Genomic DNA, 47,361 nt, shown 5'->3' with positions numbered 1-47,361 from the left:
TCTCGTCTTGCGCGATGCCGCGGCCGAGTGGAAAATGCCCCCACGCGAATGGACCGAAGCCAAGTCCCAGTTCGCGATCATGTTCGAGGATCGCTTCATCACTCAATGAAGCTMAACCCGCCCCGGACACAAAAATTCAGACACTCCCCCGGCTAACGGTCGAGGTCACCACACCTGATGGTCCTACGCTGGCGTCAGTTGTCCGGCATGTGTTTGCTACCTGTCCGTCATTTCTAGACAAATGGTTCGGAATTGGGCCAGCCGCTAGTGTGTACGGTCAGGCCGCCTTCGTGGAACTGGGCGGCGGTCGGAACCTTGTCGCGCTCATGGCGGGAGGTCGACACGGAGACGGCGTCGATCATCCGAACTACGTTGCGTACTATGCAATGGAAAAGGCGGGTTTCATAAACAAGGACCTCCCTGCGCTCACGCCTCGTCTTCGTCATTGTGACTTCACCTTGAGCGCCGGCTCCACAACGCTGTCGCCTCAACTGATACCTACGCTTGTCACGATCACCGACCGCAGTGATCCTGCCTCGGTGCGCGCGGTCGAACCGACGAACGCCGGCTTTTCTGCGGCTTTCGGTCCGGGATACCGGTTGGAGCGCATCACTCTCGAGATGGTCCCGACCGGCATCTGGCCGCTCAACCTCGTCGGACTTTGGGGAGCGCCGGCGACCAAGGCTATCGAGAGTAAGGTTCCCTTACTTACGTCGCATCGCGCGGAGTTGCGCAACGTCATGCGAAACATGCCGCCCCGCTTCCAGACCGAATTCTGGCAGTTTGTAAGGGATTGAGTCACACTCTTTGCGACAATCACGCCAAGAGGATTCAGTCCGCCACGGATCGCCGGCCGACGCTGCCCACTCCTCTTGCAAATGTCCGGTTCCGGGCAAGGTGCCAACATCCGCTCCTGGCGCGAGGCCGTCTTGAGGCGGCGGCCCTTGCGGGCCGAGATCGGTGGCCGGTCGATCGTGCCGATCGGCTCGAACTCGCCAATCACGCACGAAATCGATCATGCGCCGTCAGCCGCACCGTCAGCGGCTCGGCGTCTGCCCAGCCATAGATGTCGGTGCGGAGATAACGGAGTTCCTCGTCATGGAGCTCTTCGTCGATTTCGATCCACCAGGCTCTGGGCCGTCCGTCGCTCCCATCCGACCATCGATAGCCTCGCCCCTTGAGGTGATCCTTCATGTCGAAGGGAGCATTTTCCGCGTAGATGCGGATTCTGCTGCGCGCGCTCGATCGCAACAGCTCGGAGAATGGTCGCGTTCCACTGGCTCCCACCGGTCTCGCCAGGACCTCCAGGAGGGCATTGCAGTCATCCGTTGCGCGGTGCCCCTCATGGAACAGCCCGGACTGACCGACGAGATATCCCAGCTTGTTGCCTTCAAAGCCTAAGTCGGCCCAGCTAATTTCCCTGACGGAGCAGGCCCAGGCTTTTGAGGCGAAGACTGGCGACAGCCGCTCGCAGAACGGGCGATCGAACGCAGCATTATGGGCGATGACGAGATCGGCAGGTTCGATGAAGGCATCGAGCGTCGCGATATCGATGGCGTGACCGGCGACCATCTCGTCGGTGATGCCGGTCAGCCGCGTAATTTCCGCGGGGATGGGCACCGATGGCTGGCGTAAGCCGCCGTAGATGCCAACGACATCCCCGATCGCTCCCTCGTCGTCATAGGTGAAACCAACGGCGCCGATTTCGATGATCTCGTCCCGCGCGTGCTGCAGGCCCGTCGTCTCCGTATCGACCAGCACCGCGAGGTTCGGGAAGGCGCTCTGCGCGCGCGGGACGATGGGGCGAGGCACGAGCTTTCGCAGCACCTTGAAGCGGCCAGTTTGCTCCAGCCTTCGGGCAGCCTCTTCATCAGCGCCGCCGGGCGACAGCGGCACGGTCTCGAGCCTGCGCTTTCTCGGTGCCGGTCGTGGCGTCTGCCGGTAGCCCGGTGCGTCATCGAACAGATCAAATTGGGAGGATGCCATCTTCATGCCGCGACTCTAGCCGTCTTCTTCGCCGCCGACTGCCCACCAGTCGTTCACCAGGATATAAAACCTGGTGACAGCGAGCCATCGGGCCTCGCAAGACCCGGTTCAATGTCCACCGCATTCGCTGATCGAACTGCGGCGCCACTCCGTGCGTATCTGGTCGCAGGCAAATCGATCTCTGGCACCAACATGGCGCCCGGCTGCTTCCTATCTCCTCTCGCCATGACAAGAGTGAGGCGAAGGCGTCGATCGCACGCCCGCTGCATTGCCCCAGCCTGAGAAGCAAAGGGACGCTCAGCGTACATCGAGCCTGCACAAGCCCCCCTGCTCTGCCCAGAACTTCAGGCTGCCCGCGCCCCTGAACGGACGGCTATCTCACGCGCCGCGGCCGTCCCGGCCGCTTCGTCCCCTCGCCTGGCAAGGCGCTCGCGATCGGCTTCACATGGGCCAGGTGGCGGGGCGAGTCGTTGCGGTAGTCCAGGATCTCGTCGAAACGGCTCATCAGGATTTCGGATGGCCGCAGGATCTGCTTGATGCGGATGTCGCGCGCGGCCTCGCCATCGCGCCGGCGCAGCGCTTCGACAAAGGCGAGCGAGGTTTCCACGGTGGGCGGAAACCCCTCGAACAGCGAGTAGAGACGGACGATCGGCCCGATCTGACGCCAGAGGCTCTGGATGATCGGCAATGTCGCCGGCCGCTGCGCGGCCTCGTAGAGCGTGAAGAAGATCTGCTTGTTCAGCACGAGGAAACGCTCGCTGCGGAAGACCCCGAGCTCGTTCATCTCGTCAATCGCGCGTGCCACGTCCCGGATGTTCTTATCTGTCAGATGCGCCACTGCGGCGGCCGTCACATCCCCTTCGAGCAGCGTGCGGACATGCGTGATCTCCGCGAATTCCGACTTCGTCGGGCGCCAGACGCGGACCCCCTTCTGCGGCTCGACAAGTAGGGCGCGTTCGGCGGCCAGGCGGCGCACGGCATCGCGCACCGGCATGATGCTGGTCCCGAACTGGGTTGCGAGATCGTTGATATTCAGCGCTTCGCCCGGCCAGAAGGCCCCTGTCATCAGCGCATCGCTCAGCTGGTCATAGACCAGATCCTGAAAGCTTGTCGCCGCCACCGGCTTGAACATGACCATCCCTTTCCGCGGGCCGATGCTGCCCGAGCGCTGCACGCATATCACGAACCGGGCCTCCGTCTTGACACCCCGCTTCGGCCCTAACTAATATCTTAGATATCAATATAACAAGAGGGGAAGGCGCATGAGTTCGTCATTGAGGCATTTCGCAGGATCAGCCGCGGTCGTCGCCGGCATTCTCGCTTCCATCTGCGTCGCACCGGCCAGCTTTGCGGCCGACAAGGCGACCATCCGCATCGGGGCCGACTATGACAGCCTGGACCCGGTCAAGACCGTGACGTCGGACGGCTATCAACTCGTCAACGTGCTTTATGACCGCCTTGTCGCGCTCGACGACAAGGGTGCGCCCGTGCCGGCGCTCGCCGAATCGTGGAGCGGCGACGCGAGCCGCACCGTCTTCAAGCTGCGCAAGGGCGTCACCTGTTCCGATGGCACCCCGCTGACCGCGACCGCGGCCGCCGCCGCGCTGACCCGCCTCGGTGCCAAGGAAACCAATGCGCCGATGGCCTATCGTACCGTCGGCATCGCCGGTTATTCCGCCACCGGGGACGACGCCGTTGGCACGGTGACGCTGACCATGACCGCCCCCTTCAGCGACCTGCTGATCGGGCTGGCGATGCCCTGGGCCTCGATCGTCTGCCCCTCCGGTCTGAAGGATACCGAAGCGCTCGGTTCGACACCGAGCGGCACAGGGCCCTACACGCTCGACAAGGCGGCCTCGGTCCGCGGTTCGCACTATGTGCTGAAGCTTCGCCCGGACCATGCCTGGGATTCAAGCGGAGCGACAGGAAAGGACCCGGGGCGGCCCGCGACGATCCAGGTGCGCGTGATCAACAACAACACGACGGCGGCCAATGAGCTGCAGTCCGGCACGATCGACGTCAGCCTTGTCACGGGCCGCGACATCAACCGGCTGAAGGCCGCGAAAGCGCTCGATTTCCTCGATGCCAAGCCCTTCGGCATGCAGTTCATGATGTTCCAGCATCGCGACGGCTATCCCACGGCCGACGTGCTGGTCCGCCGCGCCATCGCAACCGCCATCAATCGCGATCTCGCGACCCGCGCCGCCACGGCCGGCAACGGCCTGACGGCCACGAGCTATATCAGCCCGCTGGTCGCCTGCTACGAGCCCAGGACGGCGGATCTCCTGCCGAAGCCGGATGCCGAGGCGGCAAAGGCCCTGCTGAAACAGGCAGGCTATGCGCCGGGATCCGACGGGATCTTCGCCAAGGATGGCAAGAAGCTCAGGCTGCGCCTGATCGGCCAGCCCGGGCTGCAGGGCTCCGCTCCCGAATACATCCTCGAAGCGCTGCGCGCGATCGGCATCGAGGTCGAGCTGCGCAACATCACGCTTCAGGAGACCGCCTCGGTGATGAGCGGGGCCGATTGGGAGATCGGCGTCTTCCCCTTCGGCCCGCCGATGCCGAGCGCCAATACCGTCGTCCCCTTCGTGAGCGGCAAGGGCTCGAACCACGGCACGATCGAGAATGCCCGCTTCGCGGCGGCACAGGCCGCGGCGCTCGCCTCCTCCCCCGACAGCCCCGAACGCTGCGCCCGCTGGAGCGAGGCACAGCTCTCGCTGCTCGAGAACATGAACATCCTGCCGCTGTTTGGCGGCGTGAACACCTTCTTCTCGCGCAAGGGCGTCCGCTTCACCATCGGCGGACCGTTCGTGATGGATATCCGCTCGATCCGCGTCGGCAAGTGAGCGCAGCATGATGACGCGCGGCCGACCGCTCTCCAGGTTCCTGTTCGCCAGGTTACCGTTCGCCAGGTTCCTGCTCGGGAAGGCCGCGCAGATCGCCGCGATCCTCTTTGCCCTCGTGCTCCTGACCTTCCTGATGGTGAAGATGATCCCCGGCGACGCGGCCAGCCGCATCGCCGGGCCGGACGCCGACGCCGCCTATCTCAGCCAGCTGCGCAGCGACCTCGGGCTGGACCAGCCCTTCGCCGTGCAGCTCTGGAACTATGTGGCGGGGGTGKCGCGCGGTGATTTCGGCGTCTCGCTCGCCACGCGCCAGCCGGTGATCGAGCTCATCCGCGATCGTCTGCCCTATACCGCCGCGCTTGCCGGGCTCGCGCTCGCCTTCGTCGTGGTGGTCGGCTTCAGCTTCGGGCTGGCGGTCGCCATCGCGACGCGCGACGACCGCCAGCCCTGGCTCGACCATGGCTTCACCATCGTGACCGGTACGCTGGGCGCGATCCCGGAACTGCTGGCCGGCATCTTCCTCGGCTATGTCTTCGCCGTCTCGCTGGGCTGGCTTCCGATCTCGGGTGCCGCCGGCCCCGGCTCGGTCATCCTGCCCGCACTCGCGATCGGTCTGCGGCCGGCGCTGAATCTCGCCCGCGTCGTGCGGGTCGAGGCGCGGCGGACGCTGCGGGCCGATTTCATCCGCACCGCCCGCAGCAAGCGGCTGCCCGCCTGGCGCATCTATCTGCGCCATCTCGCGCCCAATGTGGTGACGGCGGCGCTCACCATTGCCGGCCTGGTCTTTCCCTTCCTGATCGGCGGCGCCGTGATCGTCGAGAACATCTTCGCCTGGCCGGGCCTGGGCACCGCCATCGTGCGGGCGGTCGTGACCGCGGATTACCCCGTCGTCCAGGCGATCGTCGTGCTGCTCGGCCTGCTCGTCCTCGTCACCAACATGATCGTCGACGTGCTTCTCGCCATCGCCGACCCGCGCAGCACGGTCCGCACATGACCGGACGGCTCACCCTCGCATCCCTGCTGGCCGGTATCGGGGCCATCCTCCTGCTCGCGACCGCGCTCGTCGCCCCGGCGCTGTTTGCCGACGTCGTCAGCCGGATGGATGTCGCCGCCGCCGGAACGGGCCCCTCAGCCGAACACTGGTTCGGCACCGACGATCTCGGGCGCGACGTCTTTGCCCGCACGCTCGCGGCAACGCAGCTCTCGCTCGGCCTGGCGCTGGCGGCAACGGCCATCCGCGTCGTGCTGGGCGTCGCGATCGGCATGTGGCTGTCGCTATCGGGCAGCCTCGCCCGGTCGATCGGCACGCGGATCATCGACACCGCCCTGTCCTTCCCCGCGATCCTCATCGCGATCGTGATCACCACGATCGTCGGCCCGAGTATCGAGGGCGCCGTGCTCGGCGTCGGCCTCGCCGGCGTGCCGACCTATGCGCGGCTCGGCTACACCATGTCCTCGGCCATCGTCGGGCGGGACTATGTCGCCGCCGCAAAAGCACTCGGCCTCGGCCGCATCGCGATCCTCTGGCGCCATGTCCTGCCGAATATCGCAGACACACTCGCCGTCAGCACCGCGACCTCGCTCGGGCTGGCGATCGTCGAGATCGCGTCGCTGAGCTTCCTCGGCCTCGGCGTCAACCCGCCGGCCGTCGACTGGGGCCGCATGCTGATCGAGGGCGCCGAAGCCATCTACGTGAACCCTGCCGCCGCGCTCGGACCGGCGGCGGCGATCGCCCTGTCCGGCCTGATCTTCAGCTATCTCGGCGAGGCGATCGCGCTTTGGATCCAGCCCATGCGCAGCCGCTCCCTGGCGTCCGGCAGCGGCATCGACAGCGCGGCTGGCGCGATCGCACCGCTGCGGCTCGCTGGCGGGGAGGATACGGTTCTGCTGGCCGAGAATCTGAGCGTCGCCTTTCCGACCGAGGGCTCCCAGACGATCGCGGCGGTTCGCAATGTAGGCTTGAGCATCGGGCGTGGCGAGACTGTCGGGCTCGTCGGGGAATCCGGCAGGGCAAGACGCTGACCGCCATGGCGCTGGCCGGGCTCACCGGCTATCCGGCCCGGGTCTCCTCCGACCGGATGCTCTTCACCGGCGAGGATCTGACGGCGATGAGCGGGGCTCTGCGCGAGCGTCTGCTCGGCACCGGGCTCGCCGTCGTCTTCCAGGATCCGAGCACCTCGCTGAATCCGGCTTGCGGATTCGCGAGCAGATGACGGAAGCCGTGCGCCATCATCGCGGCCTGTCTGAAGAGGAGGCCAGCGCGCTCGCGCTGGAACAGCTCGCGCTCGTCGGCATCACCGAGCCCGGCCGGCGGCTCGACCAGTATCCGCACGAATTCTCCGGCGGCATGCGGCAACGGGCGATGATCGCCATGGGGCTGATGATGCGCCCGTCCCTGATCGTGGCGGACGAACCCACGACCGCGCTCGACGTCACGGTCCAGGCCCAGATCCTCGCACGGCTGCGCGAAGCCAATGGCCGGGACGGCACCGCGATCCTGATGATCTCGCATGATCTGGCGGTGATCTCGCAGGTGTGCGACCGCGTGCTGGTGATGTATGGCGGCCGCATCGTCGAGAGCGGCCCGGTCGAGCAGGTCATCGGCGATCCCGCCCACCCCTATACGCGGGCCCTGATTGGCGCGATTCCCGATCTCGACACGCCGCGCGGACAACGCCTGGTCGAAATCCCGGGCCAGCCGCCGGTGATCGGCGCCTTCCCGCGCGGCTGCTCCTTCCAGGAGCGCTGCCCCGCCCGCCACGGCGCCTGCGCCGTCTCGGAACCGCCCCAGACGGAGATCGGATCAGGCCGCGTCGTCGCCTGCTGGCTGCATGCCGCGCCCGATGCCGAGCCCGACGCCAAGTCCGAGACCAAGTCCGATACCAAGTCAGAGGCTGTAGCATGACCGGCCTGTCCGCGACCGATATCCGCGTGCGCTTCGGGGCGATGCTGGCGCTCGACGGCGTCAGCATCGCGATCCCGCCCGGCGGCACGCTTGGGCTCGTCGGCGAGTCCGGCTCCGGCAAGTCGACGCTGGGGCGCGCGCTCCTGCGCCTCCACGATCTCACTGGGGGCCGGATCATGCTGGACGGCGAAGACGTGACGCGCGCGGCAGGGGCTCGCCTGAAGGCTTATCGCCATCAGGTCCAGATCGTCTTCCAGGACCCGTCCGCCTCGCTCGATCCGCGCATGACCATCGCACGCGCGGTCGAACAGGGCATGCGGCTGCGCGGCGAGCGCGACCCGAATGCACTGGGGCGCCTGCTCGACACGGTCGGTCTCTCCCGCACCGTCGCCTCGCGCCTGCCGCATGAATTATCCGGCGGCCAGCGCCAGCGCGTCGCGATCGCCCGTGCGCTCGCGGTGCGCCCATCGATCATCGTGCTCGACGAGGTCACCTCCGCGCTCGACGTCTCGGTCCAGGCGCTCGTGCTCAATCTGCTGCGCGATCTGCAGGCGGAACTGCGCCTGTCCTATCTGTTCATCTCGCACAACATGGCGGCCGTCAGGGCCATKAGCGACGAGGTCGCCGTGATGTATCGCGGCAAGCTCGTCGAACAGGGCCATGCCGACAGCTTCTTCGCCGCACCGTCGCACCCCTATTCGCGCAGCCTCCTCGAGGCCGTGCCGCGTCTCCGACACATGCGCGAGCCCCCCGCCTCCGCCCCCGGCCCTTTTGGCCCGGGCTGAAAATCGTTGCGCGTCCGCGTCTCCAGGCTTCCCGAGGATACCGATCATGTCTGCCGAAATCAGCTTTCCCGCCCGCCTCGCACAGCTTGCAGCCGAGGCGCCGGACATCGTGGCGATCACCTTCGTCGATCGTGACGGACAGGAGACGGACGTGACCCGGCGCGACCTGCACCTGCGCGCCACGCGCCTCGCCCGCGTGCTGGCGCAGCGCGGGGTCGGCCCGGACACCATGGTCGTGACCGGCATCCCCAACAGCATCGAGCACATCGCCATCGCGATTGCCGCCTGGCGCTGCGGCGCCTGCACGGTGGCCCAGAGCGCCCGTGCGCCCGAGCGCGAATTCGCCGAGACGCTTAAGCTTCTCGACGCAAGGTTCGTGATCGCCGACCGCGCCGGGGCCGATATGAGCCATGCGGAAATCCGCGCCGTCACCCTGGACGACAGCCGCGACGCAGAGCCGGTGCCGGACCGGATCGCTCATCCCGGCAAGGCGACCGCCTCGGGCGGGTCGACCGGCCGCCCAAAAATCATCGTCTATCCCCATCCCTGGGTCCGCGTGCCCGGCGAGATCGGCGACATCAGCCATATCGGCTTCCGCTCCGGGCAGATCCAGCTGGTCTGCGGGCCGCTCTATCACAACGCCCCCTTCACCTGGGCCCATTTCGGCCTGTTCGAAGGCCACCGGCTGATCCTGATGGAGCGCTTCGATGCCGCGCGCGTGGTCGATCTGATCGAGCACCATCGCTGCAGCTTCATGTTCTTCGCGCCGACGATGATGCAGCGCATCATCCGGCTGCCGGAGATCCAGTCGCGCGATCTCTCCAGCATCGGCTCGATCTTCATCACCGCGGCGATCTGCCCGGTCTGGCTGAAGCAGGCCTGGGTCGACCTGATCGGCGCCGAAAAGCTGCAGGAATCCTACGGCAGCAGCGAAGCCGTCGGTTACGCGCATATTTCCGGGCCGGAATGGCTTAGCCATCGCGGCAGCGTCGGCCGGGCCGGCGACGGCGACCTCAAGATCCTGGACGCCGAATTCAACGAGGTCCCGACCGGCGAGATCGGCGAGATCTTCTTCCGCCCGACCCATTATCCCCGGCCGACCTATGCCTATATCGGCTCGCCACCGGCCAAGACGACGCCGGACGGCTATACCAGCGTCGGCGACATGGGCCATGTCGACGCCGAGGGCTTCCTCTACATCGCCGACCGGCGCACCGATCTGATCATCAGCGGCGGCGTCAATGTCTATCCCGCCGAGGTCGAGGCCGTGCTGACCGAGCATGCCGCCGTCGGCGACGCCGCCGTGGTCGGCCTGCCCGATGCGGACTGGGGTCGGCGTGTCCACGCGATCGTGGAACCGGTCGACCCTTCCGGCACGATCGCGCTCGACGAACTCTACGCCTGGCTGCGCGAGCGCCTCTCCGCGGCGAAGATCCCCAAGACGATCGAGTTCACCTCCGCCTTGCCGCGCGACCAGTCCGGCAAGATCCGCCGCAGCGCCCTGATCGCGGCCCGTACCCCCGAAGGATTGAGCCAGTGACGCTGCKTCCCGTCTATATCGCCGGCGCGGCGGAGACGCCGCTGGGCGAGGTCCACGACCACAACGAACTCTCGATGATCGCGCTGGCCGCGGCCGAGGCCCTGGCGGAAGCCGGCCTGTCGATCCGCGACGTCGACGGCCTCTTCGTCAACTATATGGGCGAGGAAGGCTCGGTTCAGGTCGGGGAATATCTCGGCATCCAGCCGCGCTACGCCGATTCCACCGATTTCGGCGGCGCGGCCTTCGAAGCCCATGTCCACAAGGCGATCGCGGCCATCAATGCCGGGTTCTGCGAGGTGGCCCTGATCACCTATGCCTCGCGCCAGCGCAGTCGGCGCGCCCGCCATCGCGAGCCGCCTGCCGGCGGCATGGGCGTGCCGATGCTGCAGCAGCTCGAGGTTCCGACCGGGCTGCCGGCGCCGATCGGGCGCTATGCACTCTATGCAGCCCGGCACATGCACCTGTTCGGCACCACGCGCGAGCAGATGGCGGAAGTCGCCGTCGCCTCCCGGATGTGGGCGATGCGCAACCCCAAGGCCTGGAGCCGCAAGCCGCTGAGCATCGACCAGGTTCTGTCCTCGGCGCCGATCTGCGATCCGCTGACCCGTCTCGACTGCTGCCTCGTCACGGATGGCGGCGGGGCGATCGTGGTGACCACCGCAGAGCGTGCCCGCGACGCCGCCAAGAAGGCCGTGCGGGTCATCGGCGCAGCGCAGAGCCAGAACCACTGGCTGGTCTCCCAGATGCCGGATCTCGACCGGGAAGGCATGCCGGGGCGGCGCTGCGGGCCGGAAGCTTTCGCCATGGCCGGCATCCGACCGGCCGATGTCGACGTCTTCCAACCCTATGATTCCTTCACGATCAGCGTGCTGATCGCGCTCGAGGACCTCGGCTTCTGCAAGCCTGGAGAAGGCGGCGCCTTCGCGCAATCGGGCGCATTGCGCCCCGGCGGCTCCCTGCCCTCGATGACCTCGGGCGGCGGGCTCTCCTACAATCATCCCGGTGCGCTCGGCCTGATGCTGCTGATCGAGGCGGTCCGCCAGCTGCGAGGCGAGGCCGGCGAACGCCAGGTGCCCGACGCGCGCATCGGCGTGGCGCACGGCACCGGCGGCTTCCTGTCAACTGCGAGCACGGTGGTTCTGGCCCATGACTGATCACGCCTTCAAGGTCGAGGACCCCTTTCTCTGGCCGTTCTGGGAGGCAGCCAGCGAGAGGCGCCTCGCGGTCCAGCGCTGCCGCGGCTGCAGCCAGCATCAGTTCTACCCGCGGCCGTTCTGCCTCTCCTGCGAGGGCCGCGAGCTCGACTGGGTCGATGTCACTGGCGCGGGAGAAGTCTATTCGATCACCACCGTGCGGATTCCGGTCTCCGATCTCCTGCCGCCGCCCTATCAGGTCGCGCTGGTGACGCTCGATGCCGGGCCACGCCTGCTCGCGGGCATCGATGGCCCGGCCTGCAGCATCGGTGACCGGGTCAGGCTGGTCTGGCGCGAGCGCGAGGACGCGCCGCCCTTCCCCGCCTTCGAGAGGTTGACCTCGTGAGGCTGCGGGACCGCGTCGCCATCGTCACCGGGGCCGGGCGCGGACTTGGGCGGGCGCATGCGCTGGCGCTGGCCGCGCAGGGCGCCGCCGTGATCGTCAATGATCGTGGCGCCGCGCTCGACGGCGCAGGCCACGACGCCCGCCCGGCCGACGAGGTCGTCGCAACCATCCGCGCGCAGGGCGGGCAGGCCGTCTCCAGCGGGCATGACGTTGCCGACTGGGACGAGGCGGCGGCACTGGTMGCATTCGCCGTGTCGAGCTTCGGCCGGCTCGACGTGCTGGTCAACAATGCCGGAATCCTGCGCGACCGCACGCTCGCCAACATGTCGGAGGCCGAGTGGGACGCCGTGATCCGCGTTCATCTCAAGGGCCACGCCGCGCCGGCGCGCCATGCCCTCTCCTATTGGCGCGAGCAGCACAAGCGCGGCGAAGCGGTCTCCGCCAGCGTCGTCCACACCAGCTCGGCCTCCGCCTTCGCCGGCAATGTCGGGCAGGCGAACTATGCCAGCGCCAAGCTTGCCGTCGTMGCCCTGTCCTCGACGATTGCGCTGGAGGGCGCCCGCTACGGCGTCCGCTCCAACGTCGTCTCGCCTTCGGCGCGCACGCGCATCAGCGAAGCCACGATCGAGGATGCGCCCGCCGATGGCAGCTTCGACGTGATGGCGCCCGACAATGTCTCTCCCCTCATCGCCTGGCTGGCGGAAGCGGACTGCCCGGCCAATGCGCAGGTCTTCCACCTCATTGGGCGGGAGGTCCTGCTGATGGACATCGCGGCGGTGGCGCAACGCGTGCGCGCGCCGCGCCGCTGGTCGCCGGAGACCCTCGACGCGGCGCTGCGCGGACGGCTGCTGCCGCCGCGCGACATCACCACCTTCCTGAAGGAGCAATTGCTGTGAACGAACCCGTCAAATCCCCTCTCGTCGCCGTGATCGGGGCCGGCATCATGGGCACCGGCATCGCCCAGTCGCTCGCGCTCGCCGGCTGTCGCGTGCGCCTGAACGACGTCGCCGAGCAGCGCCTGCAGGCCTCGCTCGACAGGATCGAGCACGGTCGCTTCGGCCTGCGCCGCGGGGTCGAGCGCGGCAAGCTGACCGCCCAGGCGGCCGACGAAGCGCTCGCGCGCATCACCACGACGGTGTCGCTGGAGGAAGCCTGCGCCGGGATCGATCTCGCCATAGAGGCCGTGCCGGAAGACCTGACGCTGAAATGCGATGTCTTCCGCCGCCTCGACCAGGCCGCGCCGCCCGCCGCCATCCTGACCTCGAACGCGGCGGGACTGCCGATCACGGCCCTGGCCTGGGCGACCGGCCGGCCCGAGCACGTGCTCGGCTGGCACTGGGCCCAACCGGTGGCGGTGATCCGGCTGGCCGAGCTCGTCGCGCATCCGCGGACGGCGCAGGACGCGATCGACTATGTCAGCGCCCTGGCACGCCGCTGCGGCAAGAACCCGATCGTCGTCAAGGACCAGCCCGATAGCTGGGGCTATGTCGCCAACCGCATCAACCGTGCTGTTCGCATCGAAGCCCGGCGCGTGGTCGAGGAAGGCGTCGCGTCAGAGGACCAGGTCGACGAAATCATGCGCGACTGCTTCCGCTGGCCGATGGGACCATTCGAGATGCAGAGGCCCGGCTCGATGTGAGCTGAAGCCGCCCTGCGCCAGGTCTGGCCGCCTCTATGCAGGCGGCCACGTGGCCCTCGCGACTGGCCGGAGCCCGATCCCGGTGCCTGGCCGAGCGATCGGCGGGTTGCAAGGAAGGGCGACGTTCAGGTGTGGGGGGTGTCGGACCGGAAGACATCAGCCTTGCGCGGCGTGGCGGTGGGCCGTTCGATCGATAGGGTCACGTCCGGCGCCTCATGGCCCATATGCAGATCAACGAGGCTGGCATTCAGGGCTCTGTCGGCTGCGGTCTGGCGGTAATTGAAACGCAGATAATCGTGCCAGGTGGGCGTGTGGAACGACTCGGTCCACACGGCGGTATCGCGCAGATTGCGCGTCAAAATCCATCTCCGGGCGCCGTTGCGCCCTTGGGCGCGCCGGCGCTGCAGCATCAGGGCGAGAAAGTTCTCAATCTGACCGGCGGCGATCCGATACTCGATCCTGACGGCAATCGGACCGCTTCGCGGCTTCAGATCGAGGTTGATGGCGGGCGCCTCGAAGGTCTCGTGCGTCGAAACATCAGAATCCTTGCGCTGATGGATGGGCAGGAGCAGCCCGAGAACGGCGACGCCAAGAGAGGCTGCGCTCGATGCCTGCAAGGCAAAACTCAAGGAATAGCTCTCGGTGACCATCCCCCAAAGCCAGCTCCCGGCGGCGAGCCCGAGTGAGGTGAGCGCGTAATAGAGCGAAATCGTCCGGCCGACGACCCAACGGGGGCTCGCCCATTGCACGCTGATGCTCAGGCCCGACCAGCCCAGGACCCATCCGGCGCCGCCGAGCATGAGAGCAACCGCCGCGACAGCCGGGGTTTTCGTCAGCGAAAGACTGATCGTGCATGTCGCGCACGCGATGCAAGCCAGCTTCAGGAGCTGTTCGTCCGACAGCTTTCGCCTGAGCGCTGTCGAGGTCAGGCCCGCCAGCAGCGCTCCTGCGCCGAAGCCGGCCATCAGGGTGCCATAGGCGACGGCTCCCTGTTTGAGCTGATCACGGACCACCAACGGGAGCAGTGCGAGAATGGCGATGCCGGCGAGCCCGAACAGAAAGCCGCGGGCGAGCGCCGTCTTGATCTCCGAAGACAGCGACGTGAAGCGAATGCCGTCGGAGATCGCCGTCAGCATCGCTTCGGGTGGCAGTCTCGAGGTTGGGACTTTCCACCGGGAGCGCCAGACCACGATCAGCGGCGCGAGATGGCCAAGGGTGTACAGGCAAAACGCCGTCAAGGGGCCGAAGGACGCGAGAATGATGCCCCCGAGAGCCGGCCCCACGCTGCGCACCGTGTTGAACCCGACGGAGGTCAGCGTAACGGCCGCTGCGAGATCCTTTCGATCGACGATATCGCCCACGGACGCTTGCCAGGCCGGGTCGTTGAAGGCGATGCCGCAGCCCGCGAGGAAGCTGAAGAACAGGATGATCCAGGGGTTGATCATGCCAAAAGCGACGAGGATCGTCAGCGCAGCGGCGGTCACGGCCATCAAGGACCGCGCCGCCAGCATCACCTTGCGCCGATTGAAATTGTCGACGATGGCCCCGGCGAAAATCGACAGAATGAAAGCGGGCAGGTTCGTCGCGGCCTGAACCAAGGCAACCATGACGCTGGACGGCGTGATGGTTGCCATCAGCCAGCTCATCGCGATGGTCTGGATGAGCCATCCCATCCCCGAGATCAGCCCGGCGAGCCAGATCGCCCGGAATGTCAGGTTGTTGAGAGGCGCAAACGGCCCAGTGCCTGCCGCAGGCTTCTGCACATCCATGACCCGGCTCTTTTCCGACGTCTGCTTCTGGGCGCCGGCGTTGATTCCGAGCGTAATTCCTGACTCTTACGTCACGATGCCTGTTTGCAAAGCGCCAAGAACGCAGGTTGCACCATCGTCCAGCGACGGATGCCGGCCGTGCGGCGTCACGATCCCGGCCGTCGCAACACGCCGGAAGCCGACGCTGGCCCATCGTTGCACCCGTCGCGTCGGTGCGTCATCCGCCGGCGGCGCTGTCCCGGAAGGTCTGAACCGCCTCGGCGGCAAGGGTGTTGATGGATTTGGAGCCATCGCTCATCAGGCGAACGATGATGCCACCAAGTTTCGCTTTCGCAGCATCGGCCTCGTCGCCGATGAGGCGGTTGTCGCGGCTGACGGCATCCCAGGCACGCGCCTGGATCGACTCGGCAACCAGCATCTCCTTCGAATTAAGGACACCGGGGAAGCGGACATTAACAGTCGACATCGGCAGGTCTCGATCGCTCCAAGAAGACGCCCGTACGGTCGGGCGCGCACGAGCAGATCGATTCCGACGCGGACGAACTGCACGGGCGTACCAGCCTGGGCGGCAACCAAACGCTCCATCGGGCAAAGAGTTCCGGCGGCGCGATGGAAAAGCGTTCGCCTCTTCACCGCGTCATGCGAAGCGAGCCACCACCCGCTTCAACCGAGCCTGAAAGGCTCGCCTCCTGACCAGAAAGGCGGGCAACGACCCGCTCGCGCGAGTACAGCGTGACATTGCCTCCTGAGAAACTCCAGAGGTTGACGGTCTCAAGCGGAGATCCCGCACAACCACTCACGGAGGCCTTGTAGAGGTCGATCGAGGACGTGGTGGAGAGTTGAATTCTGCAGGCCTTTCCGCTGGCATCCACAACTCGCCAGGCCCCGGCGTAGGCTGATGGGCTGGATGCAGGTGGAATCGCCTGCGAGGCAGAGGGCTGGTTTGTCGGAAGTCTTCGCGCAGGCTGCGGTCGCTCTTCGATCACCTCTCCCTCCCGGGGAAGCTCGCCGTCCTCATAAGGGTCCGGCGCATAATCAGGCCCCGAGGCAACAGGGTCTGGTGGTGGTCCAACCACGACGCGTCCGGCGGGAGGTGCGACATCGGTCTGGAAGGAATCCATGCCGCCGTTATCGAAATAGGGTTCCGTGTCGACACCGTCATAGGGCGGCGCATCCCAAGGCGCGGGGTAAACAGGTGCCGGGCCATAGACGCTGCGTGGCCCCCAGGGGCCGGTCGAGTAGCTGGTCGGGTAGCCAACCGAATTGCAGGCTGTCAGGAGGACTGAGGATGCGGCAATCATGATGCGTCGCAGCGTCATCGAATACCTCGCTGGAAATCCGGTCCCTGACGGCAGGGCAGCGCTTGTTGGGGCTTTGACTTGATTTGCGACGATGCTGAGCGGCGCACCGCCGCGTGAGGCGACGAAACAGGAGGGCGACCAAAGACTACCGCGCTTATGGCGATCACGCATCCCGGGTCGCAAGCGAGTGCCCTTGTCGCTACAGTTCGATCCATGACGAAGCAGGCCGCGAGGGCAACAATGTCGCGCAGTGTCTCAAGGTCCTTGATCGGCCTTGCCGTCGCTGTCGTGGCCGCCATCTCATGTCCGGCCGCATCCCGGGGGCAGGAACCGTCTCTGGCCGGCCAGATGAAGAGCCTGATTGCCATCCTGCGGGCCACCGCGTTCCGGCCCGAATGGAAGCTCCATCCTGATGAGTACGCGGCGAACGGCATCTCGCAGTTCTTCCCGACCGATCCGACGGCCGAATATTCGTGCCTGGAAAGTGGATGCTACGCGTTCGGCTCGATCGAAGCCCCTTTCAATCTCGCGATCATCCATGGGCCCGATGGGTCGCTCTCGGCGAATTTTATCCTGAAGGAAACCGATCCCGCCAAAATGAACAGGGCCGACCGCTATCAGATCACACCGCTTTCCTACCTTGGCACAGCGTGTTTCTCGGTGGCCGCTGCCAATTATCTTCATAAATCAAAGCTGTATTTGGATCCCGACACGCTCTCGAAAGAGGTGGACTCTATTTTTATTGAAATGGAAACCAAGAATAATACTCAGGATTTCCAGCGCGGGATCATCGGCGGGTTAAAATTATCGTTCCCCAAATATCGCGTTACGCTTGATCTTGCCAGCGAGATGCCAAATGTAAGCTGCGCGATCCTCTATGATGCCGAGGGTGGCATCAGCGAACTCGATTCAGTGGCAAACGAACTCGCGGGCCCCAACGCTGCACGGTAGTGCCAGTGCGGAAACGCGGCCCCTTCGAACCGTCGCCCCCCCCGCGCGAGCTTGGCGATCGCGATGCCATCGCGTGGATGACGAAGGGTGATCGAACGACGTCAGACAACGTCGATCTGCTTGACCAGCCTTACGCCGGCGCTGTGAACCACTTGCAGGGGAGATTCCATTCCTGCCGCTTTCAGCTTGGAACGCAGGCGCGCCAGGAACGCGTCGAAACGCCGGCTTTCGGGATCGATCCGGGCGTGGCCGAACAGGCCCATGATCAGATCCCGCGAAACCGTTTCGTCCGGTCGCGCCGCCAGGTGCTCGAGCAGGATCACCTCCCGAACCGAAAGCTTCACCGATCTGGTGTCCGGCGAGCGCAGCGTTTGAGTGTGCCGATTGAGCCGCCAGGCTGCGCCTTCGGGCGCCTCGATGGCACCCGCCCATCGACCGCTTTCGGCTTCGACCGGCCCGCGGCGCATGCGTCGACCGAGATTGAGAATGGCCAAGGCCAGTTCCTCGGTGTCGACCGGCTTGGTGAGATAGAGATCGGCTCCTTCGGCATAGCCGCGCACGCGATCGTCGCGACCGGTGCGCGCCGTCAACAGAATGATCCCCATCTCCCGCCGTGCGGCCATGTCCCTGGCCAACTCGAATCCGCTGACGTCCGGCAGGTTGACGTCCAGGACCGCGATGTCATAGCGCTCCTGCAGCAACGCCTTGTAGAATGCGATGCCGGACGGCGCCTCCGTGACATGCATGTTTCGCAGCCGTAGATAGTCGGCGAGGCTCTGACGGAGATCGTGGTCGTCCTCCACGAGAATGATTTTGAAATMGCGCGAGATCTCCTGTGTAGCGCCTTTCGGGCCGGCCAACGCGTCCACCATCATCCTGTGCATCCACCCCATCGCGACGAGATTCCGTTGACGCCGGCCCCGACAATCCTGCCCGCGACTGATGATGGAGCGGCGACGCGTTCCGGCATGGCCTCGGTCGCAGCCCTGCCGCCGCGGGACAGCCGTCCCCGCCTGTGGCTCGCCGTGCTGGCGGCGATGCTCGTACTCGGCATCGCATATCTAACCCAGGCGGAACCTCCGCCCCGACCTGCGCCCTTGCCCTCGCTGAACGGCACGATTTCCGTCCTGTCCGATCCCGCTTCGTCACTGTCGCTGGCAGAGATCCTCGATTCGGCCAAGCAGGCTGAGTTTCGGCCTATCCAGGGGGCGCATGTCAACTTCGGCTTCACCCGGACCCCCGTCTGGATTCGGATGGAACTGCCCGGCCGGGTGACCAAACAGGCCATCCTTTCCCTGGCGCCGAACTTCCTCGATTACGTCGATGTCTACACCGCCGCGCCGGATGCCCCCCTTTCGGTCGAGCGGTTTACCCGGCACGAGATGGGGGATCGCCGTCCCCTGCCGCGGGACGGCCTTTCGGCGCTCGACTATGCCATTCGGCTCGATCTGGCCGAAGGTGCGACGACGCGGGTGTTCATCCGCGTCCGGAACGGCAATTCGGCGACCTATCTGCATCTGCGCCTGGCATCAGCCGAAGGCTACGCCGCCGGGGCCGCCCTGGATGCGAGTCTTTACGGTGCCTGGCTGGGTGGGATGGGCGTGCTGTTGGTGACCCAGCTCGTCTTCTTCTATTTCGACAGGAAGGCGCAATACCCGCTTCTGGCGGCCAGCACGCTTGGCATCATGCTGATTTACATGGGCAATCTCGGCTATAGCAGGGTCTATCTCTTTCCCGAGAATGGTGCCGCCAACGATGCCTTTCTCGGCTTCAATGCCTGGGCGGGCCTGACCGCCAGCGCAATCGCCTATATGCGCATTCTTGACCTGCGCAACCGGGCTCCGCTGTTGCACCGCCTCTATCAGGGAAGCGCAGCCGCCGGGCTCGTGGGCGTAGGCTTCGCCTTCGCCGGCCTGAACATGATCTTCGGCCCGATCGGAACGGTGCTGGGGATCGTCATGGCCTGCGTKAACATGGTGCAGGGCCTGAGGCAGTGGAGCGACGAAGGGGCCGCGAGCCGTCTCAGGGGCGCGGCGTTCTCGGCGTTGTGCGTCGGCGCCTTCCTGACGATGGCGCAGCGTCTTGGGGTCGCCTGGCTGCCGCATTGGGCCATCCACAGTTATGGCATTGCCGGCCTGTTTCTCACGGTCCTGCTGACGGGCGCCCTCGCGGTTCGGCTGCGGGACGCCGAAGCGCTGACCCTCCGGATGAAGGACGAGGCGCTGCGGCATGCGCAGCTTGCCGAGAACATTGCGGCGGGGTTGGTCGAGGAGAGAACGCGTGAGCTCGTCGATGCCAGGCGCATCGCCGAAGACGCTCTGCGTCTCGAAAAGCAGTCCCAGCTCCAGCAGGTCCGCTTTCTCGAAGTCGTGTCACATCAGTACCGGACGCCGCTCGCCGCCATTCGCTCGAGCATCGACAGCATCGGGCTCGCCTTGCAGCCCGACGACGGCGCCAACCAGGGCCGGATCGAGCGCATCCGCAGAGCGATCGCGCGGCTCGTCGAAATGCTGGAGATCAATCTCGCCCGCAGCCGGGTGCAGGGACCGTCCTTCCGCCCCCGGATCGCCCACGTCAATGCCGGCGCCCTCGTCGTCGCCGCCCACCAGCGCGCCTGCGATCTTCTCAGCGGCCCGACGATCAAACTGCTGATCGAGCCTCGGGCTGCGCAGGCGACGATCGTGGCCGATGAGGGCATGATGGAGCTCGTCATCATCAATCTGCTGGAAAATGCCGTCAAATTCACCGCGCTGAAAGGCAGCGAGCCGATCGCGCTCGCCTTGGGCCTGGCGGGAGAAGAGATCACCATCACCGTTACGGATCGCGGCTGCGGCATCCCGGCCTCCGAGCTTCCCGGGGCCTTCGTCCTCGGGGTGCGCGGGCGGTATTCGCAGGCCGTCGAGGGATCCGGCCTCGGCCTCTTTCTCGTGAAGAAGATCGTCACCGCCCATKACGGCCGGGTTTCGATCGAGAGCAGCGAAGGCGAAGGCACGACGGTGCGGGTCGCGCTGCCGACAGCGCCCTKACCGGGGCCTTTCCCGGAGAAGCCCGTGGCTGTGGCGTCGAAAGCCGATCCGCCGCGCGAGATCCGCTCCATGGGCGTGCCAAAATAGACACATCCTTTGCTCGTCTTCGAAAAACAACGCCCGGGCAAAGCAAGTTGTTACATCGCGTTACATCCCGGAAAAAGCGTTACAATTTCAGGTATTGCTTGCGCTCGACGTCCGTACCAACGTCAGCTGTACATGGAACCGCCCGGAGCTGGTGCGGCAGCGCCGTCCGACCGCGCCAGTTCGAAAGTGGGACGGAGCCTCGCGCAACGGCATGCGCGTTGCGCTTACTTTTGCCCTGCTTCTTTCGGGCTGTTCGGCACCCTGCCCTGCCACCCATGCGGTGCAAGGCGTCGCTTTCGGCAAGTAGCCGGAGTCTATTTCTAGGTTCAATTAAATATATAAATATCGATACTTCGTATATCGGCGTATCGGCTCATCGCGATGCGAGATGAATTAACATTTGTTAAAGTAATTTACTCCACAAACTCGCTCCGACAACCGAATATCATTCCATCAGAATGGCACGGGAGATTCGCATGCACAGCCAGAATTACGGATTCACCGACGAGGCGCGGCTGAAATCCTTCCAGGACATGATCGTCAGCGTCCACGCCGACGCGGCTGAATCCGCCCGCTTCAACAGCGAGGTCGACACCCCGCAAGCGCTGGTCGTCTATGCCGCGGCGCGGGGCGTGGATGTCAGCGAGGGCGAAGCGCGGACGGTGTTCCAAGCCGCGCAGGATTTCGTCGTGGCCCAGACCGCGGCAGCCGKCGGCGAGGCTCGCCTGGATGACGCCGTGCTGGACGCCGTGAATGGCGGCGTGAGCTGGGCGGCGGTCGGCGGCACGATCTGCGGGATTGCCGGCGCCGTCGCCGGTGTCGCCATCGCCGTCGCCACCGCGCCCGTCAGCATCGCGCTGGGAACGGTCGCCGGCACCGTGGCGCTCGTCGGCACGGCCGTCGTGGGCGGAGCTGGAACGGCCTTTTCCGGAGCTGTCACCGGCGCGCTGGCAGGCGGTGCCTCGCAACTGATCCACGACAAGATCACGGGCTGAGGCGAAGCCCGCCCTCTCCCCCGATCGAGCCGATACAGGAAACCAAGATGAGCATCTCCCAGGAACATCCGTCCTTTGGACGCTACATGGCCGCCGTGCTGCAGGACGAGGCCAAGCTGAAGCAGTTCGCCGAGACCGTGACCGGCCCCGAGAGCCTGCGCTCCTTCGCCGCCGAGCGCGGCCATGCGCTGTCCGCCGAGGAGGCCGAGCAGGTCTACGCCAAGGCCGGCGCGCTGGTGGAGGCCTCGTCCGGCCGCGGCCCGATGAGCGACGAATTGCTCGAGGACATCAATGGCGGCATCAGCCTGGCAGCCATCGGCGCCACGATCGGTGGCATCGGCGCCGCCGCCTCGCTGACGCTCGCAGTCGGCTGCGTCATGGCCGCCCCGTTCACCGGGGGCGCGAGCCTGGCMGGCGCGGCCGCGGCGATCGCCGGCCTGAGCGGCACCGCCGCGGCCACGGTCGGCGTCGGCGCGCTCGCCGCCGGCGCGGTCGGCGCGGGCATCGGCGCCGCCGGMGGCCACATCATCGAAAACAGCTGAGCCGCAAGGCTGATCGAAGGGGTTGCGTTCCGACGGCGTGCGGAACGCTGCCTCTTCCTCTTGCCCTTCCCCATCCCCATCCGGCCGCGCCGTCGTCGCGACGGCGGCCGCACGATCCCTCGTTCCGAGACGATGCGACATGACGGCGGCTCTCTACCGCAAGGAAGCACTCGACAATCTCGCGGGCCCCGACCGGCTCGACGAGATGGTGCGCGTCACCTCTCTGCATGGCTGGGTGGCGCTGGGCACGGCGCTGGTGATCGTGACCGGCTGCCTCGGCTGGTCAATCCTCGGCAGCTATCGCACCACCGTCAGCGGCAAGGGCCTGCTCGTCCCGGCGGGAGGCGCTTTCGTCAGCGTCTATGCTCCCAAGGCAGGCTGGCTCGACAGCTATCGTCAGCGCGGCGACAAGGTGAAGAAGGGCGATCTGATCGCCCGGCTCAGCGCGCCCGAGGACGCCGCTCGCCTCGTCGATGTCGATAGCCGCGTCACCCAGCTCACTGCGCAGCGCGCAGCGCTCGCTGCGCAGATCGAGGACCGCATCCTCAAGGAGACGATCGCGGCCCAGCGCAAGCGCGAGGCCCTGCAGGAGACGATCGATCTTGGAGCATCCCGGGTGGACGCGCTCAACACCTTGCTCGGTCAGCGCGAATCCCTCTTGTCCAAGGGGTTGATGCCCTCCGACCGGATCATCGAAACCCGCGAGAGGCTGTTCGCCGCGCGCGAATCGATCTCCCGGGCGCGAACGGAGCTGTTATCGCTCGACGCCTCGCTMCAGACCCTGCGCCACCAGACCGACCAGGAGCGCGCGGCGCTCGATCGCCAGTTGCGCGACGCCGAGGGGCAGCGCGCCCAGACCCATCTCAGCGAGAACCTGGCGACCACCATCGTGGCCCGTGCCGACGGCACCATCACGACCAACGAGGCCGGCGACCATGCGCTGGTCAGCGCCGGCCAGAAGCTGATGGTGATCGAACAGGGCGGCCCCCGGCTCGACGCGCTGCTCTACGTGCCGGCCGACAGCGGCAAGGAGGTCAAGCTCGGCATGGAGGTGCGCCTGTCGCCCTCCACCGCCAAGAAGGAGGAATACGGCTCGCTGATCGGCACGGTCATCCAGGTCGACGACAGCCCGGAGAACGAGGCGGCGCTGACCCATCGCCTCGGCAACCCCGATCTCGCCCGCCTCTTCACCAAGGCTGGGCCGCCGCTCCAGCTCGTCGTGCGGATCAATCCCGGCTCCGGCGGCCCTGACAGCTACGCCTGGACCTCCAAGCGCAGCGAGCAGATCGAACTCGCCTCGACCACGCTTGTGGACGGCCAGGTGACCGTGAAGTCGGGCCGGCCGATCAGCCTGTTCATTCCGGCGCTGCGCCGGTTCGTCGGCCTATGAGCAAGGTGCCTCCCGTGCGCTTCCCGCAGACCGGCCGCAAGCGGGTCCCGACCATCTTGCAGATGGAGGCCGTCGAATGCGGCGCCGCCTGTCTCGCCATGGTCCTGGCCCATCACGGCAAATGGGTGCCGCTCGAGGAGCTGCGCGTCGCCTGCGGCGTCTCGCGCGACGGCAGCAAGGCGAAGAACCTGGTGCAGGCGGCGCGCCGCTACGACCTGGTGGCCGAGGGCTGGCGCACCGAGCCGGACAAGCTCGCCGGCAAACCGCTGCCGGCGATCCTGTTCTGGGAATTCAACCATTTCGTCGTGCTGGAGGGGGTCGGCCGCAAGGTCGTCTATCTCAACGATCCCGCCAGTGGCCCGCGCACGGTCACGCATGAGGAATTCGACAGCGCCTTCACCGGCGTGATGCTGACGATGGCGCCGGGGCCCGATTTCCAGCCCTCAGGCGAGCGGACGAATGTCTGGGGCGCGGTGCGCGAGCAGCTCGCGCCCTCGCGCGGCGCCGTCGTTTTCCTGGTTTTGGCCGGCATCGCCGCCCTCGTGCCCGGCATCTTCGTTCCGGCGGCGACGAAGGTCTTCGTCGACGACATCCTCGTCCGCCATCTGACGGACTGGATGCGGCCGCTGCTGCTCGGCCTCGCCTGCGCGGCCCTTCTCGGCGGGCTGCTGAGCTGGCTGCAAGGCTATTTCCTCGCGCGCCTGCAATGGAAGCTCGGCGTGTCGCTGGGCCTGAAGCTGACATGGCACCTGCTGCGGCTCTCGCCGAGCTTCTTCGCCCAGCGCTATGCGGGCGACATCGCGAGCCGGCTCGCGACGACGGAGCGGGCCTGCGACCTGATCGGCAGCCAGGTTTCGGCCATGCTGGTGACCGGGCTCGCGGCCCTGTTCTACGGCGCCCTCATGGCGGTCTATGATCCGGTGCTGGCCGGCATCGGGTTGGCGCTCGCTCTCTTCAACGCGGTGTTTGCCCGTCTCGTCGCGCGGCGACAGGAGGATGCCGCCCGCACCGTCATGCGCGAGCACGCGGCGCTCGGCAGCCTTTCCATCAGCGGCATCCAGTCGATCGAGACTTTGAAGGCGACGGCCTCCGAGGACGATTTCCTGAATCGCTGGGCCAATGCGCAGGCGCGCACCATGAATGCGGTGCACCGCTCGCAATTGCCGCTCCAGCTCCTCGATCTGATCCCGCGCGCGCTCGGCGCGCTGACGATGGCCGCGATCCTCGGCGTCGGCGGCTGGCGCGTCATGGAGGGGCTGATCACGATCGGGACGCTCGCAGCCTTCCAGACCGTGCTGTCGAGCTTCCTGTCGCAGGTGAGCGGGCTCGTCGGCGTCGCCTCGGGCATGCGCGAATTGCGGGTGGCGATGGAGCGCGTCGACGACGTGCTGCGCTATCCGCTCGACCGCCGCCTGGATCCGAAATTTGCGGAAGTGGCCGAGACTGCGCCGCGCCGCCTCTCCGGAGCGGTCGAGATCACCGATCTCGCCTATGGCTACAACCCGCTCGATCCGCCGCTGGTTGAAGGCTTTTCGCTGACCGTCGCGCCGGGCGCGCGCATCGCCCTGGTCGGCCCCTCCGGCAGCGGCAAATCCACGATCGCGCGGCTGATAGTCGGGTTGGCCGATCACTGGGCGGGCGAGATCGCCTTCGACGGGCAGCCGGCCGACCGGATTTTGCCGGGCGTCCGCGCCGCCTCGATCGCCTATGTCGAGCAGTCCGTCGTCCTGATGGAGGGCACCGTTCGCGAGAACCTGACACTCTGGGACCCGCGGGTGAGCGAGCGGACGATCGTCGAGGCCGCGCGCGATGCCGGGCTGCACGACACCATCGCGGCGCGCCCCGGCGGCTACGATGCCCCGGTCAGCGAGGGCGGCAGCAACTGGTCGGGCGGCCAGGCCCAGCGTCTGGAGATCGCCCGGGCGCTGGTGGGGGAACCGAGCATCCTCGTGCTCGACGAGGCGACCTCCGCCCTCGATGCAGCGACCGAAGCGGCGATCCTCGACAATCTGCGACGCCGCGGCTGCACCATCATCCTGGTCACCCACCGCCTCAGCGCCATCCGCGATTGCGACGAGATTCTCGTGCTCGACCGCGGCCGGATCGTCCAGCGCGGATCGCATGAGGCGCTCTACCACCAGCCGGGCACCTATGGGGAACTGATCCGTGCTGCATGAAGCTCCTCACCTGATCGCCGCCTCCGGCGCGATGCCCGTCGATTCCAGCGGAGCCGTGCCCGTCTCGGCCGCCGGCCTGCGGGTCGATGCCGGCTCGGCCGATCTCTATCTCGACTGGCCCGGCCGGGCGGGACGGCGCCGGCGCCTGGCGACTCTCGGTCCCCACGACATCGCCCTGCCGCTGTCCCTGACAGCGGCCGTATCGCCGATTCCGGCGGAAGCGCGGCTCCTTGCCTTCCCCGCGCCGGGATCGCGGCTGTCGGCCTTCCCGATCGAGCCCTTCCTGGCCAGCCTCGATGCCGGCGAGGCCGCCGCGATCGAAGCGGCAGAGAGCTGGGTCGAGCGCACGGCCCGCGCGGCAAGCGAGCCCTTGGCGGGGACCCCCGTCCTCCTCGTCGATGGCGAGGGCAGGCTCGAACCGGGTTGCGTCGCGCTTCCGGCGCAAGGGCTGCTCTGGGCCACGGCCAGCGACGCAGCCCTTCTGACCGATCTGCGGGGCGCCGGCCCGGTTCTCCCCGGAATGCCCGCGGTCCCGGTGACATCGGGTGGAATCGTCGCTGAACGCAGCACCGCGATCGGCTGCCGCACGAGCGCGGCCTTGGCCGCGGAAGGCGGCCTCGCGCGCGCCCTGCTCGGACATCACGAGCGGATAACCCGCGCGCTCGCCTTCGCGGAAGCGAACCGGGACGACGACGAGGTCGCCCGCATCGGCGGCAAGGTTGTCCGCGACCGCGCCGTCCTGGCCGCGAGCGTCGCGCCGCTTCTGGCTCCTGCCGCCGGCGGCGTGCTGCACGACGCTTCGCTCGCGTCGGCTTTCCGCACCGTCGCCGAGGCCACGGCGGTCAGCATGCCCTCCACGCCGTCGCCCGAGGCGGGCGAGGATGACGGCCTGCCGATCGAGCGACAGATCGCCGACCTCGCCGCCTGGGCCGGCGTGCGGACACGCCGCATCCGACTGGAGCCGGGCTGGTGGCGCCGGGGCGGGCAATCGATCCTCGGCTTCCGGCGCGGGGACGGCAGCCCGGTCGCGCTGATCGCCGGAACGGGTTGGCGCGGCGGCTACCGCATCCGCGAGGCGGGCCGGGACCGGCCCGTCGATGCGGGGACGGCGGCTGCCGTCGCCGACTACGGCTACGTGCTCCAGCGCCGCCTCCCCGACACGGCGATCGACGGAAGCGGGCTGCTGCGCTTCGCCGCGCCGCTCGCCTGGCCCGCCCTGATGGCCATCCTGATCATCGGGCTGGCCGGGAGTCTGCTCGGCCTCGTGACGCCGATGGCGACCGAGATCCTGTTCGAGACGGTGATTCCGGCGGCCTCGTATCCCGAACTGCTCCAACTCACGGCCGGCATCGCGGCGCTCGGGCTCGGCGGCATCGCCTTTGAGCTCGTGCGCGGCTTTCTGGTGCTGCGGCTCGCCACGCTCCTCAACACCGATCTCGAAGGAGCGGTGTGGGACCGGCTCCTGCGCTTGCCGGCCGGTTTCTTCCGGCACCACGCCGCGGGCGATCTCGCCTTGCGGGCCGCGGCGATCAACCAGATGCGCGACGCGGTGAGCGGGACGGCGGTCAGCTCCCTGCTCTCGGCGGTCTTCTCGGTCTCCAGCCTCGCCCTGATTCTCTATTACGAATGGCGCCTCGCCCTCGTCGCGATCGGCCTCGTCATCGTCCAGCTCGTCGTGATGGTGGGGGTCAATCTGCGGATGCTCGCCTGGAAGCAGCGAGCTCTTGAAACCGAAGGCCGGCTGCAGGCCCTGGCGCTGCAACTGATCCAGGGCATCGCGAAGCTGAAGGTCGCGGGCGCCGAGGCGCGGGCCTTCGCCCGCTGGTCGCCGCTCTTCATCGCGCGGCGGGCCCTCGGCTTCCGCCAGGGCGCGCTTTCATCCGGCTTCTCCGCTTTCGGAACGGCTTTCGGCATCGCCTCGGCTGCCCTGCTGATCGGGATCGTCGGCCTCGGCGGGATCGAGATCGGCATCGGCCGCTTCGTCGCCTTCAACGCCGCCTATGGCCAGTTCATGGCGGCGACCCTGTCGCTGGGAAGCGCGCTGCCCGCCCTGTTGTCCCTGAAGCCGCTCTATGGCCGTGCCGCGCCGCTGCTCGCGGCCTCGCCCGAAAACATGGGCCGGCGCGGCGCCMTGCACGATCTGCGCGGCGGGATCGAGGTCAACGATGTGGTGTTTCGCTACCGCGCCGACGGCCCCGCCGTTCTCGACGGCGTGTCGATCAGGGTCAGGCCCGGCGAATTCGTCGGCATCGTCGGCGCCTCCGGTTCCGGCAAGTCGACGCTGCTACGCATCCTGCTCGGTTTCGAGACGCCGGAGAGCGGCTCGGTGTTCTTCGACGACCAGGAGTTGAGCAGCCTCGATCTGCGTGCGCTGCGCCGGCAGATGGGCGTCGTGCTCCAGTCCAGCCGCGCCACGAGCGGCACCATCCTGGACAACATCCTCAACGGCGCCGCGCTGAAAGAKGCGGATGCCTGGGAGGCGGCGCGCCTCGCAGGGCTGGACGCCGACATCCGGGCCATGCCGATGCGCATGCACACCTTCGTTGGCGAAGACGCCACGCTGCTCTCGGGCGGCCAGCGGCAGCGCCTGCTGATCGCCCGCGCGGTGGTGCGCCGGCCGCGGATCCTGCTCTTCGACGAAGCGACCAGCGCGCTGGACAACCGGACCCAGCAGATTGTCTCCCAAGGGCTGGAATGGCTCGACGCCACCCGCGTCGTCATCGCGCACCGCCTGTCGACCATCCAGCACGCCGACCGCATCTATGTGCTGCAGGGAGGGCGGGTCGCCGAGGAAGGAAGCTATCGCGAGCTTCTGGAGCGGGGCGGACTGTTCGCCCAACTGGCGCTCAGGCAGGTCGCGTGAACCAGACATCCGCCGAACATGACTATGGAATGTTCAGAACCATCGCCAACGATCCGAGCGCAGAGGGACCCAGCATGAACAGCAAGATCGACAGCAGCAACCGCAAGCTCGACGAGGCCGAGCTCGACGACGTGCATGGCGCAGGAACCGGTGGGCATTGGGACCATAGCGGCAAGGCTTCCATGTGGGTGACGACCGTGCCCGGAGACGCCCATGGCTTCTTCAAGCCGACCGAAAACAGAAGCTCCGTCCGCCCGGACGGCAATGGCGGCTATATCCGCTGGGATCGTGCCGGCAATTGCGAAGCCCCGGCCATCCGCAGAACCTGAACTCTATCAATAATTTGGAGCCTGATCCGATCAGATTGAATCAACCTGATCAGATCAGGCCGCGCGGATAGCCCGCTGCAGGATGCCCGCGTTCCGGCCTGGCTCGGCGCCGTGATTTGAAGCCTCCGCGTCATGACCGTGCGGGAGCTGCTGCGGTGTCTGGCACATCCCACCCCACGTGGCTCAAGGCAGCCACAGCTCGACGGAGAAGACAATGGGCAACGAAAAGCTTGAAACCGGCGAAGATCGCAGAGACATGAAACTCTCCGATGACGAATTGGAGACTGTCACGGGAGCAGAGAAAATGAATCTATCAATTCTGCATCCGATCGACAGCTGGGGAAAGGTGTTCGGAAAACTCTTCGAACCGTTCAAGGCCACGCTGGATTCGCTCCAAGAAAGATCAAATAGGCACAAGTGATCCAGGGAACACGCGGCGTAAGCAGGCCTCGATAGGCCTTTCTCAACGCAATGACGGGTCCGGCCCGAGAAGGAGCAGACCGATGAGCACAGAGCCCGATAACGCTCCGCTGAACGATGCCTCGCTGGAAGACGTCAACGGCGGCTACAACGTGGTGGATGGCTTGGCGCGGCTCGGACACTCGATCGAGAGCAGTGCTCTGGCTGGCCACAAATTCGGAGCGGACGCCGACAATCATATGGCTGCCGCTGGCGGCGCCTTTGTTGGTATCATTTATGGGACCTTGAACGGCCTCAAGAACGAGGTCGGCACCGGCGTCAACGAAGCCATCGGTGGTATCAAGAACCTGATGAAGTAGACGATCATTGCCTGGCAGCAGATGCGCCCTTGTCGGGGCGTATCGACGGCGGAGGGGCCGATCGCTTCTTGCTGGCGAGCGCCCGCTTGGACCCCTGTTGAGTGGCGCTGCCGTGCCAGAGACCGATCTTCACATCCCTGAGATCGGCCGCCCCCCTTGGCCGGCTTGGCCAAGGGGGGCGGTTCGGCTTCCTTATCGACGCTTKAGCGCGTCCATGAGGGCTGCACCCAGGGCACCCTGGCTTTCCTTCTGCGGTGTCCGCGCCGGCCCTCCCCGGCCCGGGTTACCCTTGCCGTCGCGCGCGTCCTTGCCGCCGCGGGCATCCTGGCCGTCGCGAGCCCCCTGGCCGCCGCGCGCATCCTGGCGCGCGGTCTCACGCGGCCCCTTCGAGCTGTCGCCGCCTGCGTCGCTGCGCATGGACAGCGAGATGCGCTTGCGCTTGATGTCGATCTCCAAGACACGCACCTTCACGACGTCGCCGACCTTCACCACCTCATGCGCGTCCTTCACGAAGCGCTCGGCAAGCTGCGAGACATGGACGAGCCCGTCCTGATGGACGCCGATGTCGACGAAGGCGCCGAAGGCGGCAACATTCGTCACCGTGCCCTCCAGCGTCATCCCGACTTCGAGGTCCTTCATGTCGTCGATGCCATCAGCGAAGGCCGCGGTCTTGAAGGCAGGACGTGGGTCGCGGCCCGGCTTGTCGAGCTCGGCGATGATGTCGCGGACAGTCGGCAAGCCGAAGCGATCGTCGACGAAGCTGCGAGGATCGAGCCTGGACAGCACAGCGCTGTCACCCATCAGGGAGCGCAGGTCGCGCCCGCAGGCGGCGACGATCTTGCGGGCGACGCCATAGGCCTCCGGATGCACCGATGAGGCGTCGAGTGGTTCTGATCCGTCCCGGATGCGCAGGAACCCAGCGCATTGCTCGAAGGTCCGAGGTCCGAGCCTGGCAACGGCGAGCAACTGGCGGCGCGTACCGAACGGTCCGTTGACATCGCGATGCGCGACGATCGCTTCGGCGAGCGCAGCGCCGAGCCCCGATACCCGCGCCAGCAGCGAGGCCGAGGCCGTGTTGAGGTCGACCCCGACTGCGTTCACGGCATCCTCGACCATGGCGTCGAGCGCGCGGGCGAGATGATACTGATCGACATCGTGCTGATACTGGCCGACGCCGATCGATTTCGGATCGATCTTGACGAGCTCCGCCAACGGGTCCTGCAGGCGCCTTGCGATGGAAACCGCGCCGCGCAGGGTGACGTCGAGGTCCGGGAACTCGGCGGCGGCCTGTTCCGAGGCGGAATAAACCGAGGCGCCGGCCTCCGAGACGACCACCTTGATCGGCTTGGGCGGCGGCAGATCGCCGAGCAGCTCCGCGACCAGCTTCTCGGTCTCGCGACTGCCGGTCCCGTTGCCGATGGAGACAAGTTCCACGCCATGCTTGCGGATGAGGCTCGCAAGCTCGGCCTGCGTGCCGCGAACATCGTTCCGCGGCTGGAATGGATAGACGGTCGTGGTGGCAAGCAGCTTGCCGGTGCCGTCGACCACCGCCACCTTCACGCCGGTCCGGATGCCGGGATCGAGACCCATGGTCGCCCGCGATCCGGCCGGTGCGGCCAGAAGCAGATTCTTGAGGTTGCGGGCGAAGACATTGATCGCCTCGGCCTCGGCCTTCATCCGCAGATCGGTCATCAGGTCCACCGAGAGGTGAAGCGACAGCTTCGCCCGCCAGGTCCAGCCGACGACCTCCATCAGCCAGGCATCGCCCGGCAACCTGTCGCCGATCGCGTAGGTGTCGGCGATCATGCGCATCACCGGCTTGACCGGGCGCGGATCATCCCTGTCCACCTCGATGTCGAGCGTCAGAATGTCCTCGTTCCGGCCCCGCAGCATGGCCAGCGCACGGTGGCTCGGCACGTTGGCCCAGCGCTCGACGTGATCGAAATAGTCGGCGAACTTGGCGCCCGCCTCCTCCTTCCCTGCGATCACGCGCGCACGCAACTCGGCCCTTTGATGGAGGTAGCCGCGCAAACGACCGAGCAGTTCGGCATTCTGGGCGAACTGCTCCGACAGAATGTCCCGGGCACCGTCCAGCGCGCTCTTGGTGTCAGGCACGTCGTCGGCCAGATAGGCCGCCGCCAGCTCGGCCGGGACAGCTCGGCGATTGGCCAGGATCGCCTCGGCGAGTGGCCCCAGGCCGCGCTCACGCGCAATCTCGGCCTTGTTGCGGCGCTTGGGCTTGAAGGGAAGATAGATGTCCTCCAGCTCCGCCTTGGTCGTGGCGGCAGAGATCGAGGCCTCGAGTTCAGGCGTGAGCTTCTCCTGCTGGCGAATGGCCCCGAGAATGGCGGCGCGTCGACCTTCGAGTTCGCGCAGATAGATCAGCCGTTCTCCGAGCAGGCGCAGTTGGGTGTCGTCCAGCCCCCCGGTCGCCTCCTTGCGATAGCGCGCGATGAAGGGAATGGTCGCCCCCTCGTCGATCAGTGCAATGGCGGCGGCTGCCTGCGGCAGGCGCGCGCCGATCTCGGCGGCGATGCGGGATGCGATTGCGGCGTTGTCGGACATTCAGGACACTGGAACCGTTGCTGGAACAGAGATGATGGTTGGGTGCCTGAGGCGATGCAGCGTGATCGCATCCGCACCGGGCATGTCCCCTTCATAGCACCGCTCTCGATCACCTCCACCCCGCGCCGACGGTCCCACCCGAAACAGGCAATGTCCGCCGAAGGCGAACCGGCGTTCTCCGCCCGACAACGACGCCGCATCCGCCCTCGTCAGAAGTTGACGGCGAGCCGTGCGGTGCCGCCGAGGCTTCTGGTGTTGGTGGAGAGCTCGCTGTCGAGGCGGATGCCGAGCGAGACACGCTCGTTGAACTTTGCGTCCAGGCCGGCGGCGATCAGGGCGCTGTCGCGGTCGGGCCGGGCCCCGCTGGCGGCGAAACTCGCGCCCGGCAGCGCAATCAGGCTGGCGGCGAGGCTGGCATCGCGCTCGACGTAATGAGCCCAGGCGGCTCGCGCGAAGCCGGTGACCGGCACTGCGCCGACCATCGCCTGCCCGTCGAGTTGGAAGCCGACTTCCCAACGGCTGGTGACAGCGTTGCGCCTGGCGACACTGAGTGCACCGGCATTGCCGGCGAACCCGGCCCCTTCCGTGAAGGTGGGGCTGCGCACATGCACCGCCTGCAGGGCCGCCAGCGGCGAGATTGTGAGGCCGTTCCAGCTTGCCAGCGCCGCGGTCGCCTGCAGCCGCCCGCTCCAGGCCGTACTGGCATAGGAGGAGCTCAGCGCATTGCCGAGCGCCGGCACGGCGCGGTGGACGTCGTTGTCCAGTCTGGCATAGCCGCCGGCGGCGGCGAGGTTGACCGGGCCGAGCCTGGTCAGGCCATAGAGCCCCGCCTGGAAGGCGTCGCTGTGGATCTTGCCGAGCCCGCCGGACAGCGAGGCGCGCGCCTGGCCCGCGGCGACCGCGACACCCGCGACCGTACCCGGCGCCAGCAGGACATCGGCGCCGACCGCCAGATGCGCGTCATCGAGCGTGCGATTGGCCGAGCCGATAAGGCGCTCGCCATCATAGCGTCCGCGCGAGCCAAAGGGAGCGCCCCAGAGCGAGAAGCGCGCCGGGTCGAAGGTGGCAGGCCCGGCGGCGCTCCCTTTCGCGGGCAGACCGGCGGTGAAGCCGGCCGCTCCGCCGGGCGCCCCCGCCGCACCGGCCAGACGGCCGCGGCCGTTGGGGTCGAGCATGGTGCCGAGGAACGCGTTCGCCGCCTGGAAGCCGAGCGCCGGAACGCTGGCATGGATCTCGCCCGAGAGTTGGTTGACGACGGCCGGAATCGCGCTCGCCGGCTGGTTGTAGAGGTTGAACAGCGGCGAGGCGTCGCCCCCATTCGCCACCGCCCTGTCGATCGAGGCGGCGACGGCATAGGCGTTACGCGGCGAGGTCACGCCGAGCGCAGGCGAGCCCGATGGAGAGCCGGGTGGCGAGCCTGGTGACGAGCCGGGATCCCCTGAGCCGCCGGGTGTCAGCGGGCGCGGGGTCAAGGTCAACTGCACGTCCTGGGCGGTGTAGCTCACGGTCGTGGTGACGCCGTCGCCGAAAGCGCCGGTCGTGTCGACGGTCCCGAAGGTGCCGCTCCGCCCGCCCGCTGCCGAGAGCAGGGTGTAGGGGCTGTTGAAACGGAAGGTCTGGCCGAGTGGCACGATCTGCAGCGTGCCGGCGAGCGCAGCCGTGCCGCTGACATTGATGCGGTCGGCGAGCGGCCCCTGCACCTCGGCACGGTAGGTCGAGACCGCGTCCATCATGAGATTGCCGGAGACCGTCAGCGTGCCCGGAGAGTTGCCAGGCGAGAGCGTGCCGCCGGTGACGGTCACGCCCGGGACGGTGCCCGAGCCGCCAAGCGTGCCCCCGGCGTTGAGCGTCACGCCGGAAGAAACGGCGATCGAGCCGTTCACGACCAGCGTGCCGCCATCGACTGTGGTCGAACCGGTGTAGCTGCTCGCGCCCGAGAGCGTGAACCCGCCCGTGCCGGTCTTGATCAGGCTGCCATGGCCGTCCGATCCGACATTGCCAGCGAAGGTGCTATCGGCATTGTTGCCACCGACGGTCAGAGTGCGTCCGGCACCAAAGATCACCTGCGCGCCTGCCGTACCGCTGAGCGCGCCAATGCTCTGGTCGCCGTTGATCCGGAAACTCGTATTCGAGCCGCTCAGGGTGACGACGGCTTGCGGCGAAAGCGCATTGCTGCTGACCGCGTCGAAGGCCGCTCCGCCCGAGATGTTGATCTGCCGGGAGTTGAGCAGTGTGCCGCCGAGCGCAATGCGGAGCATGCCGCCCGATACGGTTGTCGGGCCTGAATAGGAATTGACGCCGTACAGGTCCTGACTGTTCACCCCGACTTTTGTCAGGCCGCCGGTCCCGGTGATATTGCCGAAGAAACCGATACTCGAGCCACCGCCGAGGGTCAGCGTGGCCGAGCCGAGCGCGACGGTCGTCCCCGCATTTCCCGCCAGGCTGGCGACGGCCTGATCGTAGCCCGCGAGCCTCCAGGTCCCGCCATTCAGCGTGATGTTTGTCGAAGAGGGCAGAGCGTTGCCAATGCCCATCTGCAAAGTGCCGCCATTGACGATTGTCGCACCGGTATAGGTGCTGGCGCCAGCCAGGGTCAGCGTGCCGCTGCCGTCCTTGGTCAGCCCGCCCCCGCTGCCCGAGATCACCCCGCTGAAGGTCGAGCTGGCGTCCTGCGAACCTGCGCTCAGCCGCGCCCCAAGCCCCAACTCGATCAGGCCGCTGCCGCTCAAGCCGTCCACGGCAAGGGCCGAGTTGAGCCGATAGGTGCCATCGATCTGGAGGTTCGTCTTCGCTTCGACGGCGCCGGGATTGTTGGTGGTCAGCGTCGCGCCGGATCGCACCTCGAGCGTGCCGATGCCGGCGCCGACCCCGGTCCAGATGCTGTCTCCCTGAAAGCTCAAGCGCGACGCGCCCGTAATGCTCGTAGAGAACGTCCCGCCGCCAATCGTCAGCGCCGCAGCGATCCCGATTGCGCCACCGCCTTCGAGACGGTTGATTGTCGCTTCGTAGCTTGAGAACTGCAGCGTTGCGCCATCGTTGATGGTGATCGAGCGGAATGATCGACCGAAGTCGGCGAGCCCAAGCCGATCTTGGCCGGCGGCGATGGCATTGCCCCCCTCGATGACCAGCCGCGCACCCAGGCCTCCGAATCCAGTCCAGCCGGTCACGTTGATGTTTCCGGTGTCGGTGGCTGAACCGAGATAGAGGGTCGAATTTCGTCCGAACCGGCCGAACGACACAGACAATGTTCGACCGGCGACGGCCGTCAGCCGGGCGACCGAGTCATCGTCGGTCAACACCTGGCTGCCCAGGTTCACGTCGTTCAAGGCACGGATATGACCAGCCGTGCCAATGAAGGTCAGTGTGCTGAAAGGATAGGGATTATTGGTTGAAACCTCGCCCAGGCCGCCCACATTGCCATTGGTCTGCCCATTTGCGGCATGGGACCCAAGGAAACAGAAGGCAATATACAAAGTGATTGAACAATAAATCCTGTAAAAATTGATGTATCCGCTTCTGACATCATGGTGCCTTGATGATATACGCCCGTTCTTTGTCGGCGGCTTTGAGGAATTGATAGCAGAAGGGCGCATAGCTCGTTATCTGTCGATCTCGATCGGCTCTGGACATCGCATTACTCCAGCCCCCACACAGATAGCAAAGTCCAAACTTTGCAGGTATTCCGCCATGAGCGACGCTTTTCGGCCGGTCAGCCGCGCCGACCATCTGCATCCCGCCGTCGATGCCTATGCGCAGGAGCCCGTATGGTCCTATGCGGTCGAGCTGATCCGTTCGCCCGCCTTCGGCCACGCGTTGCAGAACTACTGCATCGCGATGATGCAGCCACCGGAGATGGCCTGGCCGGCTGACAAGTTCTTCGGACAGAAGCTGCGCTATCTCGTCTCGTTCGCCTTGATCGGCCAGGATGCCCGCTGGCGCCGGAGCGGAGGAGAACTGCCGACGATTTCCGCCCTTCAGCGGTCTGCACACGCCAGCCCCCGGCAGGTCGCCGCCCTCGTCGCTGCGCTGAAGCTGGGCGGGTATGTCGTCGCGACCCGCGCCTCCCAGGATCGCCGCGCCGTGCGGCTACAGCCCGCGATGGCGCTCCTCCTGGAGATCGGTCGCTCACCCCTGGCATTTCTCGAAGCTTCGGAGCAAATCGCCCCGCCGCCACGGCCGTTCGCCGCTCACCTGCGCAGCCAGGACATCGCTCTGGCCGACTGGCTCGGCCGTTCCTACGATATGTTCCTTCAGGAAGACGTCTACTTCGCGCCCTTCGCGAACATTGTCCGGTTGGCCGAACAGGATTGCGGCTATCCGGTGCTATCGGCCGTGCTGGGTGCTCATTACGCGGCCCGCGCCGGTGCCGCCGCACCTGTTTCGTTGTCCTATGGCGGATTGGCGGAGCGCTTTCGCGTCTCGCGCCAGCATATCGGCAATATCCTGAATGAGGCCGAGCGGCGCGGCTGCTTTTCGGTCGATCACGGCGGCCGCACGGTCGCGGTCGCGCCTGATTTTCTGTCGGAGTTCGAAACCTGGTCTGCGGGGCAGATAGCCCATTATCGCCTGCTCGCAGAACAGGTCAGATTTCAATCGGAGCCGGTACTATCGGAATAGTCGCTTTCCCGGTCCTGCGGTCATCGTAATGGACCACCGAGATCACGCCTGGACATCGGACCGGATATCGTATCCGCTCCGATGATCTCAGCCTTTGTGTTTGCATCGGCTTTCCCGAAAACMGCCGTCCGCTATGTCGGGCCGACGCTAGCGATCTCCACCCTCCTCCGGCTGAAAKCGCGGGCTGCCATAGGGATAGTAGTCCTTCAGCGTCAGGTTCTCGTAGGGCAGAGCTTCGAGATGCACCGTGCCCATGAAGGGCTGCGACGGCTCKACCAGCAGGATCGTCGGCGCGAAGCCGCTATCGTCGAAACCCCGGCGGAAATGGACGCGGGACTTGATCGCGATGATATCGAATTCCGCGGGCTTGAGACCGAGTTCCCGGAGTTCCGATGGCTCGATGATCTGGACCAGATAAGGGCTCAAGACCAGCACATTGCCGTTGCCGAAGCTGACGCAGACGGACTCGTTGCCCATGCCGCGTCGGTTCGTGGCCGTCCGGATATCGCGGATCGTGCCGGTGATGCGCACGGGCTCGCCTGCCGATTCATCGAAGAGGCCGCCGATCTCCGCGTCGAACGCATCGCCGGGCCGGGCTCCGGCCGCGAGCACGGCACGGATAGCCTCGGGCGAGGCGATGGTGGCGATCAGGGTGCGCTCACAGCTCTGCGCGACGATCTCCTGCAGCAGCCAGGTGGCATAGCCCGAGCGATCGCTGTAATCGGCGAGCACGACCGGCGCCCTGCCCTCCGTCACGGCCTCGCGGGCGAGAATGACGCCCTGCTCCATCGTGTGGATCTTCACGGTCTCGAGCAGCGCCTTTCGCCGCCGCCAGGTCCAGTCGGCCATATCGCGGAGCACGCGCTCGGCGAGATCCGGGTCGTCATTGGTCAGGACCTGAAGGCCCATCCCGGCATCGGGAACGTCCGACCAGGGAAATCCGAAGAAGACATTGACGAAGACATCCGGCTCCCGCGCCTCCCAGATCAGCGCCCGCTGGATCAGGTCGGACCAGGGCGAGGCGCCGGTCCACATCACGACCGTGGGTGCGAGGATCGGGATCCGCAGCGACCGGTGCACCGGCTTGAAGCTGCCGCGGATCGCCCTGACCAGCATGCGCGCCGCGCGCTCGCCCTGCAGGTGCATGTCGTAATGGGGGAAGTATTTGACGCAGAAGGCCATGTCGGCCTGCTCTAGAAATGCTTCGTCCTCATTGCCATGGGGATCGAATGTCGCGGAGATGAAGGCCTCCGGGCCGACGACCTCGCGGACGCGCCTTGCGATATCGGCCTCGGGACGCGGCACGCCGCGTACCGCCAGCGCGCCGTGAAGCGCCAGATAGACGCCGTCCAGCGCCGGTTGAGCCTTCAGCTCCTCGATCATGATGCCGAGGAAATGCTCGTAGGCATCCTGCGTGACCCAACCCGAGCCCGTGCCGGTGCGCGGCCAGAGCGGCGAGGTGATGCCGATCAGCTCGACATCGTCGTGTTCGCGCGCGACCTGGACGAAGCCGCCCATATAGCCCTTCGGGTCGGTCGCAAGCAGCGCCTCGCCGCCGGCCGGCGAGCCGGGATAGATGAAATCCTCGCGGGTGGTGTCGTTGGGGAGGAAGGTGACCGTCTCATGGGCGAACTGGAGAACGGMGATACGGATCGGCTTGGACATCATGCTCGTTTCACGTCGTAGAATTGTGCGAAGCCAATACGCATCCCGGCCAATTCGCGATAGGCCGTCTTCTCGTAATAGGCGCCGAGCGGGATATAGGGCACCTCGGTGAAGAACTGCTTCTGGATTTCGGCGCAGATCGACTTTTGAGCGGCGATATCCTTGGCCCCGAACCAATCGAGGCGCAGCTCTTCCAGGCGCGGCGATTTCGGCCAGCCGAACCAGGCCTGATCGCCATTGCCGCGGATGCCGAGCTGGCTGGCGGGGTCGAAATTATTGGTGCCGTTCAGATAGGTGAAGAAGATGTTCCAGCCCCCCTTGTCGATGGGTTGCTTGCTCGCGCGGCGTTGAACGACGGTGCCCCAATCGGTCGAGACCATGTCCACATTCATCCCGGATTTCTGCAGCGCGTCCGCCGCCACCATCGCCAGCGCATGGGTCGAGGGGTAATCGGTCGGGTCGAGCAGCACGATGCGCTCGCCCTTGTAGCCGGCGGCCGCAAGCTCGCGCCGGACCGCCGCGAAATCCCGCTTGCCGACCAGAACCTCCGTTCCGGCCGTGGTCGCCAGCGGCGTGTCGGGGCTGAACACGCCGACATGGTCCTTCCACATCGAGCGTTCGTCTCCGGCGACCGCGGTCATGAACTCGGTCTGGTCGATGGCGCCGAGCAGGGCGCGCCGGATTGCGGGATTGTCGAAGGGAGGGTGGAGACTGTTGAAGCGCAGGCAGCCGATGCCGCCGGCCGGATCTAGACCTTCGACCTTCACGCCGGCCTTGGCTCTCAGCGTCCCCAGCAGATCCGGTGTCGGGTTCTGCCACCAGTCGATCTCGCCGGTGCTGAGCGCGTTGGCCGCCGTCGAAGGGTCGGGCATGATGCGCCACTCGACCCGGTCGAAGAACACGCTCTTGGGGCCGGCGGTGAAGGTGGCGGAGCCATCGGGCCGCGGCACATAGCCTGCAAATTTCTCATAGACCGCCAAGGCGCCCGGCACCCGCTCGTCGGCCTTGAAGCGGTACGGGCCGCTGCCGACCATCTCGGTCACCTGCTTGTTGGGGTCGGTCAGCGCCAGCCGTTCCGGCATGATGCAGGGCATCGACGTCCCGGTCTTGCCAAGGGCTGCCGGAAGCAGCGGGAACGGCCGCTTCAGGCGGAATTTCACGACGCGGTCGGATTCGGCCGAGAGCTCGTCGGTTGCATCCATCAACGCCCGGCCGAAGGCATCGCGCGCGGAAAAGCGACGGATGCTCGGCACCACGTCCTGCGCCCTCACCGGCTCGCCATCATGGAAACGCAGGCCCTCGCGCAATGTCAGTCGCCAGGTCTTGCCGTCATCCTCGATCGTATGGCCCGCCACCATCTGGGGCTCGAAACCATAATCGGCGTTCTGCCCATAGAGCGTATCGAAGACCAGATAGCCGTGATTGCGCGTCACCGTCGCCGTCGTCCAGACTGGATCGACGATCGCGACATCCGCCTCGGGAACGAATTTCAGGAGCTTTGCCGGCTGCGCGAGGCTGGGCTTTGCGATGACCGATACGGCGGCGCCAGCGGCAGCGCCCAAAAATGTCCGACGCTTCATGCCTTGAGACCTTCCGTGCGAGCAGATGGAACGGTCGCGGGTGCCCCCGGAGCCTGCCGGCGTCGCCGCTATGTCAGCAGGCCGATCCTAGAGCGGCGGAAAGAACGCGTGCAAGGCGCGCAGCGCAAAGCCGCCCCCGTGAATCCGCCATAGTTTGTGCAACTGCTCGTTCCTTGGCGACAAGGCGAGCTCTGATCCGCGCCGCCCCGGCGATCGGAGCCGATCTTTCGATAGCGTTCGGCAGAAGGACGCACTGAGATGATCGCAGCCGGACGTATCCAAGGACAGCAATCACCCGGGCTCTCCGGTCCCTTGAGGCTGGTGAAACACAAACGCATGACCGCAGCTCAGGCGTCCTTCGATGGATTTTTCCCTTGCGGCCGGGGGAGCGCCATCGCGGGCATCTTTGTGGTCATGATCGGCGATTGACAGGCCCGTCACGGACTTCGGCGCCTGGAACCTGATGACCAGTCGATGACCATCGAGCGGGGTCGCGCCATCCAGCCGCTAGAGGCTTGCCTTGCAAACCGTCGTCTCGACGGTTTCTCCGCGCTTGTTCAACAGCTTCCAACGCTTCAATTCGGCCTGGAAATAATAAGTCGGCAGTCGGTCATCGTCCGGCACCAGCTTCTGCAGGTCGAAGACGTATCGCCGTGCCTCGCCGTGGATTTGAACCATGACCCCGCCCGCAGCGTCCGGTCGGTCGATGACGATCACACCTTCCTCGAAGCTGCAGGTATAGGTCACGCCCCTGTCGGTGTCCGCGTGGGAGACCAGGAGAAGCGCGCTCGGAAGAAGTGCCGCCAAATAGGGGGTCATGAACGGGCTCCGGAATCGCTCTCTCCACTCGATACGCGCCCATCGAATGAAAGTTCCCCGCCTGCCCGGGCCACGAGCAGACATGCCCATCGCGGGCGTGATCGCGCTTCCGAATAGATAAATAATAAGACGCTGCTAAACATGTCATCATGAACAGTTATTCATGGAACACCTTACCTTACCCGCACGTTTACCTTTTCAGCTGGGGCCAAAACCGAGCCCCATGAAAAGGAAAGAACCATGATCAAGAATCTTGTTCTTATCGCCGCTCTCGCCGTCGTTCCGGTGACCGCATTTGCGCAGTCGAACTCTGGTGCGGCAGCGGGCGCCGCCACGGGCGCTGGCGCTGGCGCAGTGGGAGGCGCAATTGTCGGGGGACCTGCCGGTGCAGCCGTTGGCGCGGTCGGCGGCGCCGCGGCTGGCGCGATCGTAGGAGGTATCGCTGCGGACCAGAGAACCGAGTTCCGGACCTATGTGACGCAGCAGAAGGTCCCTTCGGTGGCTTATCGCGAAAAGGTCGTCGTCGGCGCGACATTGCCCGACACCGTGACCTATCGCGAAGTTCCCGCTCGCTACGGCAAAACCGAATATCGCTACACGGTGATCAACGATCAGACCGTCCTCGTCGAGCCGAAAACCCGCAAGATCGTGCAGATCATCGAATGATCGAGAAGGAGCCCACCCTTCCTGGGTGGGCTCCTGTCTTTGCATTTCCCGGACAAGCCCAAGTCTAACGTCATCACAATATTCTGGGGGAGATACGCTTTGATACGGACACTGTTAATGGCTGCCGGCATTGCCGCGACCGCGATGCTCGGCGCGCCAGCCCAGTCTCAGGTACGGCTCGATATGGGAATTGACCGGCCCGGCTATGACGCCCCCCGATATCGCGAGCGCCGAGCGTATGGCGAGCGTCGGGTCATCCGCGAGCGCTACGCGGATTGTCGGTTGGTGGAAAAGCGTCGCGTCAACCGCTTTGGCGAGGTCGTTGTGCGGCGCTCGCGCATCTGCGGCTGAGTATGACCGGCGCTCCGCCGTGGATGATCCTCGGCTTGTCCACGCACCTGCTTCCTTTCCCTTCCGCACTTCGGCAATTTCCTGGGAGACACCGATGCGAAAGTTCATCCTTGTTGCGGCTGCCGCGCTGGGCTTCGGCTCAATTTCGCCGTCCATGGCGCCGGCCACTCCGGTCGCGGGTTTGACGGCGATCGAGGGCCAAAATCACATCGAGCAGATCAAGCATGGCGGCCACGGGTATAAGGGCCATAAGGGCTGGCACGGGTCTACCCACTGGAAGCGTGGACGGGGCTACGGTCGACACTACGGCGCCCCCCCTCCACACGCGCGCGCCTATGGGCGCCGGGCACACGACTCCGGATATTACCGCTACAGGTAAGGCTGTGCGGCGAAGCGCCGGCGTCGCGCGTTGCCGCTGCCACATCAGCATATCGCCGCCTGACGCGCATATCGACAGGCGGCAGCGACTGCGGCCGGAAGTGGGGTCAACCGAATCAGTTCCTGCACTTTCACCGTCGTGATTGCACCGTCGTGATTGGCTCCCTCCCCCAACCGCTCTCACAGCCCGTGGACACCGTCTCTTCCCGCGGAGTTTGCGCCCTGAGAAACAGATTGGGGTGCTCGGAATTCCCATTCCATCCTGCCGCAGCAGTTCAGGCTGCGAACCAAAGAGAAGGACCTTCCGAACATGCGCGCCATCGCCTTTACTGTCGCTGCCACCCTGCTTACCGGCACCGCCATCGCCCAGACGGCGCCCGTCCCTGCACCGGCGGAGCMAAAGGTGTTCGTTTCTGTCGAGGAGTCTTCGGCGCTCGTCAGCAGTCTCAAGGGTCTCGACGTCAGGAACTCTGGTGACGAAAGCGTTGGCGAGATCGAGGATTTCGTCATCGCCGGCAACGGCTTTGATTCCTACATCCTGTCGGTCGGCGGCTTGCTCGGCATGGGCAAGCACTATGTTGCGGTCAGTCCCAGCGCCCTTGCCGTCACCTGGAATGCGTCGGACAAGAAATGGAACGCCCGGATCAACGCCACCAAGGAACAGCTGAAGGCGGCCCCGCAGTTCAAGTATGAAGGCCGCTTCGCGAAGTGAGCGAGCTGAAGTCAGCCCGCGGTCGCCTCGCTGCCGTTCCGGCGCAATGTCCGCTTCTTGGAAATCCCTCACCGTTCAGCAGCGCGCACGGCGCGCCAGTGACCCGAAGCTGAACCTGATTTCTGCAGGGGCGGCACACGTCATCGATATCTCGCGGTCGGGCGATCGCCCGGGACGCGAGAACGCACCTGCCGTAAAAGACACGGACGGCCTACCTGCGGCGCGAGTCATCGCAGCCGTGCGTCGCAACACCTAGTCAGCGAGCTTCGCCGCCTTGATCCGCAGCGTGACAATGACCCCCTCGAGGGACCAATTGTAGTCGATCGAGCCCCCCAATTGCCCTGAGATGCTGCGAACCACGAGGCGGCTACCATAACCACCGGCGCCGTTCGGAGGTTCGACGGCAGGGCCTCCCCGCTCCGTCCAGATGATCTTGATCTCTTCGTCGTCAGAGCAACCCGAAACGTCCAGGGTGCCGGTCTCGGCCGACAGCGCGCCATATTTCAACGAGTTGGTCGCGAGCTCATGGATGATAAGGGCCAGCGTGGTCGCCGCACTCTCACCAACGCCCATGCGCGGCACCGCGACGCGGATGCGCCCGCTGAAGGCGCCCAGGTCCTCATAAGGAGACAGCAGGATCGACAACAGGTCGCCGAGCAGAGCCGCATGGCCTTGGTGGCCCGGGAGCGGTCTCACCAAATCGTGGGCTCGGCCAAGTGCCGCCAGGCGCCCGGTCAATTCGGTGGCCATCTCTTTGGCGGTCGTCGTGGACCGCGACGAGATCAGGGTCAGCCCCGAGGCAATGGACAGCAGATTCTTGACGCGATGGCTCATCTCCCCGGCGAGAAGCTCATGGCCTTCCTCCGCCTGCTTGCGCCCCGTCACATCAAGAAAGATGCCGTAGGCAATGCCATTGTGCAGATGCGAATCGTCGCCAATGCCCCGAGCGGAGATCCATCGGATTTCCTCATCGATAATAATGCGGAAATCTATTTCATAGGAGCCGACGATCGCCCGCGTCGCCGTGAACGCGCTCCGTACCCGATCCCGGTCGGCGGGGTGAATTCGGGCTGAGAGATCCTCGAACTTTACCGGGATGCTGTCGTCCTGCACTGCCCATAAGGCATATCCCCGTTCGTCCATGGCGAACCGGTCGGTCTCCACGTTCCACGACCAAAGGGCCACCCCGGCCGCGCCGATAGCGCGACGGAGGCTCTCAGCGCTCCACGACAGAGGGTTGCTGGTGGGCATAATGACACTCGGTGAGCGGACGCGGGTGGGCATCGTAGCAGCGGAGGCCGGAGTTCTCTAAGCCTTAAGGGCAGACGGCGACCATTGTTCAGGGGAATATCGCCTCCCCAACAACCTGGCAGTTGCGCTCTGACGACCGCCAGCGGAGGTTCGCATGCCCTGGGACGGCGCCGGCGGCGCAGCACACTGACTCTCGCCCAGCCGACCGCGTTCTGCTCCAGCGCCCACACGGCAGGACGCTGCGTCATTTAACATCTGAGTTATACAACTTTTCCGCGGCATCTACGGCGAATGCCGTATTGTCGCGAGAGTGCCGCTACCCTAACTCTCACGGTCGGGCATGCATTGCGGGTGCGTCTCGATCTTGTCCGCGGCGCCGGGGGGCTAGATGAGGCGAGTGCAGAGGGCGGCCGGTGTGGGGCGCGGAGCGCGAGCGCCGCTCGCCATCCTGCGACTGATCGAAGATGCGGCTCGTGGCCGGCAACAATCCGGCCTGCAGGCACGCGGACACGCGCGGCCGGGCCGCCGCGCTGCGTCCTTCCCGGCGACCACGGCGCTGTCTCTCGTCACCTGGCTCGCCGGCCTGCCGCTGGGAGCTGCCGCGCAAACGCCGTCCGTGACGGTGACGGGCGATGTTTCGCCTCTTCCATCGCCCAATCCGCTGCCGCATTGGACTCCGGGCGGCTTCCTCAACATTGGTCAAACAGGCACTGGCGCGCTGACCATTGCGGGCGGCGGTACCGTCAGCGTGGGCTCCGAAATTGTCCGCATCGGCGTAGCCGTCGGCGGTAACGGCTCAGTCAGCGTGACGGGGACTGGATCATACCTCAGAGGCAGTGGACAACTCGATGTTGGACACTCTGGCACTGGCTCGCTGCTCATAGAAGCAGGAGGGACTGTCTCGTTTGATTCCGTTGTCATAGGCAACGCCGCCGGCCCCTCCCATCGTGCCGCGGGCTCGGTGACGGTCACAGGGGCCGCATCGTCCCTGAGCAGCAGCTCGTTCATGTATGTCGGCGGTTTCGGCGACGGGACGCTCACCATTCAGGCCGGAGGCACCGTTTCCGTTGAAGGTGGCGGGGGCATCCTTGGAGTCGCCTCCAATGGCACTTATGGCGGTACAGGCACATTGAACATTGGTGCCGCGTCCGGCCAACCGGCGGCGGCGGTCGGGAGCCTTCTCGCGGCCGAAGTCGCATTCGGCGCAGCCACGGGACGCATTGTCTTCAACCATACCTCTACGGCCTACACGTTCGCGCCCAAGATCACAGGCGCCGGCGCGCTTCTTATCGAGGCCGGGGTCACCATCCTGACAGGGACGAATACCTATAGCGGCGGGACGAACATCAACGGAGGCGTTCTGTCCATAAGCCGCGACGCCAATCTCGGTGCGGTCTCAGGGGGGCTGACCCTCAACGGTGGCACACTCAAAACCACCGGCAGCTTCACCTCGGCACGGGATGTGACGTTGGGCGCAGCCGGCGGCACGATCGACACCAGCGGCGTGTTGACCCTTTCGGGTCAGATTTCCGGCCCGGGCTCTCTCTTTGTGAACGGCGCCGGCACCCTGTCGCTGACCGGAGCACAGAATGTCATCGGGGGCGCGCTMACCCTCGGCGGCAGCGCGAGCCCGACGCTCGAGATCAAGGGCGGTTCGCTCACGGTCGGCGATCCGGCCGGCTGGGCAATGGGCTGGAACGAAGTGTCGAGCGGCCTGCTCCGGGTCAGCAATGGCGGAACGCTGAAGCTGGTGGACCCGATGGGGTACCTGGCGATCAAATCCGCCATGGAGGTTTCGGGGGCAAATTCCAGCGTCACCAATGAGGGCTACACGGATGTCGGCGGTCCTGCTGCCGCGACCCTGACCATCAGCGGCGGCGGCGTGATGAACAGCAAGGCGGGCGCGCTCATCGAGGGGCATGGGACCTCGTCGACCGTCAGCGTGACCGGAGCCGGCTCGGTCTGGAATGTCGAGCAGCACATGTTCATCGGCTCCAAATGGTCCAATGGAACCGGCGCGCTCGTCGTTTCCGACGGTGGCATCGTCAATCTGAACGGCAACCTCTATTACGATTCCGATGCCGGGCTGGGCCTCGCCAGCGCCACTGTGACGGTCACGGGCGCAGGCTCCCAGCTCAACGTGGTCGACGGCCTCTTCGTCGGTTATGGCTGCGGCTGCGGCGCCACCACCGCCATGCTCACTGCTGCGGATGGCGGCACGGTCAAGGCCGGCTGGGTGGAGATCAGCGATACCTCCGTGCTCAATCTTGGCACCGGCGGGCGCGCGGGCGCGATCGACACGCGCGCGATCCTGAATGACGGCGCCATCGTCGCGGATTTTGTCGATACCGCCACGCTCGCAGCGAACATCTCGGGCACGGGGACGCTGACCAAGCAGGGTTCCGGCCGGCTCATTCTGACGGGGAACAGCAGCTATACCGGGGCAACCTCGGTGCTGTCGGGCCTGCTCACGGTCAACGGCTCGCTGACGGGCTCCGCCATTACCCTGGCCGGCGGCGCGCTCGGCGGTTCCGGCACGGTCGGGAGCGTCATTGTCGGCCATGCCGGCACGGTCGCACCGGGCAATTCGATCGGCACCTTGAACGTTGCCGGCAACATCTCCTTCGCTCCCGGCTCGACCTATCAGCTCGAGGTCAATGCCGCCGGCCAGTCCGACAGGATCGCCGCCACCGGGACCGCGACCGTGTCCGGAGGAACGGTGCAGCTTCTGGCGGAACAAGGCGGCTATGGCGCCTCGACGCGCTACACCATCCTGACCGCGCAGGGCGGGGTCATCGGCCAGTTCGCCGCGGTGACCTCCAATTTTGCCTTCCTGACCCCAAGCCTGGCCTATGGCGCCACCGAGGTGGCGCTGACGCTCGATCGCAACGCGATCGCCTTTCCGCAGGTCGCCCTGACCCGCAACCAGGCCGGTGCCGCCGGAGCAGCCGAAGCGCTGGGTTCCGGCAACCGTGTCTACGATGCGCTGCTCACGGCAAGCGTCGCCGACGCCCGCGCCGGCTTCGACGCGCTCTCGGGTGAGGCTCACGCGCAAGCGGTCAGCGTCGCGATCGAGGACAGCCATCTCATTCGCGAATCCATCCTCAACCGGCTGCGCTGGCCCCTGGCCGCCGGCTCGTCCGGCGGCTCGGTCAACGCCGCCTTCAGCGCCGACGCGCCCGGCAGATCAGCCGGCACAACTCTGCCGGCGCCGCGCCTCGCCATGGAACGCTTCACGCTTTGGGGTGAGGCGATCGGAGCGCAGGGACGCACGGACGGGGACCGCAACGCGGCTTCGCTCGACCGGC

39 protein-coding genes and 1 pseudogene are annotated in these 47,361 nt (G+C 66.2%); 27 read left to right on the top strand and 13 right to left on the bottom strand.

Annotated elements, in window-relative coordinates:
- Positions 1-290 precede the first annotated feature (290 nt).
- Positions 291-797, top strand: a complete 507-nt coding sequence (locus AC1DIO_RS30525) for a hypothetical protein (protein ID WP_476854552.1) — start codon at positions 291-293, stop codon at positions 795-797.
- A gap of 202 nt (positions 798-999) precedes the next feature.
- On the opposite strand, the gene AC1DIO_RS30520 is transcribed toward AC1DIO_RS30525, so the two are convergent.
- Positions 1,000-1,986 (bottom strand): 3'-5' exonuclease, encoded by a 987-nt coding sequence (locus AC1DIO_RS30520; protein WP_476854555.1) that lies wholly within the window; start codon positions 1,984-1,986, stop codon positions 1,000-1,002.
- 373 nt (positions 1,987-2,359) lie between these two features.
- Positions 2,360-3,118, bottom strand: coding sequence for a GntR family transcriptional regulator (locus AC1DIO_RS30515; protein ID WP_476854551.1), 759 nt, complete (start codon positions 3,116-3,118; stop codon positions 2,360-2,362).
- A 130-nt stretch (positions 3,119-3,248) separates the two neighbouring features.
- Here AC1DIO_RS30515 and AC1DIO_RS30510 point away from each other — a divergent pair, with 130 nt between their 5' ends.
- The 11 genes from AC1DIO_RS30510 to AC1DIO_RS30460 are packed head-to-tail and all read left to right on the top strand — an operon-like array spanning position 3,249 to position 13,240.
- Positions 3,249-4,832 (top strand): ABC transporter substrate-binding protein, encoded by a 1,584-nt coding sequence (locus tag AC1DIO_RS30510; protein WP_476854550.1) that lies wholly within the window; start codon positions 3,249-3,251, stop codon positions 4,830-4,832.
- A gap of 7 nt (positions 4,833-4,839) precedes the next feature.
- Positions 4,840-5,826, top strand: coding sequence for an ABC transporter permease (locus AC1DIO_RS30505; protein WP_476854549.1), 987 nt, complete (start codon positions 4,840-4,842; stop codon positions 5,824-5,826).
- Entirely contained in the window at positions 5,823-6,854 is a 1,032-nt protein-coding gene (locus tag AC1DIO_RS30500) for an ABC transporter permease (RefSeq protein WP_476854548.1), read from the top strand. The genes AC1DIO_RS30505 and AC1DIO_RS30500 overlap by 4 nt, the downstream gene beginning before the upstream one ends.
- 5 nt (positions 6,855-6,859) lie before the next feature.
- Positions 6,860-7,045 carry a hypothetical protein gene (locus AC1DIO_RS30495; protein ID WP_476854547.1) on the top strand — a complete coding sequence of 62 codons (186 nt, stop codon included), beginning with the start codon at positions 6,860-6,862 and terminating at the stop codon, positions 7,043-7,045.
- On the top strand, positions 7,042-7,737 hold the full coding sequence (locus AC1DIO_RS30490; protein ID WP_476854546.1) for an ABC transporter ATP-binding protein: 696 nt from the start codon (positions 7,042-7,044) through the stop codon (positions 7,735-7,737). The genes AC1DIO_RS30495 and AC1DIO_RS30490 overlap by 4 nt, the downstream gene beginning before the upstream one ends.
- Positions 7,734-8,522: an ATP-binding cassette domain-containing protein gene (locus tag AC1DIO_RS30485; RefSeq protein ID WP_476854545.1), complete on the top strand. Its 789-nt coding sequence runs from the start codon at positions 7,734-7,736 to the stop codon at positions 8,520-8,522. Before AC1DIO_RS30490 ends, AC1DIO_RS30485 begins: the two co-directional genes overlap by 4 nt.
- A 46-nt stretch (positions 8,523-8,568) precedes the next feature.
- The gene (locus tag AC1DIO_RS30480) at positions 8,569-10,062 is read left to right on the top strand and encodes an AMP-binding protein (RefSeq protein ID WP_476854544.1); all 1,494 of its coding nucleotides are present in this window, start codon (positions 8,569-8,571) and stop codon (positions 10,060-10,062) included.
- Positions 10,059-11,216 carry an acetyl-CoA acetyltransferase gene (locus AC1DIO_RS30475; protein WP_476854543.1) on the top strand — a complete coding sequence of 386 codons (1,158 nt, stop codon included), beginning with the start codon at positions 10,059-10,061 and terminating at the stop codon, positions 11,214-11,216. The genes AC1DIO_RS30480 and AC1DIO_RS30475 overlap by 4 nt, the downstream gene beginning before the upstream one ends.
- Positions 11,209-11,601 carry a Zn-ribbon domain-containing OB-fold protein gene (locus AC1DIO_RS30470; protein WP_476776416.1) on the top strand — a complete coding sequence of 131 codons (393 nt, stop codon included), beginning with the start codon at positions 11,209-11,211 and terminating at the stop codon, positions 11,599-11,601. The genes AC1DIO_RS30475 and AC1DIO_RS30470 overlap by 8 nt, the downstream gene beginning before the upstream one ends.
- Complete coding sequence (locus AC1DIO_RS30465; protein WP_476854542.1) at positions 11,598-12,497, top strand: SDR family NAD(P)-dependent oxidoreductase; 900 nt, start codon at positions 11,598-11,600, stop codon at positions 12,495-12,497. Before AC1DIO_RS30470 ends, AC1DIO_RS30465 begins: the two co-directional genes overlap by 4 nt.
- On the top strand, positions 12,494-13,240 hold the full coding sequence (locus AC1DIO_RS30460; RefSeq protein ID WP_476832598.1) for a 3-hydroxyacyl-CoA dehydrogenase family protein: 747 nt from the start codon (positions 12,494-12,496) through the stop codon (positions 13,238-13,240). The genes AC1DIO_RS30465 and AC1DIO_RS30460 overlap by 4 nt, the downstream gene beginning before the upstream one ends.
- A 125-nt stretch (positions 13,241-13,365) precedes the next feature.
- On the opposite strand, the gene AC1DIO_RS30455 is transcribed toward AC1DIO_RS30460, so the two are convergent.
- From AC1DIO_RS30455 to AC1DIO_RS30445, 3 genes are all read right to left on the bottom strand, one after another.
- A complete protein-coding gene (locus AC1DIO_RS30455; RefSeq protein ID WP_441507148.1) occupies positions 13,366-15,009 on the bottom strand; it encodes an MFS transporter in 1,644 nt (547 codons plus the stop codon).
- Positions 15,010-15,226: 217 nt separating this feature from the next.
- Positions 15,227-15,475, bottom strand: a complete 249-nt coding sequence (locus AC1DIO_RS30450; RefSeq protein WP_441507147.1) for a hypothetical protein — start codon at positions 15,473-15,475, stop codon at positions 15,227-15,229.
- 163 nt (positions 15,476-15,638) lie between these two features.
- Positions 15,639-16,328 (bottom strand): hypothetical protein, encoded by a 690-nt coding sequence (locus AC1DIO_RS30445; protein ID WP_441493602.1) that lies wholly within the window; start codon positions 16,326-16,328, stop codon positions 15,639-15,641.
- A gap of 195 nt (positions 16,329-16,523) precedes the next feature.
- On the opposite strand from AC1DIO_RS30445, the gene AC1DIO_RS30440 reads away from it, so the two are divergent.
- Positions 16,524-17,261, top strand: coding sequence for a hypothetical protein (locus AC1DIO_RS30440; protein ID WP_476824439.1), 738 nt, complete (start codon positions 16,524-16,526; stop codon positions 17,259-17,261).
- Between the two features lie 101 nt (positions 17,262-17,362).
- On the opposite strand, the gene AC1DIO_RS30435 is transcribed toward AC1DIO_RS30440, so the two are convergent.
- Entirely contained in the window at positions 17,363-18,133 is a 771-nt protein-coding gene (locus AC1DIO_RS30435; RefSeq protein WP_476854554.1) for a response regulator transcription factor, read from the bottom strand.
- Between the two features lie 36 nt (positions 18,134-18,169).
- Here AC1DIO_RS30435 and AC1DIO_RS30430 point away from each other — a divergent pair, with 36 nt between their 5' ends.
- The 9 genes from AC1DIO_RS30430 to AC1DIO_RS30390 all read left to right on the top strand — a co-directional run bounded on the left by AC1DIO_RS30430 (position 18,170) and on the right by AC1DIO_RS30390 (position 29,449).
- The gene (locus AC1DIO_RS30430; RefSeq protein WP_476854541.1) at positions 18,170-20,374 is read left to right on the top strand and encodes a sensor histidine kinase; all 2,205 of its coding nucleotides are present in this window, start codon (positions 18,170-18,172) and stop codon (positions 20,372-20,374) included.
- Between the two features lie 476 nt (positions 20,375-20,850).
- Positions 20,851-21,369 (top strand): hypothetical protein, encoded by a 519-nt coding sequence (locus tag AC1DIO_RS30425; RefSeq protein WP_476854540.1) that lies wholly within the window; start codon positions 20,851-20,853, stop codon positions 21,367-21,369.
- Positions 21,370-21,416: 47 nt separating this feature from the next.
- The gene (locus AC1DIO_RS30420) at positions 21,417-21,911 is read left to right on the top strand and encodes a hypothetical protein (protein ID WP_441507141.1); all 495 of its coding nucleotides are present in this window, start codon (positions 21,417-21,419) and stop codon (positions 21,909-21,911) included.
- Between the two features lie 139 nt (positions 21,912-22,050).
- The gene (locus tag AC1DIO_RS30415; RefSeq protein WP_476854539.1) at positions 22,051-23,301 is read left to right on the top strand and encodes an NHLP bacteriocin system secretion protein; all 1,251 of its coding nucleotides are present in this window, start codon (positions 22,051-22,053) and stop codon (positions 23,299-23,301) included.
- Entirely contained in the window at positions 23,298-25,478 is a 2,181-nt protein-coding gene (locus tag AC1DIO_RS30410) for an NHLP family bacteriocin export ABC transporter peptidase/permease/ATPase subunit (protein WP_476854538.1), read from the top strand. Before AC1DIO_RS30415 ends, AC1DIO_RS30410 begins: the two co-directional genes overlap by 4 nt.
- Complete coding sequence (locus AC1DIO_RS30405) at positions 25,468-28,341, top strand: NHLP bacteriocin export ABC transporter permease/ATPase subunit (protein ID WP_476854537.1); 2,874 nt, start codon at positions 25,468-25,470, stop codon at positions 28,339-28,341. The genes AC1DIO_RS30410 and AC1DIO_RS30405 overlap by 11 nt, the downstream gene beginning before the upstream one ends.
- Positions 28,342-28,415: 74 nt before the next feature.
- Positions 28,416-28,670 (top strand): hypothetical protein, encoded by a 255-nt coding sequence (locus AC1DIO_RS30400; protein ID WP_441493786.1) that lies wholly within the window; start codon positions 28,416-28,418, stop codon positions 28,668-28,670.
- Positions 28,671-28,884: 214 nt separating this feature from the next.
- Positions 28,885-29,091: a hypothetical protein gene (locus AC1DIO_RS30395; RefSeq protein WP_476854536.1), complete on the top strand. Its 207-nt coding sequence runs from the start codon at positions 28,885-28,887 to the stop codon at positions 29,089-29,091.
- An 82-nt stretch (positions 29,092-29,173) separates the two neighbouring features.
- Entirely contained in the window at positions 29,174-29,449 is a 276-nt protein-coding gene (locus AC1DIO_RS30390; RefSeq protein ID WP_476854535.1) for a hypothetical protein, read from the top strand.
- Positions 29,450-29,641: 192 nt separating this feature from the next.
- On the opposite strand, the gene AC1DIO_RS30385 is transcribed toward AC1DIO_RS30390, so the two are convergent.
- Both AC1DIO_RS30385 and AC1DIO_RS30380 read right to left on the bottom strand, forming a co-directional pair.
- Positions 29,642-32,014: a Tex family protein gene (locus AC1DIO_RS30385; protein WP_476832585.1), complete on the bottom strand. Its 2,373-nt coding sequence runs from the start codon at positions 32,012-32,014 to the stop codon at positions 29,642-29,644.
- Positions 32,015-32,223: 209 nt separating this feature from the next.
- Positions 32,224-35,310, bottom strand: a complete 3,087-nt coding sequence (locus AC1DIO_RS30380; protein WP_476854534.1) for an autotransporter outer membrane beta-barrel domain-containing protein — start codon at positions 35,308-35,310, stop codon at positions 32,224-32,226.
- Between the two features lie 391 nt (positions 35,311-35,701).
- On the opposite strand from AC1DIO_RS30380, the gene AC1DIO_RS30375 reads away from it, so the two are divergent.
- Entirely contained in the window at positions 35,702-36,631 is a 930-nt protein-coding gene (locus tag AC1DIO_RS30375) for a MarR family transcriptional regulator (RefSeq protein WP_476854533.1), read from the top strand.
- Between the two features lie 147 nt (positions 36,632-36,778).
- Here the strand turns inward: AC1DIO_RS30375 and AC1DIO_RS30370 are convergent, their stop codons facing one another.
- From AC1DIO_RS30370 to AC1DIO_RS30360, 3 genes are all read right to left on the bottom strand, one after another.
- Positions 36,779-38,284, bottom strand: coding sequence for a M81 family metallopeptidase (locus tag AC1DIO_RS30370; RefSeq protein WP_476854553.1), 1,506 nt, complete (start codon positions 38,282-38,284; stop codon positions 36,779-36,781).
- Positions 38,285-38,295: 11 nt separating this feature from the next.
- On the bottom strand, positions 38,296-39,876 hold the full coding sequence (locus AC1DIO_RS30365; protein WP_476854532.1) for an ABC transporter substrate-binding protein: 1,581 nt from the start codon (positions 39,874-39,876) through the stop codon (positions 38,296-38,298).
- Positions 39,877-40,383: 507 nt separating this feature from the next.
- Positions 40,384-40,695 carry a hypothetical protein gene (locus tag AC1DIO_RS30360; RefSeq protein WP_441507132.1) on the bottom strand — a complete coding sequence of 104 codons (312 nt, stop codon included), beginning with the start codon at positions 40,693-40,695 and terminating at the stop codon, positions 40,384-40,386.
- Between the two features lie 240 nt (positions 40,696-40,935).
- On the opposite strand from AC1DIO_RS30360, the gene AC1DIO_RS30355 reads away from it, so the two are divergent.
- Positions 40,936-41,361, top strand: coding sequence for a DUF1236 domain-containing protein (locus tag AC1DIO_RS30355; RefSeq protein WP_441507131.1), 426 nt, complete (start codon positions 40,936-40,938; stop codon positions 41,359-41,361).
- A 114-nt stretch (positions 41,362-41,475) separates the two neighbouring features.
- Here AC1DIO_RS30355 and AC1DIO_RS30350 read toward each other — a convergent pair whose 3' ends face one another.
- Positions 41,476-41,868: a hypothetical protein gene (locus AC1DIO_RS30350; RefSeq protein ID WP_476776391.1), complete on the bottom strand. Its 393-nt coding sequence runs from the start codon at positions 41,866-41,868 to the stop codon at positions 41,476-41,478.
- Between the two features lie 532 nt (positions 41,869-42,400).
- Between AC1DIO_RS30350 and AC1DIO_RS30345 the strand changes: the two genes are divergently transcribed.
- On the top strand, positions 42,401-42,802 hold the full coding sequence (locus tag AC1DIO_RS30345; protein ID WP_476854531.1) for a PRC-barrel domain-containing protein: 402 nt from the start codon (positions 42,401-42,403) through the stop codon (positions 42,800-42,802).
- 252 nt (positions 42,803-43,054) lie between these two features.
- Here AC1DIO_RS30345 and AC1DIO_RS30340 read toward each other — a convergent pair whose 3' ends face one another.
- On the bottom strand, positions 43,055-44,053 hold the full coding sequence (locus AC1DIO_RS30340; RefSeq protein ID WP_441507128.1) for a sensor histidine kinase: 999 nt from the start codon (positions 44,051-44,053) through the stop codon (positions 43,055-43,057).
- 388 nt (positions 44,054-44,441) lie between these two features.
- Here AC1DIO_RS30340 and AC1DIO_RS30335 point away from each other — a divergent pair.
- Positions 44,442-45,059, top strand: a pseudogene (locus AC1DIO_RS30335) (hypothetical protein); the annotation flags it as partial.
- Positions 45,060-47,361: autotransporter outer membrane beta-barrel domain-containing protein (locus AC1DIO_RS30330; RefSeq protein ID WP_441507220.1), on the top strand; the 2,302-nt coding region annotated here is incomplete at its 3' end.

It is taken from the genome of Allobosea sp. 05T439 (genome assembly GCF_056396005.1).
The sequence above is the reverse complement of the archived record's forward strand: the minus strand, read 5'-3'. Positions and strand labels throughout refer to the sequence as shown.

Excerpts from the sequence above, each read along its gene's own strand:
- AC1DIO_RS30390 (WP_476854535.1), top strand. The coding sequence starts at position 29,174 with ATGAGCACAGAGCCCGATAACGCTCCGCTGAACGATGCCTCGCTGGAA.
- AC1DIO_RS30500 (WP_476854548.1), top strand. The coding sequence starts at position 5,823 with ATGACCGGACGGCTCACCCTCGCATCCCTGCTGGCCGGTATCGGGGCC.
- AC1DIO_RS30490 (WP_476854546.1), top strand. The coding sequence starts at position 7,042 with ATGACGGAAGCCGTGCGCCATCATCGCGGCCTGTCTGAAGAGGAGGCC.
- AC1DIO_RS30365 (WP_476854532.1), bottom strand. The coding sequence starts at position 39,876 with ATGAAGCGTCGGACATTTTTGGGCGCTGCCGCTGGCGCCGCCGTATCG.
- AC1DIO_RS30515 (WP_476854551.1), bottom strand. The coding sequence starts at position 3,118 with ATGTTCAAGCCGGTGGCGGCGACAAGCTTTCAGGATCTGGTCTATGAC.
- AC1DIO_RS30455 (WP_441507148.1), bottom strand. The coding sequence starts at position 15,009 with ATGGATGTGCAGAAGCCTGCGGCAGGCACTGGGCCGTTTGCGCCTCTC.
- AC1DIO_RS30495 (WP_476854547.1), top strand. The coding sequence starts at position 6,860 with ATGGCGCTGGCCGGGCTCACCGGCTATCCGGCCCGGGTCTCCTCCGAC.
- AC1DIO_RS30470 (WP_476776416.1), top strand. The coding sequence starts at position 11,209 with ATGACTGATCACGCCTTCAAGGTCGAGGACCCCTTTCTCTGGCCGTTC.
- AC1DIO_RS30450 (WP_441507147.1), bottom strand. The coding sequence starts at position 15,475 with ATGTCGACTGTTAATGTCCGCTTCCCCGGTGTCCTTAATTCGAAGGAG.
- AC1DIO_RS30520 (WP_476854555.1), bottom strand. The coding sequence starts at position 1,986 with ATGGCATCCTCCCAATTTGATCTGTTCGATGACGCACCGGGCTACCGG.
- AC1DIO_RS30510 (WP_476854550.1), top strand. The coding sequence starts at position 3,249 with ATGAGTTCGTCATTGAGGCATTTCGCAGGATCAGCCGCGGTCGTCGCC.
- AC1DIO_RS30360 (WP_441507132.1), bottom strand. The coding sequence starts at position 40,695 with ATGACCCCCTATTTGGCGGCACTTCTTCCGAGCGCGCTTCTCCTGGTC.
- AC1DIO_RS30400 (WP_441493786.1), top strand. The coding sequence starts at position 28,416 with ATGAACAGCAAGATCGACAGCAGCAACCGCAAGCTCGACGAGGCCGAG.
- AC1DIO_RS30355 (WP_441507131.1), top strand. The coding sequence starts at position 40,936 with ATGATCAAGAATCTTGTTCTTATCGCCGCTCTCGCCGTCGTTCCGGTG.
- AC1DIO_RS30480 (WP_476854544.1), top strand. The coding sequence starts at position 8,569 with ATGTCTGCCGAAATCAGCTTTCCCGCCCGCCTCGCACAGCTTGCAGCC.
- AC1DIO_RS30440 (WP_476824439.1), top strand. The coding sequence starts at position 16,524 with ATGACGAAGCAGGCCGCGAGGGCAACAATGTCGCGCAGTGTCTCAAGG.
- AC1DIO_RS30350 (WP_476776391.1), bottom strand. The coding sequence starts at position 41,868 with ATGGACGGCGAAATTGAGCCGAAGCCCAGCGCGGCAGCCGCAACAAGG.
- AC1DIO_RS30375 (WP_476854533.1), top strand. The coding sequence starts at position 35,702 with ATGAGCGACGCTTTTCGGCCGGTCAGCCGCGCCGACCATCTGCATCCC.
- AC1DIO_RS30340 (WP_441507128.1), bottom strand. The coding sequence starts at position 44,053 with ATGCCCACCAGCAACCCTCTGTCGTGGAGCGCTGAGAGCCTCCGTCGC.
- AC1DIO_RS30410 (WP_476854538.1), top strand. The coding sequence starts at position 23,298 with ATGAGCAAGGTGCCTCCCGTGCGCTTCCCGCAGACCGGCCGCAAGCGG.
- AC1DIO_RS30395 (WP_476854536.1), top strand. The coding sequence starts at position 28,885 with ATGGGCAACGAAAAGCTTGAAACCGGCGAAGATCGCAGAGACATGAAA.
- AC1DIO_RS30445 (WP_441493602.1), bottom strand. The coding sequence starts at position 16,328 with ATGACGCTGCGACGCATCATGATTGCCGCATCCTCAGTCCTCCTGACA.